Origin of the sequence: Ornithinibacillus salinisoli (assembly GCF_042684965.1) — a bacterium.
Classification (GTDB): domain Bacteria; phylum Bacillota; class Bacilli; order Bacillales; family Amphibacillaceae; genus Ornithinibacillus; species Ornithinibacillus salinisoli.
Window position 1 is genome coordinate 288,358 of record NZ_JBHUMI010000014.1, and the last position, 57,671, is coordinate 346,028.

Below are 57,671 nucleotides of genomic sequence, written 5' to 3' on the forward strand. Positions count from 1 at the left end.
CCTAGTAGACTTATCAGTAAAAATCTTTCTCTTAACATCTTCAACTTCTTCCCCTCCAATTTCTGAAATGAATTATTTATTTCACGATGGAAATTTACTTCTTTTTATTAATCTGATAAGAAGAATATCTCCACCATAATTATAGACTTTGGTGAAATGTTTTGTCAATTATATTTTTAAAAAATTCAAAACCTTTGTAATGTCGAATAATGTCGGTGCCTGGCACCGACATTATTCGACAGGTGACAGGCACCTAAAATGCGGTTATTTCGGGCCAGTGGAGATGGATGCCGATTGCTGTTAGGGTTGTTTGGAATGCTTTGGTTAGGGTGTGATCATGATAAATTTGTGCAGGTTTTACGTTATGCTTAATTGCAAAGGATGCAAGTGCTCCTGCAGCTTCTCCAATATTCCATTCCACTGGATGCACGCGAAAGCATCCATTCGTTAGTTGCGTTGTCCCGATATTTTTACAAGCCGGTATGAGATTTTTCATTTTAATCGGAATAAAGCTCCCTAATGGAATTTCAAATGGATAGCTTTTCGCATAGAACAATCTGTTTTTCACTGTAGTTGGATGTAAATCAATGCGATAAGCACCAATTCCAACAGAATCATCTCGTTTTCGAACACCTTGATTCTCTCGTAAATCGGCATTAATATCATGTTCCGTTACCGTATACATAGCTTTGATCCTTCTTGATTCACGGATATAAGGGTGCATTGCTAACCCATCTTTTGTTCCAACAACATCTGGACGTAGCCTAAACTCAGGAAATCCCTTGCCGCCATCTGGTCTTGGTGCCTCCGTTTGTAACCAATACAATGTCGACAAACTTAATTGACGAGCACCTTCCAAATGTTTCTTCTTCTCCGACTCACTCACATCAATAATCGACCCTAACCAATAATCATTTTGTGGCCAATTAATTAAGGAAATGTCTCCTTCATAAAAACCATCCGTAAATTGATTGCTATCAATAATCCGACGATACTCCCACATGCCCAGCGATTGTTCTGTTGTAAAGAATGGCATTTTCTTCGATTCACCCGTATGTGCTTGTGGAATAAATTCACTGAGCTGCATGTGATCTAAGAATGAAGCCTGATAATTACGCCAAAAATCATACATATCCGGTTTTGGGATGGTATAATCTCCCCCTGGCACATAGTCGAGGGCAAAAACATGTGTGATCGACTGGATATCTTGAGGGATTGCCTCCGCTAACGCATTCGGCTCTTCTGTTTGTTCACTTGATTCTGCACCGACAACATAATCGACATGTGCAAGTGGTAGCACATCCCCAAGCTCTGTCGCATCCAAGAAGTAGGTAGCTTCTATCTCGGTTTCAACATGTGTATGCTGATCGGTAACAATAACTTTTTGAATGGTGTCATCTTCAACCTCGGCTCGTACAGCTTTATGATGTAAGAGTATTTCAATTCGCCTATTTGATAGGTGCGGCTGTAATAAATCATATAGTACCGTTAATGCAACTCTCGGTTCATGTGCAAGCCTACTCACCCATGCATTTCCTGGATTGAGCAAGTCATTCTGTACTGCTTCTTCCTTCAATAGATAGTTACGTTTATAATAATCTCTTATTTCATTACGAAACGTACGATATGTTTTTGTACAACCAAAATCCTCAATCCAAGGGTGTTCATCCGGAGGAACGGCCTGGCTTGTAAGCTGTCCACCAATCCAGTCTGTTTCTTCCGTTAAAACTACATTATTACCATGCTTTGCTGCAGTTAAAGCAGCTAGACAGCCGCCAATTCCTCCACCGATGATCGCTATATCCTTTTTCAATTTAGTCACCTCCTCTAATTGCTCGACCTTAAGTCGATGCCAATCTCAAATGTTCTATTCCAAGGTAAATAAATACGTTCTATTGAAAAATTCCGATCTATTTCTTTTACCATAGAATTTACCTGGTTTAAAAATAGTTCTTTTACTTTTTCTTGTAGATCCTCTTGGGTGATATCCTCTTCCTTATCAATTTTCCTTCGAATTTCTTGTCGTACAATAGATTGATAGACATAATCATCCAAATATCGTATAAGAAACTGTCTACTTTTTTCTCGATCTACGTGTAATCCCTTCTTAGCAGCAAGATGAAGTAATGCAGCTTGTGCTACTACTGTTCCAATCGTATTTCCCGCTGTGTTCCATGCCGCAAAACCGACCAATTCTACTAAACGGAATGACTCAAACAATACGGGGATCATCACAGAATCTGCTCCATTTGCATAGGCGACATCCGCAATTGCCACCTGCTTCCCTGTATTTGCATAATAGCGAAGCTCTTTCACCCACTCTCCTATGTTTCGATCATTGGTATCCACACCATCTAAGCCGATCTGCAATGCCAAATCTCCCTGTTTTCGCCCAGGAACATGGACACCAATAAGTACATCCGCTTCTGCAGGTGTTTCTACAGTATGACTACCAAAAGCAGCGATTTGTCCTTTCACAGATTCCTGTATCGCGCGATCCTCGTACATAGCTATCGAAAGCGATCCTTTCATCCCGCTGTAAATGGGATAAAATGTTGGAGAATGTTCATCTTCTAGTACATAGATCATCCTGGCAGTCAGCATACTAGCAACTTCATCCGCTCCTGGATAGATATAGATTCTTTCGTGTAAATTTCGTTTTCTCGTCTCATTCTGTAACTTTCCCTGTTCTTGAATATTCAAGCCGTATTCACTTGTGTCATCTTGCGGAAAAATTAATAATTCTACCAAACCTTGTGCAACCGCCTCTATCATGGACAGATTGATAGAAAAGTTTCGCTGACGTGTATGCAAATAATCCTCCAATACCCAATCAGGAATTTTTGCTTTCATTGTTTGAGAAATTTCCTGGTCCTTTTCTTCACCATGTTTTGCAAACCGATGGGAGTGGAAGGAGTAATTCCATATTTCCTTACCATATTGGTCCCAATAGTCTTTTTCTTCTTGATTCACATAACTATTCGATAAGCGCATCGTGGAACTAAACGCCATCACGTGAAGTTGCGGATTTTTTCGCTTGATATCTAAGAAGTTAGCAAGTCTCTCCCGCAATACCTGTTCTTCATCTGTATTAACTCGAGACGGAACTAACCCTCCATATAACAACATATCAATAGATACAATTATCCCTTCTACTTCATTTGAAACCTCTTCGACCCAGTTAAATAATTTTCCTAAATCTGCAGGAGCTTTTAAAAATCCAAGAATCTCGTTTGGAGGCAGCAAAACCTCCCAGCCAGCCAGCTTAGCAAGATCTTTTGGTAAATCATACGTAACCGGGCGTGCATCCACAGGTATTAACGCAATTTTTCGTTTCATCGTATTCCCTCACTTATATTGATGGATCCTATTTCAACTCTTCTTTCAAAATATCCCACCAGTTATATTCCTCTACATAAACGGTATCAAACAACATAACTCCAGCTGACTTTTCTTTACACATTCGAATGGCTTTTCGAAATTGCTCGGGATCTCCCTGGTAGTTTTTCAAAAATAAACTTGCTACAAAAGGAATACTTCCATTCACCACATCTAGACTGATATCAGCTGCTCCCTCAACACTGTACCAATAATCCGGACGACCATTTTTATCTGCTTCTTCTTTCGTTACCTCATAGTAATAACAACCCGTCATTAAGAAATCTAATTGCTCGGCAAGCCCAGAAACATGATAGGTATCAGAAGTCCATGCTAAGTTTGGCTTAAATGATTCACTTCCCCAATTAACCCCTTCACTGTAATACAGTGGATACCACGACCCGACATAATCAGCGAACAATGGAACATGATCTTTCACAATGGCTCTTGCTTTTGTTACAAATGTCTTTATATTATTAGCACGCCATTCTGTCCACTTAGGAAAAAGCTTACCGAATTCAATCGCCTTTTCCTCATTAATCGTAAAAATATCTTCCGGCCAGTTCTCGATTGTCTCACCAATATACCGTTCAAAACCTTTCCTACTAAGCTCATTAAAATCTCCGTACACATTTGGATAACGACAACGATCAACAACCACGCCATCCAGATCATACATACAAATTTCCTTTAAAATATTCAGTTCATGTGCTTCTACTTTCGGATGAATTGGATTTACAAAGATTGTATCTGCGTCTTTATATTCGGCAGCATTTGATTCGGACGAAACAGCATCATTATAGAAGGTCACTTTCCAATCTTCTTTGTCATAGGCAATCCCGTCTTTTGATGCAGTCGTACCTTCTGAAAAAACATCCATATTCGCCAACACTTTGACATCATATTTCTTCGCTTTTGTTAAAAATTCATCCAAAAAATCACGGTCTTCCCACATGATGAATCTATCATCCGACCAGCTACTAATATGGTAGCCATAGTTACTCGGATATGTTGTCTGCCCAAACGGTACTTTTGCATCAATAATAAGATGAGTTATCCCCGTGTGAACTGCATTTTCAAGTAGTTTAAGTTGTTCATTTTCATTTGCTAATCGCACGCCATTTGCCAAAAAATCAACCCATAATATGTTAGCGTTTTCATTAAATGTAAAACTCAATTCTATTCCCTCCTTATTGTTGGAACCATACTTGACTTGCTGCGCCAATTAATCCTGCATGATAGCCAAGTTCGGATATTCGTATATCTACAGGCTCAACAAGTGAACGAATCCCTTTGCTCGCAATGTTCTTTTTTATTTCCGTAGCCAGCCATGTTCTCTCTCGAACCAAGCCACCACCTAGTACAATGACAGAAGGATTAAAGGTATGAATGATACTTACGATGCCATAGGACAACGCTTGGATTGCCAGATTTATTGTTTCTGTTGCTACTGGTAAACCAGCTTCATACCACGAAAAAACTTCCTTGCTCGTTAATCGTTCTGGATTTTCCAGATAGAACTTGATCTCTTCGGGGAGTTCCTGTTTAGCTAAGTGAGCTAAATGCTCTTTCATTCTGTTCGCAATTCCCGTTCCAGATGCATACACTTCCATACACCCATTGGATCCACAGTTACAAGCAGGACCATTCATATCTACTGTAATATGCCCTAGCTCTGCCGCTCCTCCCCAATCACCCCGGATCAAATCGCCATTTGAGATAATTCCTCCACCAACACCGGTGCCAAGGGTGAGACAAACCATATCATTAGTACCTCTTGCGCTACCATGGACATATTCCGCCACAGCAAATGTATTGGCGTCATTATCAAGCCAAATCGGTAAATCCGTAAATTGATTAAGATATTTTGTTATATGTATATTGTTCCAGTCTTTTATGTTCGTAGTACCTGATAGTATTTGCCCATCTTTAAAATTAACCTGACCCGCGGAACCGACCCCAATGCCAATTAGGTTTTTATCCATCTCCAAGGCTATTCCTGGAAAGCTACTAATTATCTCTCGTAATACTTCTAATATACTTTGATTGGATTCTTGAGGAGTAGGATAGTTTTTTTGCTCAAACACTTCACCACTTCGACTCACTAATCCTGCTGCAATTTTTGTCCCACCAATATCAATCCCTAAGCTGCAGCTTTCCATGTACGCACCCCCTATAAAGATCGTTTATGTGAAATTATTTTTCTATAATAAATTATAAAGAGGATATATCCTCCAATTTTAATTATAGGTTATTCAAAATTTACAGTCAACTTAACTTTTAGGACTTTTAGGACTTTAGGAAAAATAATAGTGCACTAGGTAGATCCCTTTTCCAAAACTCCCATAGATGGTTCTCCGCCATTTCAGAAAAGTGTACATTTACTTTTTTACGCTGAAAAACCTCATGTAATTCACGATTACGCGTATAAATAAACAGTCTTTCATTGGTTATGGGAGACACAAATTCATCTTCGTAAATACCTACCGTTTGATAGACATTCCAGGGTATTGCTTCCTTCAAACCAGCTATACATGCGATATCTTGTTTCATAATCGCTGCTGATTGGAGTAACAAATGTGTCCAATGTTCCGGTTTTCTAGCAGCAATATGTAAGCTTATATTTGCAGCAAGCGAATCTCCAAGTAATCCTTTTTTTGAAATTCGTTTCACATCTAGTTCTTGTTCTACACTTGGCATGAATTCTTCATACATGAAATCAATGTACTTGTTAAATAATTGACCTTTATGATGATAGGACTGCCACCTTTCTTCCGATGTGCCTGGATGAATAAATATGATAATCCAATTGGTCATAGATGCCAGTTCACAACTTCGGTACGCCTCTTCAAACTCACCAAGTTCTAGATAATCATTCCCATCCTGCACATATAAAATATTGGCATCATTTATTGGATGGTCAGGCTTTAGTAGATGGTATTCGAACGATTTATTAAATATGTTACTATGAAAATACTTGGTTACCTTCCCCAACTATCTTCACTCCTTAATCTTTCTTTTACTGCTATGGCACGTTCCGGATAATCAGTTATAATTGCTGAGCACCCCGCATGGATTAATCTTTCCATGTGCATTTCGTCATTTATTGTAAATGGACGAACAGGATAATTTTGCTGTTCTGATGTATGGATCATTTCATCGGTCATGCTATATACATGCGGGTGCAAGCTCGTTGCTCCAAGCGATTCTGCATATTTCCACGGTTCATATAACTTCTCGGAAAATAAAATAGCAATATCAATCATTGGATCTAACTTTCGCATTCTATATAGCCCTAGATGATTGAACGATGAAATAATTGCCCTTGACTTCAAATCGAATCGTTCTAATTCTTCTAACACCTTCTCTTCTATCCCCGGATAGTCTAAATAGAACACATTCTTAAGCTCAATATTCACGGTAAGACCCGTCTGCTCCAACCATGTTAGTACTTCCGTTAATTCCGGAATTTTTTCATATGGAAATTCCGTCGAAAAAGAAGACCCAGCATCTAACCGGTGTAGCTCACTCATCGTAAAATCCTTTACATGCCCTTTTCCATTCGTTGTTCGATTAACCGTTTCATCATGGATGACGGCCAATTTACCATCCTTCGTGAGATGGACATCTAGCTCAATCCCATCCGCACCAACATGTTCCGCCTCTCGGAAAGCTGCCATCGTATTTTCAGGATGTGTCCCAGCACTTCCTCTATGAGCAATAATTTTAGTCACGGTTTTCTCTCCTTATCGTTTATATATATTTCGGAGTTAATATTCAGTATTTGTGTTAAAGTCGGAGTTTTCTTTCTTTTAGTATAGCATTATTGGATAAAATAGGAAGTGTTAAATTTAGGAATGCAGGGAGGATGACTAAAAGCACTGACTGACGTGCTTTTTGGAGGTTGGTGCGTTCGTCACGGGTTTCGTACGTCCGCACCAAAGGTTTGTGCGAATGATTCGCGCTACTACAAACTCATATCCCCAAATTTCACAATTTCTAATACCAAGGTTATCTGTAGCGATTCGCTCAAAAAATGAAATATTCGCTCACAACCAGCAGCAATTCGCTCATAAAATGAAATATTCGCTCAGAACCAGCAACGATTCGCTCAAAAATCGAAGTATTCGCTCACAAGCAACAATTCAACGAGTGAAGCTCGAAGGAAAGTCACGAAGACACCTTAGTCACATTTCAAGATTCCGTACTGGTGTTAAGAGCAGTGCTGTTACTTCACAATCCATATAAAAACAGCAACAAACTATGCGAAATTCCCCTTATTTAAACACCCTTGCAGCTTCCACAGCCTTCTTCCATCCATTATATAATCTTTCCCTATCATTATTTTTCATCTTCACATGAAAACCCATCTCTTTCTTCCGTAATTTAGCTATCTCTTCCTTACTTTCCCAATAACCAACAGCTAATCCTGCTAGATACGCAGAGCCTAATGCGGTAGTTTCCCTTATTGCCGGGCGATCAACTGACAATCCTAAAATATCACTTTGAAATTGCATCAATAAGTTATTGTTTACTACGCCACCATCTACTCGTAAAGACTGCAACTCAATATGTGAATCAGACACCATTGCATCTAAAACATCCTTCGTTTGGTATGCTAACGACTCTAATGTTGCACGAATAAAATGCTCTTTTGTCGTTCCTCGTGTTAACCCAAATACTGCCCCCCTTGCTTCACTATCCCAATAAGGAGTGCCAAGCCCCACAAAAGCTGGTACCATATAAACGCCATCACTTGATTCTACCTTAGAAGCCAAAACCTCACTCTCAGGAGCATTTTCAATAATCTTTATGCCATCACGCAACCATTGCACTGCTGAACCAGCAACAAATACACTGCCTTCTAGAGCATAATCAACCTTACCGTCAACTCCCCAAGCCAGTGTTGTAAGTAATCCATGCTCCGATGCTATCCCTTGTTCCCCAGTGTTCATTAGCATAAAACAACCTGTTCCATAAGTGTTTTTCACCATACCTTTCTCAAAACACGCCTGACCAAAAAGTGCTGCTTGTTGATCACCGGCAACACCTGCAATCGGTACTTCATGACCAAAGAAGTGATAGCTCACTGTACGAGCATATATTTCTGATGACAGTCGAACCTCAGGTAGCATACTTGCAGGAATCGTTAATATATCCAAAAGCTCATCATCCCAGACAAGATCATAAATATTAAACAATAATGTACGAGATGCATTGGAGTAATCTGTAATATGTGCTTTTCCTCCTGACAATTTATATACCAACCAACTATCAATGGTTCCAAATAATAACTCTCCATTATTAGCTCGTTCTCTCGTTCCTTCTACATGATCAAGAATCCATTTTACCTTTGTTCCTGAAAAATACGGATCGATCAGTAATCCAGTTTTACTTTTAAACATGTTATTATATCCAGCATCTCTTAACTCTTTACAAATACCTTCTGTTTGTCTTGATTGCCAAACGATCGCATTATATACTGGTTTGCCCGTATTTTTATCCCATACAACAGTAGTCTCCCGCTGATTTGTAATACCAATGCCAGCTATTTGACTTGGCTCTATATCTGCTTTTCTTAGTACTTCAGCTATACAAGCAAGTACAGATGTCCAAATTTCATTTGCATCATGCTCTACCCAACCAGGATGTGGGAAATGTTGTTCAAATTCCTTTTGGGCAGATTCTACGATCTCTCCTCGATGATTAAAAATTATAGCACGGGAACTAGTTGTCCCTTGATCAATGGACATGATATACGTTTCCATACAATTACTCCTTTCCGCATCAAAACTGATAATTCTTAATGAACTTTATAAATTCTCCTTCAAGTTTATTAACAAAACGCTCTTTCCTCTGTACTGCCCATAAATCTCTTTTAAGTTCTACATTCTCGATATTTATTTTTTTCAGCATGTTTTGTTTTAGCTCTGTATCAATGACAAGTGATGAAAGAATTGCCACTCCTAAATTAATCTCTACAGCGCCTTTAATCGCCTGCGTACTACCAAGCTCCATATAAATGTTAATTATATCTGACCAGTTTTCACCTAACATTTTTTCAACGAGTAACCTCGTCCCCGAGTTTTCTTCTCGCCAGATAAACTTTTCATGTGACAGGTCTTCTACTCTAACTGATTGTGATAGGGCAAACGTGCGATGGTCAGGAGAACAGACAAGTACTAGTTCATCTTCTGCAAATTTATTAACAATTAAATCTTCATCCGTATATACTTCCCCTTCAACAAGTGCCATACCTATTTTATTTTCTCTTAATCTATGAAGAATATTTGGTGTACTACTGACCTCCAACGTAATATCAATATTGGAATGTATCTTCTTAAATTCTCCCAATACATGTGGGAGTATATATTCCGCTATCGTAAAAGATGCTCCGATTTTCAAACTAGAACTTTCAATTCCTTTTACCTGATCAATCATAGCGAATGACTGATTATAATCAAAAACTAGCTGTTTTGCTATCTCGTATAAACGCTTTCCTGTCGTTGTTACAACAAGATTTCCGTTATTTCTTTCAAATAATTGCGTACCATAAAGGGTTTCCAGCTGGCGAATCTGTTTTGTAATCGCAGGTTGGGTAATAAAATTATTTTTAGCTACCTTACTTATGTTTCCCTCTTCTACAACTTGACAAAAAGTTTCTAAATAACCTATCCTCATGCCCATCTACCTTCCTGTATGTATAAATAAATATCCTTCTCCGATTAAATAGAGAAGGATATTATTATTTAAAAACCTAACATTCTTGGTAACCACAAGTATATCTGTGGAACAAATGTCACTAATAAAAGAACGATTGTCATTGCAATTAAATACGGTATCGAAACAACGAAGACTCGCTGTAACTTAACCTTCGCTATACTGCTTGATACAAACAAGCAAATTCCCACCGGTGGCGTAATTAAGCCAATTGCCAATGCTAGGACCGTTACCAACCCAAAATGCATTGGATCAATACCATAAGTAGTTGCTAGAGGGGCAAAAACTGGTACAAGCATGATCATTGCTGCAGCTTGTTCAATAAATAAGCCAATAAAAATATACAAAATCAACATTAAAAACAAAAAGATTGCTGGACTACTTGTGACATTTTGGAAGAAGGTACTTATGTCTGCAGGAATTCCTTGAATAGACAGCCACCATGTTGCCACATTTCCTATCGCAATCATGATCATGACAATAGCCGTTACAATGATTGTCCGAACCATCGCTTTATAAGTCGCTTTTAGAGTCAATTCTTTTGTTACAAAGAAACCAATTAATAAGGCATAAATAATTCCAATACAACCTGCTTCTGTAGGAGTTACTACACCACCAACTATTCCCGCCACCATTATAATCGGCAGTACAGCAGCAATTAAGAATCTACCTAATATTCGTAGTACCTCTTTAAATGTATACGTTCTTCCATCCCTTGGATAATCTCTTTTCTTTGCAATAAAAAATGTCACGGCCATCATACTTAAGCCTAGTAAAATTCCCGGGATGATTCCAGCTAAAAACAATGCTGCTACAGAAACATTGGCTGCTGCGAAAGTATAAATGAGCATCGGTAAACTCGGTGGAATTATAGGCCCAACGACAGAACTTATTGCCGTTACTGCTGCTGCTAGCTCTGGATCTTTATATTCTCTTTTGGTAGCAGGTATTAACATAGACCCAACAGCACTCGTATCAGCAACTGCAGATCCATTAATTCCACCAAAGAGCATACTTACAAAGATATTAATATAAAGAAGCCCACCCTTAATCTTCCCAACTATCAGTCTTGCAAAATCCAATAAGCGGACTAGAATTCCAGACCCACCCATGAGTTCTCCTGCCAATATAAAGAAAGGAATAGCAACTAGAGTAAATTTATCCAATCCGGTCCATAATCGCTGTGCAAACAAATCTATTGGATTATTAGTAAGCACAAAAGCAACTAATGTAGAAAGGCCTAATGCAAAAGCGATCGGAACACTAATAGCTATTAAAACTAAAAACATAATTACATATATTAGTAATGTACTCATGTAAAAACTCCTCTAAAATTCATATACAAGTACTCTGTAAAAGAATGACTTGTTTACTTACGAACTAGGTTGTTTCTCAACCTTTAGTATGGATAGTACAGTTGTTAAATTTAATTGAAATAAAATATAGCTGAATCCCACTGGTACAGATAGATATGGGATCATCATACTTACTCCAAAGACAAATGGATCATGTGAGTCTTTCCCGCTCCACGCATTGATAAAGCCGTAATAGATAATGATAATTAAAAAAACAGATATTAAGATATCAATAACAATCAATAACATTTTTTTCGATTTTCCTTTTATCTTATCCGTAAACATATCCACAACAATGTGTTCACCGGCCCTCACGGCGATACCTGACCCTAAAAACACCATCCACATCATTAAATATTTCGATAGTGCATCAGCGAAGTTCAATGGATTAAATATAACAAACCGTGAAAATACAGACATAGATGTAACAATTACAATTGCAGCTAAAAGAATAACGCAAACAATCTCTACCGCTTTAGCAATCACTTGATCGACTCTATCCAAAGAATCAAACGTCTTTTGTCTATTCATCCTTATTATTCTCCTATACTTCAAAATTTGGGGGCTTCTCTAACGCCCCCAAACAAGTTATCAAATCATTAAAGGTAATTACTGTGTGATATCGTAACCCCAGCCATTATCCCCAACTGGGCCTCTTTCTTCTAGGATTAGGTCAAGCTTTTCCTGTGACATACCTTCATCACCAATAAACTCATCCCAAACCTTGTCAATAGTGACATCCTTGATTTCATTGTAGCTATCTTCTGGAATTGTGTAGACTTCCACTCCTGCTTCCTTCATTTCTTTAATGTTCTCTGTAACGTAATCGCTTACAAAATCTATGTGCCATTCTTTCGCTTCTTGTTCAGCCTCTACTAGAATTTCTCTAACGTCCTCCGGTAGTTCATTCCACTTTTCTCTATTTACAACGGTAACAGAAGCATAGTTCTGGAAACTTACATCTGCAATGTAATTGATCAGATCACCTTCATGGAACTTAGCAGAATAAAAACTTGCATAAGGAACTGTTAAACCATCAACCATTCCTAATCGGACAGATTCTGGAGTTTCTGGCCAATCAACCGTTACTCCTGTCGCTCCCCATGCTTCCTGACTAGCAATTTCAAGTGGAGATCTAGATGCACGGAATTTTAACCCCTGTAAATCTTCAATGGAATTAATCTTCACTTCGGAAGTACCAATTACACGTGGACCACCTATTTCAAAAGTTGTAAACCACGATAGCCCAACATCTGTTAACTCTTCATTTATCTGATCTTGAACCTTGTCACTATTAAGCGCATTTAACATTTGGTCTCTTGACTCGAACAAGAAAGGAAAGTGAAACATTTCAAATGCCGGTGTAATTGTTGCTAAGTTTGCAAAAGAATCAGCTGCCATGTCTAAGTTTCCATTTTTAACCGCTTCAAATGTTTCAACACCAGATCCTAGCTGCCCGCCATGTAATACATCAATTTTTATGTTCCCATCGGACTTTTCTTCGACTAATTCAGCAAATTTATCTAATCCCTTACTAGAAGCATCATCTTCCGCTAATACATTAGCTGCTTTGAGTACATACTCAGGATCCCCATTACCATCTGTCGAATTTCCAACACCACATCCTACTAAAATACTACTAACTGTCAGTGCTACCAAAAATCGAAATGACCATTTCATCATAGAATTGACCTCTCCCTTACCCTATTTTTTATTGTTATTTCATACCACTTATCCGTCTAATGCACATCGAAAACCCATATGCCCGGTTGAACTATCTGGGGTGTTAGAGCTTCTAGCAGCAACTCGGTATCTATTACAATAGGATTCATGGCATAAATAAGAACCACCTTTAATTGTTTTTCCTTCTTTATTTGTAGGTTCCTGAGTTGTACGAAACCAATCTGAACACCATTCCCATACATTACCGGATACATTGTAAAGACCGTATTTATTTGCTGGGAACGATTTCGCTGGTGCAGTTGATAAAAATCCATCCGCTTTAGAATTATGTTTAGGAAAATCACCTTGCCAAATATTGCATACATGATCCCCGTTAGGATGTAGTTCGTTCCCCCATGGATACCTCTGTTGCTCTAGTCCACCTCTAGCTGCATATTCCCACTCCGCTTCGGTGGGTAACCTCTTGCCACTCCAATTACAAAACGCCACCGCATCGTTCCACGAAACATGTACAACCGGGTGATCCATCCGATCAGAAATGGTGGAACCATAACCCTCTGGACTCTTCCAGTTCGCTCCATTTACAACCAACCACCACGGCGTATCTCTAACAACTTGCAATACATCTTTATTGGCTTGTTCTGTAACAAATAAATAAAACACAAATGACCAACCAAACTTTTCTGCATCTGTTCTATACCCTGTGTCTCCCACAAATTCGGCAAAATCCTCATTGGTAACAGCACAAATATCAATATAGAATGGGTCAAGGTTTACCTCTCGAACCGGCCCCTCTCTGTCAGCTGGAAAGCCTTCTTCACTATCTGTCCCCATTAAAAAGCTTCCTCCAGAGAGAGATACCATATTTTCGGTGTTCGCTTTCTGCGTTTTTTCAATAAATTGTTTTTCCAATTGGGGTTGAGATGAACTTCTTTGAATGCTACAACAATTATTCACTTAAAATTCTCCCATCGCTCCTAGCTTTAATCATCTTCCCAAAACGCTTTACCTGCACCACTCTCATTCATTAAACGAAGAATTTTATCTCTTGGAACAACTCGACATCGATTCGCCCATTTTTCGTATTTTACTGCCATTTCTTCCACTAGGTCTGGGTATTGATCTGCTAGATTATTCATTTCTGTTCTATCTTCACTCATATCAAATAGTTCCCATGGTCCTGGATACTTTTTGACTAATTTCCATTTTCCAATACGAATCGCAGCATTTCCTTCATGCTCCCAGAACAGTGGTGTTTCATCTGCTTGATCATCCTGTAACACTGGCATTAAACTTCTTCCTTCCAGAGGTAAAATCTTATTGCCATTGTGTGTCTCAGGGTATGTTGCACCAGTAATTTCAACAATCGTTGCCATGATGTCTGTTAATTGACCAGGTGTATGTCTTAATGTTCCCTTTTCCTTTAACCCTTTTGGCCAATGGACGATCAAAGGAGTTGCTATACCACCTTCATGCACCCAATGTTTATAAAGTCTAAATGGTGTGTTTGACAAATTTGCCCATGCTGTTTCATAACTTTGGTATGTATCTTCTGGACCAGGCATGATGGATCGGTCATTCCCAAATGCAACCTCTTCCCCTTCTCTTGTGTGAGATTTAGCAATAAGCAAATTATTCACTAATTCTTCAGTAGGAACACCAACAGGGATATCCTCTGCACATGCTCCGTTGTCTGATAGGAAAATAACGATTGTATTATCTAATTGGTTTGTTTCTTCTAATGCATCGATAATTCGACCAATCCCTTGGTCCATGCTGTCAATTTGAGCAGCATATACTTCCATACATCTTTCTAACCATTCTTTATCCTCCGCATCTTCCCAAGCTGGTTGACTAGGATCACGCTCTGTAAGCTTCCAATTTTCATCTAGGATCCCCATCTCAACTAACCGTTGAAGACGTTCTTCACGTAGTTGATCCCATCCTTGTTCAAAACGACCTTTATATTTTTCAATATCTTTTTCTTTTGCATGTAGTGGCCAGTGTGGCGCAGTATAAGCTACATACTCAAAAAACGGCTCATCTGGTGAATTCTTCGCATGGTCTTTAATGTAATCAACTGCTTGATCACTAATGGCATCGGTATAATAAAAGTCCTTGTCTTCTTTTGGTTCGTGTTCGATATTCTCATTTCCACGTGTTAACGTGTTCGGGTCATAAAAGCTTCCTGCACCAATAACTGTGCCGTAAAATTCATCAAACCCTCTTTGTAATGGCCAATTGTTTGATGGTACTTTTAAGCTTTTTGCAATATGCCATTTTCCACTCATATAGGTTTTATATCCACTACCCTTTAGAACTTCCGCAATAGTTACACATTCATTATTTAAATCTCCTGGATATCCTTCTGGTCCACTGTCATAAGTTAATATTCCAATTCCTGTTTGATGGGGATGCAAACCAGTTAGTAAGGAAGCCCTTGATGGACTACATCTTGCTGTATTATAAAATTGCGTAAAGCGAACTCCTTTTTCAGCTAATTTGTCTAAGTTTGGCGTTTGAACTTCTCCCCCATAACAGCCAATATCGGAATATCCCATATCATCGTTTAAAATTAACAATACATTTGGTTTATCTGCCATATTGAATCCTCCTGTAATTCTATAATTCTAATTAAATACCACTTCTAGATAGTTTTATTAAGTATTGAAAATAGACTGGTAAATATATTGCCTTTAAAAATTCGATTGGCTCCGAATTCGAGGAATACGTAATTCGTTCTATATATAAAAGCGCTTCTCCCTCCTTTACTTGCAATAATTTTGCTGTGTCCGCATCCGCATTCACAGCGCTTATCACTTGCTTTGCTTCTTTTAGATATACATTTAATTCTTCTTCAAAATGTTTATATATTGCAATGGATTTTAAATCTTGATCTTGTAAATTTGCTGCATATTCTTCTGGATAATAAGCATGTTCAATTGCTGCAGGATGTTCATCAGCATAACGTAATCGCTTTAGTTGCCAAGCATGATCTGTATGCAATTTATCCGTATAGATAGAATTTTCATCACTATTCGTAATAAAACCTTTTTCCAATATTTTAGCTCCTGGTTGAAAACCCGATTCCTTAATAATTTCTGTAAACCCTTTCAATCTACCAGACCAGTTTTCTGGGTGGTTTGTACGAAGAAATGTACCTCTTCCTCTTTCCCGAACGATAATACCTTCCTCCACTAGTAGTTTAAGGGCTGTTCTTATCGTTACTCGACTGACTCCAAAACGCTTCATTAATTCATGCTCTGTAGCAATTTTCCCGCTTTCATCAACTAACTTTCTTTCAAGTAGTTCTTTTCTTAAAATGTCCCTCACTTGTAAATGAAGTGGAACACCGCTACCGTTATCAATTGTTTGATCGAAAATGCCTAACTTACTTTCCATTTAATCTCCGCTTTCTTCATGAATTATTATCTGAAAAATATTTGTATTAATATTTGTATTATTATTATAACAACTTATGAAAGCGTTTCAATAAATTTTTACTATTTTCACTATAAAAAATATTTATACCTTATTCATAACAGTTATGAAGTATGAGCCTCTCCGTTATTTGGGCAATTATTATCATTGGTTATACCATATAACTTTATTTATATTTACAGTGTCATTTCTCCCCTGTTAATTTAAATCTATGGAGGAGATTCAAATGGATATATCATTCGTACTAATACTTCTTATTTTGGGTATTACTGCAGGATGTTATGGAACAATTATCGGTGCTGGTGGCGGTTTCATATTTGTACCGGCATTACTATTAATTTTAAATATGGAGCCGGCTGTTGCAGCAGGTTCGGGGTTAGTAATCGTGTTGATTAACTCTATTTCAGGAGTTTTTGGTTATGTTAAACAAAAGAAAATTCAATTTAGAGTGGGTATTGCAATTGGAGTGGGCGCAATACCAGGCTCTTTAATTGGTGTTTGGTTATTGCAATTATATTCTTCACAGTCATTTTATATCGTATTTGCCTCTGTATTATTAGTTTTAGGAGTTTTTCTATTAACGAAGAGCTTACCATCTTCCAAACAAAAAATTGGGGAAAATAAAGTTTCATTATTTAAAGAAAGTAATAGGAAGTTTAAATGGTTATTAATACTTGGTTTTTTTATGGGAATACTTTCTAGTTATTTAGGAATAGGCGGGGGATGGATTTTAGTTCCAATATTAATCTATTTATTTCATGTCCCTACTCACAATGCTACTGCAACATCTATATTTGCTTTATGTATATATTCATCAGTTGGTGTAGCTTCTCAGCTATTTTATAGCAATATCGATTGGTTAACTGTCATTTGGGGAGGATTTGGGGTAATTATTGGATCACAGGTTGGGGTTAAACTAGCTCAAAAAATTCCTAGTAAGGTCATTGTTCAGATGTTGTCATTTGTTCTTATTATTATTGGGGTTAGGATGTATTTTCAATGATTCCTCTTATTCGCTATAGCTTTTAGAATTATAAAATATAGTTGTTCCGAAGCTTCCTCTAAATATGTTTCTACGAACCTATGAATATAGGAATATAGTACTATTAAATAGTTTTTTGCTCTTTAATAATTGTAATAATATTGATATAATAATACCCTGTGAATTTTTACAATATTTTAATACAAAAGGGGGAACGTTTTTGAAAAAACTATTATTTTTATTATTATTAGTAACTATACTTACATATCCAAATACAATATATGGCGAAGAAGCTAGTGATAATATGGATGAAGTAAACAGCTCAAAGCAGTCTAATGACGAAGAAATACTTACAGCAGATGAGTGGTTGGAATATGCCAACTCACAAACTACAGCATTCTCACTACTAGATGCTTTTATAGAAGGTTATACCCATTATCCATCGGATGATAGATTTGTAGATGGTATAAATACAAGTGCAAGGTTACTATTAAATTGGGCTATTAGGCAACATCAAAACGGAGAATTAGCGGTTGCTGAATTACGATATAATCGCATTCTTAATGCACCAAAATTAATTGAACAATTAATCAAAGAAACTCAAAAAAAATTAGATTATATCGAAAAAGGAAAAAAACTTCCTACTGAAAATGAAATTATTAATGCCGCTAATACCAATAGTACTGCATCTGGAAAATTACAAATATTTTCTGAAGGTTATTCCTTATACCCAGGAAGTGAACAACTAGAAATTTGGGTTAATAATAGTGCTCGCATGCTATTTAATTGGGCAGATAGACAACATCAGTTAAAAAAATATAATACCGCAAAAACACGTTATGAAGCTATTTTAGATGCTCCCGTTTCAGATGCAGCAATACGACAATTAACTAAGAAATATCTTGAGTATGCCATAGAGAATCAACTAGCACCAAATCACTATGACGTACTTGCTAAACAATCAAATAAGGTCTCAGAAATTCTAAATATTTTCTTAGAGGGATATAGCTTATACCCAGATAATGAACTAATAAATGAAGGATTACAACAAAGTACACTATCACTATTAAACTGGGCAACAAGTCAACACCTTAAAGGAAACGTTGATTCAGCACAAGAACGTTACGAGGTAATATTAGATATTCCGCTATTAGAACCTAATGTTAAAGAAATGACAGAAAACAAATTAGAGTTCGCCTTAAGAGGTGACGTACTCCCTACAATTGACAACATCATTGATAAAGCAAATAAGAATAATAGAGCTTCTGGCAAATTAAATACCTATTTGCAGGGCTATAAATTATATCCACATAATATTCAAATAGTTGAGGGGCTAAATATCAGTGCTCAGTTACTATTTAATTGGGCAGACAAACAGCATCAACTTAGAAATTATGACGTTGCAATTGATCGTTATGAAAGTATACTAAATGTGCCTGTTTTAAAAGAAAAAATTCAGCAAGAAACCGAGGACAACCTTGACCGTGCATTAGAAAACCAACTAACTGCTAAGCAGTTATATAAATTAGCTGATAGTTCATTAAAAGCATCTGAGAAGTTTGCGTTATTTGTAGAAGGATATGAACTATATCCAGAGGATTCTTTAATAAAAGATGGTCTATCCAACAGTGTAATTCTATTATTAGATTGGGCTACAAATCAACATCAAACAGGAAATATTATAACAGCTAAAGTCCGGTATGAAAGATTATTACAATCACCTATATTAGAAGATATCCTAAAGCAAGAAACAATTAGAAAATTAGAATTTGCACTTGAAGGAAATGTTTTACCAACTGAAGAACGATTAATTGAACAAATATTAACTGAAGGCAGTGCTTCAAGAAAGTTAAGTCTATCGATAGAAAGTAATAAGATTTATCCGAGAAATAAGAAATTTGGAGAACTTGTTCATGCCAGTGCCATTAACTTGTTAGATTGGGCTACTAACCAACACCAAATAGGAAATATTGCAACAGCTAGAACCCGCTATGAAAGATTACTTGATGTTCCAATGTTAGATGATTTAATACCTGAAGTGGAAAAGAAGCTTCAATTTACACTAGATGACAAAATCTTACCTAAAGAAAACAAACTGTTAATGAAAATAGAAGATTCTAATAAAGCTTCTGAAAAATTAGAACTATCAATTGATAGTTACGAAATCTATCCAAGAAATAAAAAATTTATAGAAGCTATTAATAATAGTGCACTTATCTTATTGGATTGGACTACAAAACAACATCAACTAGGAATCATTGATATAGCAAAAAATCGTTATGAAGCCATTATTAAATCACCAAAATTAATAAATAGTATAGTAAAAGAAACCGAGAATAAGTTAGCTTATGCTTCGGAAAACAAAACACTTCCTACAGAAAAAGATTTGATTACACAAATAGATAACAAAAATAAAGCTTCAGAGAAATTAGAAATATCTATTAAGGGTTATGAATTATATCCAAGGAGTAAGCAATTCGAAGACTTTATTCATACAAGTGCAATTTCCTTACTGGACTGGGCGACTAACCAACATCAAAAAGGTAATCTAGAAACTTCTTTGAGCAGGTATGAAAAGATTCTTAGTTCTCCTATCTTAAAAAGTATCCTTATTAAAGAGATAGAAATGAAAATCGAATATGTTGAAAAAGGGAAACAACTACCTTCAGAATTAGATATTATTGCACAGGCGAATCATGCAAATAAAATTTCAGAAAAACTGGATATCTATAATCATGGTTATTTATTATATCCACGAGATAAGCGAATTAAAAATGGGTTAAATAGCAGTGCTCAATTATTATTAGACTGGGCTGCTAAAAAACAACAAAGTGGAAATTATAGTACGGCTATAGATAGATATAACAAATTAATTAACTCAACAGGGGTATATAATAGTATTAAACAAAAAGCTAATAACTTTTTACGATTGGCTAGAAGCGGTAAAGGAATATATATCTTGTCTAAAGTTGTAAACGGAAATGTCTCTAAGTATTCTTATAATCAAATGATAAAGGACATAAAAAAACTGGAAGATCAATATCCTTATCTCGTAAAATCCGAAATAATTGGTAAGTCTGTAGAAGGACGCAACTTATATGCAGTTAAACTAGGTTTTGGAAAAAAAGAAGTGTTTCTTAATGCTTCTCAGCATGCACGAGAGCATATGACAACAAATGTATTAATGAAAATGATTGATGAGTATGCTTATTCATACGCAAAGGGAAATAAATTTGGATCTTATAATACCAAAAGTATTTTAGATGACGTTTCAATCTGGTTTGTACCGATGGTAAACCCTGATGGTGTTTCCTTGGTACAATTCGGTGCATCCAGCGCTAGCAATAAAGCAGAAGTAATTCGAATGAACAATGGAAGTACTGATTTTAGTGGATGGAAAGCTAATATCCGAGGGGTAGATTTAAATAGAAATTTCCCTACTAATTGGAATTATGTTCAAAATAACCCTGGTAAACCGTCACCGACCAATTTTAAAGGCTATAATCCATTGTCAGAACCAGAATCAAAAGCACTATATGAATTCACAATAGCTCATAACTTTAAAACCGAAGTTGATTATCACTCTTCAGGAGAGATCCTATATTTTGGAGACGATTTACTCGGAATAAACAATTCACTACTTGCAATCAGTAAGCGAATTGCACAACAAGTAAGTACCAAAACAGGTTATCCTTTATATTATACAAGAGGAATCCCAGGAGGTGGACGAAGAGCAGACTGGTCGCAGCAAATATTAGGACGTCCCGTATTAACACCAGAGATCTCACCATATGTAGGTAACCGACCTGTGCCAGTTTCTTACTTTAACTCTATATGGAAAAAGAATGATACAATTGGATTACTTATTGCTGATGAAGCTAGAAATAGATAAAGATAAAATAAGAAAGTATCTAACTACGGTTAGATACTTTTTTTATTAGAAAGAAATACTATTATACTAGGTTAACTATTATCTATCTTTCAGTTCAACTATATAGAATTCAGACTTTTATGAATTTAAAGAAAAAACATACGAATACATAAGAGGGATGTAAGAAGACCTTCTTTCCGGATTAAGATTAACAATACTACTCTATTTCATCTGGGTTATACGCTTCAAACCACTCTTCATTTGCTCTAACAACTCTTGAAGCGTTGCTCCTTCATATCCTTTTTCATATGCTTCCTGCAACAATATTTCTAATTGTTTCGTTTCTTTTATTTTCGTTTCCATATATAGTAACTCCTTTAATCCGTCTGCTTATCTCTATATTCAAAGGCATTTTCAATCATTTTTTGAATAAGCTTTAATTGATCTTCTGGCGCATCCTGTTTTATATATCTCACAGCTTTTTTTATTGACTTTGGTAGCTGGTCAAATTCTTTCAAATGAATCACCTAATTTATATGAAGTTATAATATAAAATGAAGTTTAAAAGCTAATTTTACATTAGAGTGTATTATATCATAAATTTATATATGGAAATATATTTTTTGGAGATTTGTAAATTTTTGTAGGGGAAATGTAATATACATTACACAACCGCCGGTAGAACTGGCGGTTGTAATTTTGCACTATAGGGCACGGGTGCATCAAGAAATAATTAAATTTAAAGTTTACTGATATAGCTCCAATAAGGTCCAAAAAGGTTGCTTCTATTTATCAGATAGATGTTAACTTTCTCATTATCTACCAATGGTTATAGATCAATAGTATAGATATTGCATTCTATCATTCTTTTATTTTATCTAGTGCTTTTATGATGTGTTCCTCTAGAGCAGGCGCCAAGGTCTTAACAAACAGATTGGTGAGATGATGCTGATCTCTGTATACAATAACGTTACCAATAATTGGTTTGCAGGTATTATCATCACAAAAATAATCCGATAAATCTGCGAAAGTCACATTGTTTGGTATACCTTCAGTATTTTCCCACGGTGGAATATCTGATAATGCATCCTCCCTTGGAACGGAACACTCATCTGGACTTTTTGTTTCTAAACACACTGGTATTTTCTCTTTCATTCTTGGATTATCACGTATAGCAAATATCTCAGTTACCCCTTCAAACTTTTTCCATTGGTTAATATAGCCTATGGGAACTGTACTCCCATTGTTAACATTTGCAGTAGTGAAAATAATATCCGGTGCATTATCCATTAATGGTTGAATTACATTTTTATTCCATTCCATACATTCGTCAGTCATTTGTCCGTTAAAATCATCATCAGTAAATCGACAACCATCTTTATTATAAATGTCAATTTTCAATTTCAACTTTTCCGACAATTCAATCAGTGCAGGGAACCAATGACCAGAATGAGAACCACCTACGAGCGCAATAGTATAATCGGGACTTTCGGTTTCACCAAAGGAACAAATCTCCACTTCCGTTTCTTCACGGTTATTAGCATAACAGGAACTAGATGAATAAAATTCAGGTAATGCACTAGTTGCATTTGCTTCCATTAATATCGGTTCTTTATTTGGATTAGGTTTAATGTCTTCTTCGACGACAAACGCACCTGGATAATCTTCCATGTTGAATACTTCTGTATACTTGCCTTGATTTGCATTAGCATATAACCCCCATGAAGTATTTAAGGAAAGTGCAGGGATAATGATTATTGCTAGGATTACAGCTAACTTCATTCTTGATTGTTTTATGTTTATTTTTCTTATTGGAGTTTCAATTACCTTCACTGAAATTATTGATAGAATTAAAGTGAGCAACATTATTAACATGCCATCAGTAATAGAAACAGTATCTGTACCAAAGTAAGCATAATAAAAAATTAAAAGCGGCCAGTGCCATAAATAAAAACCATATGATATATTCCCTAAATATAAAAATGGTTTAGTTCCTAATAATTTATCCACACCAAACTTGCTTCCGTTCTCAGCTGCTATAATGACTAAAATTACACCAGTGGTTGGCAATAATGCGACATATCCTGGGAAAACATTGGATACTGGTAAAATAATTCCTGTAAAACATATGATACTTAAACCTAACCATCCAATTATTAAACTTATTGTTTTTTTCATCCTTAAATATGGAAGCAATAACGCTATTATACCACCTAAGCTAAATTCCCAAACGCGAGCAAATGTGTCGAAATAAGCCCAAGGCTGATTATTATCAGTAATATAAATAGAGTATCCAATAGAAATCAGAAACATAGTACTTAGAATAACTAGGAGTGTTTTCCTAGTCGGTGTTTTCAAGATTTTTTTTGCGATAAGATACGCAGTAAATATTACTAATGGCCATGTTACATAAAATTGCCCTTGAATTGAAAGTGCCCAGAAATGTTGTAGGGGGCTAGCATCATTATTTTGTGCAAGATAATCAATAGCATTTGTAGCCAACTGCCAATTTTGAAAGTAAAAAGCAGAGGAAAAAATTTCAGATATTATTTGCTTCCACTGTAGTTGAGGCATAATTATAATAGAAAATAGGCCAGTAAAAAAGAGGACAGTGAAAGAAAGTGGAAATAATCTCCTTGCCAAACCTAATAAGTAATCAAAATAATTAAATTTTCCATACCTTTCCATCTTCGTTAACAAAGATACAGTAATTAAATAACCAGAAACTATAAAGAAGACATCTACTCCACCAGAAACAGCTCCTAACCAAATATGGTATATCGCTACTAAAAAAGCTGCAACTACTCGCACCCCTTCTATTTCAGGTCGGAATCTTTTTTCTGTTACCTTCAAATCAGTCATTTTCTCCACCTCTTTTGTTATAATCCTTTTACGAACAAATGTTTAATAACTAATTCTTTCATTCTATTATAATATGATTTTGTTATCAACCTTACATTTTTTCAATTTCTATTTTTTATCTAGGATAAACTTCTTCAGCTAGTAAAAAGAAGCGCACTTTAATTATAAAATGAACACTCTTTTGAATTATAGTAACGTTGAATGATCGATCTTGGGGTTATCCCAATTACGATATAGCCTTCAAAAAAGTTTGGATGTCTATTTCTAACCAACGAATTAGCTTCACTTATAGGTAGATAATCACGATGTGTTAATAAAAGTGAACTATTATATAATGCAGCCAAAGGAGCACCACATAATGCATCAACGTAGCTTATATCACTAGAAAAGTAAACTTTACTAAAGTCAAAATATACTTTTCTACAATTTTAACCCCTGTTTAGTAACAACTATCACCTGAACTACGATTAATACAACTAACCCTTATCTTACTTAATACTTTACGAAGTTCATTTGATAATAATAAGGTTTAACCGCCTATTATTGTTACTTCTTAAATACCTTTCTTTATTATATACTATAAAACTTCACTAGGTAATTCACTATTATTAGACAGTAAAATTGGAATTTGCATTTTTCCAGCATATGGTGCTATGGATAATGGATCTGGACTATCCGCGCCAGTAGTTAAAAATATTTGATTGTTACTACTAATTTGCTCTGCCACTTGTACAGATGTATCATAGCGGTTATTTCCAACTATCCTGGTTACCTTATATCCCTTTTGGATAAGTTGCTTGTATATATTGTTAGAAATCGCACATTCCCCCAATTATAACAATATTGGTAGGTTTTAGCCGTTCCATTTCTTGTCCAACTACCTCAGGTGAAACACTTGACTTCGTTACTAATAATGGAGAGATATACTTTTTAGCCAATAATGCACCAGTTAATGCATCAACTAGTAGATCACCACGCCCTAATACAACGTTTTCTACTTCGGAAGGCAAGCCGGGCTGTGCTATAACAATACTTGTTTCATATCGATTACTACCATGAAGAAATATTCCGTTACTTGACTGAATAAGACCAAATCCGAAATATGTATCCCTACCTACTTCACCTAAGTCAGTTCCATTCTGGTGAAGTAATTTCCGTACCAGACTAATATCAGTCTTGGGGCAATAATGAAACATTCACCTCTACCTATGGGGCTGACGGCCATTAAAGTACCACTTATCGCTTCATACAAATTATTATGAACAGTATTTAAAATGTCTACTTTATGCTATCATTTTCTTTTTCCTGAAGGAATAGTAAACTAATAAGAAAAATACCTAATAATGCTAGTGGAAATATAACTTTTCGCACCATCCATTTCACCTACAATTATTGCATTTGTCTAAACACATTTAAGCGATTATTTTTAGTAATGGTTTGGTATCCCCCTAAATAATTCACTGTAGTATGTTGCGTATCAACCTGATTGGTAATCCAATCGGATACAGTATTAGGAATAGTATCTTTATTTAACAAAATAATAGGCGCTCCTTGCATTGCAGCTAATGGGGACCCAGATAAGGCGTCCACGTAACTCACACCACTAGAAAAATAGACATTATCCAAGTTAAATTCTGATTGATACGTTTTTGCTATTTCAACACTTGTTGCATATCTATTCGAGCCAGATATTCGGTTTACAATAACACCTAGTTGCTTTAATTGCTGCTCTACTTCGGGAGAAACGGCAGTTTCTCCACCTATAATCGTCACCTTACTTATACCATTGCTTTTAACCATTTCCGAAACTTCCGGAGATAGTCCATTTGGCTTCGTTAGTACAATCGGAATTTGTTTCATTCCGGCATAAGGAGCAATGGAAAGTGGGTCAGGCGAATTTTCACCTGTGGTCAGAATAATCTCGTTTGAAGTTCCAACCTCTGCAGCAATCTTTGTAGCTGTAGCATACCTGTTTTCCCCACTGATACGTTGTACATTAATTCCTTTATTCTCCAATGATTTTTCCACTACTTTTGAAATAGCGGCTTCTCCACCAAGAATGATTACATTTTTCGGTTGTAGTCTATCAATTTCCTTACTTGCTTCAGAAGGAAGAGAATTCGTTTTTGTAAGAAGTAATGGCGAATGATACTTTTTCGCTAATACACTACCTGTAAGAGCATCAATGGGATTATCACCGCGACCTAACACGACGTAATCACTGGTATCTTCCCACCCTTTTTGAGAGATAGCAACACTTGTCTGATATCGATTGTCACCATGCATTTCATTTGCTTGAATAGCTTTTAAATAATTGGATGCAATAAAGCCGGTTGTCCCATCACTAAGCTTAACAGGAAACCATTGATAGGTCTCATCGCTGATCATGGAACCAGTAATTTCTATAGAAGCTCCGCTTGGTATCTTTTTCAATATCGAGCTGGTAGTTGAAGCGGATGCTCGTAAATTTACATTTGTAGTTGTTAAACCAACCATTCCATTTGTAACTTGTTCAGCAACAATTTGTGTCTGTGAAGGAATCCATGTTTTAAAGTCACCCCAAAGGGATGTATTTTCTTGCCCTAAGGCCCAGTTCCCGGTTCCTTTCAACCCATACTTATCGACTAGGTTCACTTTTTCCTTAATCGATTGTTCGTTTTCATACCAAATCGTATAGACACCGGGCTTCAATGCTTTCCCATTGATATAATATACGGGATCGCTAGACTTTATTGTGACAGTCGCTTTCGGGGATTGACTAACCGTATCAAAGGTTAACGTACTTTGATATTTTGTAATTAGCTCTTGCACCCTTTGATTCGTAATTCCAGTCCCTCCATATGTTTGTCCCTCCATCCAAACTCTACCATAATGTGGAAGTCCAAGTACTATTTTTTCTTTTGGTACTCCTTGAGTAAGCGCATATTTAATTGAACTTTCTACAAACGAAATACTTGCAACTGGCCCAGGGTCACTCCCTTCCCAACTTTCATCATAAGCCATAATCATAAGATAGTCCGAGTAATCCGAAAGCTTCTTATAATCATAGGAACCATGCCAGCCTTTCGTCCATCCATTTGGATTCGCAGCAACAGCTACGGAAACTTCTTTATCCGTAGGTATTTTCTCTCTCAATAATCGAACAAGATCCGTATAATTATCACTTTCAACGTCTGAAACATTTTCGATATCAACATTGACACCATCAAGATCATTTTTAGCAATGGTATCCGCAATTTGTTGAGCCAATACTTCACGATTAGCTAATGCTGCTCTTCCAACATCTCGATTCCAATGGTTGCTTAAAAACGGCACTACTTTTACTCCACGTTTTTTCATTTCATTGATAAAGGTGGGACTTAAGTTAGAGGTATCTAATGTACCGTCAGCATGTATGTCAAAATAGCTTGGCGATGTATGATTAATCACGCCATTTGTTCGATCAACAAAGGAAATCTGTGAACTAGTAGAACCATAATATAAATAACCCATGTTAAAGTCTGTAGCAGCATCCGCTTCAGAAGGGTTAAAATATAAAGTCGTCAGCAACACAGAGCCAACCATAACTCTGACAGTTTTAACATGGGTTCCTTTCATATTTCTAACAGTTCTACGGACAAATTGTCTTAATGTGTCTTTCTTATGTGCATCTAATTGTTCGCCTAATTCTAATGCAAACTCAGTTAAGTTAGGGTCAAGCTGGATCGTTAACGTATTTGTTTCAGGATTAAATTTAAGATTTTGTATTTCAAACATAACTTATCAACTCTTTCCACTAGAGTTTGGTATGTTTTATTGTTATCGGGATTGTTATTTTTATGCCCAATGAGAGACGAGTGATCTCATTTACTGTTTTAAATTTTTACATAGAGGCAATAATAATTGTAAATTTTATAACGTATAATCATACGTTTATCCGGAGGTTTAATGAGATGTCGAATAGTATAAACAGTAATTTCTTTAATGGAATACCCGCACAAACTTCTAATAAATCTATATCCAATTCATCGACATTAGTGAAGCCGGATGTCTTACAGCTTGTTAATAACCATATTTTATTGCAGAAAGAAAAAGAGTGAGAAATCGATGAGTTAGATAAGGAACTATACTAGTAAGAATAAAATGCTAAAAGAAAAAATCAGCACCGAGAAAATGATTTAAAGACAAAATATCAGAAAATAATTCAGGTGAAAAGTAAAGAAGAAAGATTTATTAAAGATGTGGAAAATAGATTCAAACAATGAAAAGATAACGAAGAAAGAAAACTAAAAGTAATGCAGGTAAAGCAAACTTAATCAACCAGTTAAACCTGTCACATGAAAATCCACTCGTTAATAATGTACATACAGATCACTTTCAATTAAAGCTTTCATCCGTACTAAATACATCGAAAAAAATAAAAGAAAATCGTGACAATGGGATTCTAATGTTGTTCGTATTTTTAATGTTAATAACTTTAATTTTATTGCCGTAATAAAATTAAGTATCTAAAAGAAATGGAACTATAGCCTTCTAAATTAGTAATACCAGAAATAATAAACTAATATTTTACGTATATCCCCCTTAGTAGTAAACTATAAATTAGGATTATTATTAAGGGGAATATTTATGTCAATAAACAAACAAGAAAAAAACGAAGAGAAAACAGAAAATAGAAGTAAACGTAAATCTAGCAAAAAGAAAATAATTATCTTGTATATTGTATTACCTACTTTAATTCTAATTGCTGCCGCTCTATTATATGGATTCCATCTCTATTCAAAAGTCGAGAAAACTGTAGAAGAATCTTATGAAGATGTAGGGAGAGAAAATGAAACCTCTGATTTACGCGAAGAGCCGGTCGATCCAATGGAAGATAATGTATCGATGCTAATTATCGGAGTAGATGATAGTGAGAATCGCGGATATGAAGAACAGAGTAGATCGGATACGCTAATTGTAGCCACTTTTAATAAACAACAAAAAGATATCAAATTATTAAGTATTCCTAGAGATTCCTATGTTTTTGTACCAGAGGTAGGATACAATACGAAAATAAATCATGCTCATTTTTATGGTGGTCCTAAGGCTGCAATTGAAACGGTTGAAGAGTTTCTTAATATTCCTATTGATTATTTCGTACGCTTAAACTTTGAGGCCTTTATTGAAGTGATTGATTCGATAGGTGGTATTCACTATAATGTTCCTTTTGAAATACATGAAATGGATTCAAATGATAAAAAAGATACTATTCATTTATTACCAGGCTATCAAAAAATTAATGGTGAAGAAGCACTTGCATTAGCAAGAACGAGAAAATATGATAGTGATATTGAACGTGGAAAAAGACAACAAGAAATCATTAAAACAGTACTAAAAGAATCGGCCTCCACTTCTACCGTGTTTAAATTAGGTGATATAATTGAAGCTGTAGGGGACAACATGACAACAAATCTAGCATTTGATGAAATGAAGACATTCTCTACATATGGGTTAAACACTAATTTATCTATTTCTACTATTAATCTTGAAGGCAATGGTGGTTTTATGGAAGATGGTTTGTGGTACTTTGTCGCTGATGAACAAGACAGACATGATATAGAGGTTGAACTAAAAGACCATTTAGGATTGAAAGACAATTCAAAGATAGAAGATGATATCAGGCAAATCCAAAAACTATATTAAAAAACGGATGAGGAATATATTCTCATCCGTTTCTATTCTTTCTTTAAAAATATTCGAAGCATAAATTCCAATACTTTTAAGATTCGCTTCCAGCGAAATGGTTGCTTTAATAAGCGATATAACCATTCCAAATTAAGCTTGATCCAAGTTTTGGGAGCTCGTTTCGATTCACCAGATAATACATCGAAGCTCCCTCCAACTCCCATAAATAGCCCTTTTGAAAATTGATTTATATTATTATAAATCCATTGTTCCTGTTGAGGAGATCCAAGTGCCACAAATACTAAATCAGCATTGGCATTTTGTACTTCTTTTGCAATTTCTGCTTCTAGCCCTTTGAAAAATCCATGATGATAGCCAGCTATTTTAACATTTGGGAACCTCTTTTTCACTTCTTTTACTGCCTTTTCATTAATATCATCTTGAGCTCCTAAAAAATACACAGACAATTGTTCTTCATTCGCGTAGTATAATAAATCTAACATTAGATCAAAACCAGGGATGCGTTTGTGAATTGGTTGTTTTTTATGTTTGGATGCAATCACGATCCCAACCCCATCAGGGACAACAATATCAGCAGATTGAACGATTTTCTTATAATTTGGTTTTTCTTTAGTTTTTATGACAATTTCGGGATTAGCAGTAACAATAAAGCATTTTTCCCCGTTATTTAGCTTAGGATACAAATGCTCGTTCAGTAACTTATCTTTTGTTGTATTAATAAAAGATATATCCATAATAGAAACATGACTTTCTCTATTTATATTTGTCATAGATAAACAACCTTTCAGCTATGTTGGTCTTATCGACATAGCTCCCCCATTTTATTTACTTGTTTCTGCAAACATGTCCGTCCCATATTGTTGTCGTAAAGATTTTTCTTTATAGCTTTCCTTTTCAGCTTTGGACATTTTCTTATATTTTTTAATAAACGCTTCATATTTTGGTAAAATATCTTCTCTTAACCCGTAATCCTTGACCTGCCCATATTCAAGCCAAAGTATTTTATCAGCAAATCTTTCCATTAATTTAATGGAATGACTTACGAAGAGAATGGTTTTTCCTCTTTTTTTAAATTCCATTACCTTATTAAATGCTTTTTCATTAAAGGCTTTATCTCCGACTGCCAACGCTTCATCAATGATAATAATATCTGGATCAATCGATACAGATATTGCAAAACCAAGTCGAGAACGCATTCCAGTCGAGTAGGATTTGATTGGCTGATCAATAAATTTACCAAGCTCTGCAAATTCGATAATTTGCGGTTCTAATGCTTTTATTTCTTCTTTTGTAAAACCTAGCATGAGACATTTTAATTCTATGTTTTCTCTTCCAGTTAAATTCCCTTTTAAACCAGAGGCAATCGCTATTAAAGCAACATCGCCTTTCACATTTACGGTTCCTGAAGTTTCTGGTAAGATTCCTGCAATTATATTCGAGAGCGTTGATTTCCCAGCACCATTCACACCTACCAACCCAACAACTTCTCCGTTATAGGCTTCAAAGTTAACTCCTCGAAGTGCATAAAAATCTTCTCCAAAACTTTTACGAAGAAAAATGTCTTTCACTTTTTGTGATGTACTTGTATATAATTTATGTTTTTTTGTAATGTCTAATAGGTCAATTGTCTTTTTCATATAATTCCCTTCCATTGCTAAGGAATAGTTTCTAGATAAAATCAATAAATCTTCTTCTAAATCGAACATGTAACCTCGCGCCTACAATTAATAGTATTATTGTAACACTCCAGAAGTATAGTGAATACTGCCAATTCGTAATAAAGTACCATTCCTTACCCAGTAATGAGTAACGATATCCTTCTACTAGGTAGTACAATGGATTGATTTTCATTAAATTCTGAACCCAATTTGGTAGTGAGAACGTTGCCCATAATATGGGTGTCATATACAAAATCATGCGTAGTAAGGCTTGGAGTAACATCTGTAAATCACGGATAAATGTGTTTAAAGTAGACGTGATTAAGGAAAGTGAAAATATAAATATATATGTTGCAAACACATATATAGGTAACTGTAAATAATATATGCTAATTGGATAACCAGTAAGATTCAATATAATTATGGTGAGTATAATTAAGCCAATATGCGAATAAAACTTGGAATAAATGATAATATTTGGTATTAAACTCATCGGAAAATTCATTTTTGATAGCATCTTTACCCGTTGATAAATCGACTTAGATCCCTCTAAAATGGCGGGATTAAAGAAAAACCATACGATGATTCCTGATAACATCCATTGAAAAAATGGATCCCCATCAACTTCCTGTCCCCTTCTTATTCCATAACCAAATATAAACCAGTAAATAGCTATCTGAATGGAAGGGTTTATCAATTCCCAGGCTATTCCCAAGTAAGTCATTTTATTTTTGCTTTTAATCTCATACAACGATAGTCTACGTAATAAATAAAAATGTTTTAGTTGTTCGGTTAAAACAGTTATAACTGCCTTCATATTAAGATCCTCTCTATAACTCTACTAAAATTACCTTTAAGACAACAAAAAATACTATTTTTAATCTAATCATAACATACCTGAAACATTGCTCAATGCTTATGGAATACATTATCAACCACTCTTTTAGAAGCATTTCCATCGTCTATGTTACAGAAGCGTTGATAAAACTCCTCATATTTTTTAGGTGGTTTGTAATTAGACTCCTCTACTTTTCTAATTTCCTCTATAACTTCTTCTGTTGATTTGACGAAAGGACCTGGGGCTTTCTTTTCAAAAGCGAAATAAAACCCTCGTAAGTCGTCTCGATATTCTTTAATGTCATAAACAAAGAAAATCATTGGTCTTTTTAAATTCGCAAAATCGAAAAATACAGAAGAATAGTCTGTGATTAATATATCTGAAATTAAATATAAATCTCGGATATCTTCATATTTGGAAAAATCATAGGCAAAATCGTTGTATTCACGAATATCTAGGTTTTCTGAAACGAGATAATGCATTCGTAAAACAATTATATAATCCTCTGCTAATTCTTTTCTTAACTTCTGTAAATCTAATTGTAACTTAAACTTATACTTTCCTATCTCATAATAATCATTATCACGCCATGTTGGAGCATAAAGAATTATTTTTTTATCTATAGGAAGATTTAAATTTTCCTTTATTTCTATAATATTCTGGGGTGTATTACGATTTAATAGTACATCGTTTCTTGGATAACCAGACTCAATTACTTTCTTATCAAAATTAAAAGCTTGTTTAAAAATTTCTGTTGAATACTTATTCGGTGAGATTAAGTAATCCCATTTACTTGACTCAAAATGAAATTCCCTCTTATAAGTCTCTGTATTTGTTCCTGGTATATGAACTTCCTTGATATCAGATCCTAATTTTTTTAATGGAGTCCCATGCCAGGTTTGAATATAAATAGTATTTTTTGGCTTAGGAATCCATAATGGTAATCTACTATTTACAATCCAATACTTTGCAGTAGCCATAACAAATATCCATTTCAAACTTAATCTCTTTAAATATGTTACTTCATGATTTTTATTTGAAATTAAAAAATCACTATGAAAACTCCAATACATTTTATAACTAGGGTGATTTTCTTTGATATATTCATAAATCGCTCTTGGATTATCACTAAATTGTTTACCAGAAAAGCTTTCAAAAATAATAGTATTTTTTCTAGTGGGTAGCTTTCCTGCCATCCAAAATAATAACCACAGTATTTTAGGGAGAACTCTACTCCTTTTTAATTTAATTATATATTTCCTTATGGACAATTTTTGATTTCACCTCGAGTTAATATTACTATTATAAATTTAATTCCCTTCACTACTTTCTTTAATCCTTAAATACTGCTTTTACTGTTTTTTCTGTTGCATAACCATTATCCCAATCACAAAATTTGTTATAAAAGTCCTCATATCTTAATTGATAATTCTCTGAAATTTGATCAATGTCTTTAATTGATTCTATAACATCTTCACTTGTTCTAAGAAGGGGACCTGGCACTTCATTTTCTATATCAAAATAAAATCCTCTCAATGTATCCCGGTACTTTTCTAAGTCGTACGTATAAAATAGAATTGGACGCCTTAAATTTGCATAATCAAAAAATACAGAGGAATAATCCGTAATGAGAATATCTGAAACTAAATATAACTCGGCAATATCATCATACTTCGAAAAGTCATAAACAAAGCCTCCATATTGGGATACATCAATCTCATTCGCAATAAAATAATGTGTTCTTAGTAAAATTATATACTCATTACCTATCTCTTTTTGCATTCTATCCAAATCCAGTTTTAAAGAAAAACTATACTTACCTCGTTCCATGTATTCATCATCGCGCCAGGTTGGTGCATATAAAATCACCTTCTTGTCACTAGGAATATTCATCTGGTTTTTCATTTTTTCAATATCATTTTTATTATTTTTACGATACAGAATATCATTTCTAGGATACCCGAATTCAAGCAGTTCTTTTTCATATTTAAATGCTCTTATAAATATTTCTGATGAGTATGCATTTGGAGAACTTAAATAATTCCATCTCCTTGATTGTTGGAAAAAATTAATCTTATATTTGGGATCTGCAGAATGAATGTCTTTCATATCAAAAACTAATGATTTCAATGGCGTTCCATGCCAAGTTTGTAGATATACGGTTTCTTCTCTTTTATTTATACTTTTTGGCAATCTTGAGTTACTTACCCAATACTTAGCTCTGGCAAGGTAATAGTAATACCTTAAACTGAAACGTTTAACTTGTATGGCATTACCAGGAATCTTCTTTTTCTCATTAAATATCCAGACATATTTAAAGTTCATCTTATTATCAATCATATATTCATATATATATTTTGGACTATCCGAATAGGATTTACCTAAGAAGCTTTCAAAAACAATTGTATTTTCCTGCAAAGGCAGTTTTAAAATGACCATTCGGTACATCTGAAGAAGAAATCTTCGCTTACTTCTGAAGGCACTTTTAATTTTTCTTTTTCGGTGATGGAATAGATTAACTTTTTTATACTTAGCAATATTTCCTTGTTGTAGCACCTTTATTTCTTTTCTTATCATGTAAGACCTTTTCTTTAGAACATTTGATGCAATTTTATTAGTAGCATCTACAAGAGTTCTAAATACATTATCAACATTTTCATTCTTTTTAAAAAACTTTACAATTGCACCCCTGTACAGATTCAATAACTGATTATCTAAATATGTTTGTGTAAAGTCATCTTTGTATTGTTCCTTTAAAATATGATATATATAGCAGAAATCATTAATCCGATCTTCAATACCAGTCTGCATTAACGCAGGATTAGTAATAGGGTCATTTCTTCTTCTTTTATAATACATACTCTTTTGGGCACAAGGAATATCTTTTGTGTTTAATATTGCTGGAATCATAAAAGCTAAATCAGAATATCGTTCTACATTCTCCGAAAAATAAAGATTATTGTCTATTACAAAGCTTTTTTTAAATAACCGATTCAATGCAGATTTGTTTTTTATCAGCTTAAATTTACTGAATTCCTCATATACAATAATACTTTCGTCTATATGCACTTTTTCCATATTATCGTTTTCATCAACATTATCACTTGAGTCAGCACTCAAATGCGATTTCATTAATTTACCAGAAATCCAGTCATGTCCGTTAATATTCTGTATGAGTTCTTGTAAAGTATCTTCTTCTAAGTAATCATCACTATCTAAAAAATATACATAATCCCCTGTAGATTTATAAACGCCATAATTTCGTGCTGCTCCAACGCCTTTTCTCTCATCAAAGTGAAACACTGATATTCTTTTATCTCGTGCAGATAAATCATTTATTAACTCTTTACACGTCTTATGACTATTATCATTTATAATTAGAATTTCTAAGTTAGAATATGTTTGATTTAGTACAGACTTAATACAATCTGATAAAAATTCCTCGGTATTGTATACAGGTATTATTACTGAAATCATTTTCATTTAGGCACTCCTTTTATATTCACCATGGTTTTAATACGCAATACCTTAACATCATAAAAAAGTATATTTTACTATTCTAATATAAATATTTGTATATGTATTATCATAGAGTAAAAATAATAGAAATGTAAATCCAATGTTAATTTTTTGTAAAGTTATGCTATTATAATTATAAGTGAAAATGACATCGAAGAATAGTTTAATTGTAAATTATTGGGGGAATTATTCGATGAAAAAAATAATTACGTATGGTACATTTGACCTAATACATAATGGCCACATCAATATACTTCGACGCGCTAAGGAACTCGGTGATTATTTAATAGTGGCTGTTTCAACCGATGAATTTAACGCCATTAAGAAGAAAAAAGCTTACCATAGTTATGAAAATAGAAAAATAATTTTAGAAGCTATTCGTTATGTAGATGAAGTTATTCCAGAAAATAACTGGGATCAAAAAAAGAAAGATATACAAAAACATGATATTGACATTTTTGTAATGGGTGACGATTGGGAAGGGGAATTTGATTTTCTAAAGAATTATTGTGATGTTGTTTATTTACCAAGGACTGTAGGTATATCTACGACAAAAATTAAAGAGGATCTATTAAAGGTGAACAATGGTTAGGGAGATTGCTGTTTCTATCTATCTTCTTTTTTTCAAATTCTTTTTTGAACTTCTTAAGCTATGTCCCCAAAAGAAGAAAACAGTTTGTGTTGCTTCCTTTGGGGATAATATCTTTTATACAACCTGCTCATTACGTGAGCTATCCAAACAAGAAGTCATCATATTGAAAGAAAAGTCTTGCAAATATACCTTTGATCCATCCATCAACAAAATTATTCCTTTCGACATTAAACACCCATTTGCTTATTTAGAGTCAATCTACCATCTTGCAACAGCAACTACTATTTTAGTAGATAACTATCAAGGCTTTTTAGCAGTTACAAATTTTAAAAAAAATTCTACTTGCATACAACTTTGGCATGCCGCAGGAGCAATAAAGCAATTCGGGCTAAATGATCCTTCTACTTCAACTAGAAGTAATCGTGCAAAGGAACGGTTTCAACAGGTATATAATCGTTTCCACTATACAGTTGTGGGATCTGAAAAAATGGCAACTATTTTTCAACAAAATTTTAATTTATCAAATGAACGGATTATCCGTACGGGAATTCCTCGAACTGATGTTTTTTTTAACACAGAAAAGAAGCTGTTAGCTAACAGTAATTTGAATCGACATATACCAGAAATAAATAATAAGAAAATAATTTTATATGCCCCAACCTTTCGTGAAAATCAGTTGAATAACTACCAATTAAAATTAAATATTGAAGAACTGTGCGAAGAATTTTCGGATGAGTATGTCCTATTTATACGCGTTCACCCTGCTGTATCTTTTACACTTCCTAATAAGTATAGAGATTTTGCCTATGATATGTCGGGTTACTTTGATATTAATCATTTGTTACTTCAATCAGATATTTTAATAACAGATTATTCTTCTATTCCATTCGAATATTCCTTATTACGAAAACCAATGATTTTCTTTGCTTATGATGTAGAAGAGTACAGACTCACAAGCGGGTTAATGAAAGACTATGAGAATCAAATGCCTGGCCCTATAGTATTTAGCACTGATGAAATTATACAAACTATAAAACACAATAAATACAAATTAAATGATATACAATTTTTTGCTAATCAGTGGAATGAATATTCTAGAGGAAATTCTAGTTTAAATGTAGCTCGGTTTATAGAAACCCGTGAAGTTGAAGTAAGAGAAAAAGTACTACTCTAATTAATGCTACTGTCATTTTTAAGCTTCAACAAATGACAGTAGCATTTTATTATTGCATTCTTTCAGGTAATGCATGGATTGATTCGATTAACTGATTCAATTTTCCTTCGATGCGATGTAATAAATAAAACGTTACCGCAATTGGAAAACCAACCTCTGTTACGAATGATACCCAATTTTCCATTCCATCATTCACCTCCACTTAATAAAACAGACCAGCACTTCGGCTGGTCTTGTTCTAATTAATGATATACCTTTTAACCAATTTCAACCTCTTCTACAATACGCTCAACAACGCGGGCACTTTTCTTCGCAACTAGGTTACCGCCACTGGAAGTGAATGCATTTTGTGAGATGATCTCATCCATCGCTGCCTCTACTTCAGTTGGATTTACCGGTTCTACTGGATTATCTAATGAATACGTGACAATTTTACCGTCCTCATTTTCGAATTTTAGTTCAAGTTTTTTCATTGGTTAACCTCCCTTCACTATAATAATCACATTTCTGATTAACCTTGGCGGATATCAGAACTGTCTTTACGTTCGATATTAAATAATGGTCTCTCCTGCAAGTCTACTAATGCCGTTGCTATTGCATACAACTGATCGGCTGTTGCTTCTGTTTTAACGTTATTGAAGCTTTTGAATTTGTAAATTGGATCCCCTGTTACAAGGTCGTCCCCATCGTACAAAACTAAACGCAGTTGAGAATTCATCATATCTGCTACTGCCATCTTACCACCTCCTTTCACCTATACAATCGATGAAAGTCGCTTAAAGGTGGCAAGCAAGAAAGAGAAAAACTTTTATACTTAATGGCACATTATTCTTATTTTTTTCGATAGTATAAAAAAGAAGGGAAATAAAAAACTAACCACAATAATTAGTGGTTAGTTCCCTTGTCGGTGCCAGGCACCTACATTATTCTCTGCTGAACACGTCTCTTGTGTATACTTTTTCTTTGACATCTTTTATTTCATCGGATAATCTATTTGCTACTATTACATCACTCATTATTTTAAATTCTTCTAGGTTCTTAATTACTTTAGAGTTATTATATTCTTCATTTTCTAAGACTGGCTCATATATAACGACTTCAATTCCCTTTGCCTGGATTCGACTCATAACATCCTGAATTGCTGATTCTCTAAAGTTATCTGAATCCATTTTCATTGTTAGCCTGTAGATACCAACAATTTTCGGATTTCTTTTGATAATCATCTCAGAAACATGTTCTTTCCTAGTTTTATTAGCATCCACAATTGCACTGATAATACTATTTGGTACATCTTTATAATTTGCAAGCAACTGTTTCGTATCTTTAGGAAGACAATAACCTCCATAACCAAATGAGGGGTTATTATAGTGTTCTCCAATTCTTGGATCTAAACCTATTCCTTCAATAATTTGCTGTGCATTAAGTCCATTTACTTCTGCATATGTATCGAGTTCATTAAAGAACGCTACCCTCATCGCAAGATAAGTGTTTGCAAATAGTTTTATTGCTTCTGCTTCTGTAGAATCCGTAAATAAAGTTGGTATATCTTCCTTTGCAGCTCCTTTAACTAAGAGATCTGCGAATTCTTCTGCTCTTTCAGATTTTTCACCTACGATGATGCGTGAAGGATATAAATTATCATATAATGCACTACCTTCCCTTAAAAATTCTGGAGAGAAGAGTATATTTTCAGTTTTAAACTTTTCTCTAACCTTTTTAGTATATCCTACTGGTACAGTAGATTTTATTATAATTACTGATTGTGGATTAATGGTTAATACATCAGTAATTACTTCCTCTACAGAACTTGTATCAAAATAATTTTTATTCGGATCGTAGTTAGTTGGTGTAGAAATGATAACATATTTGGTGTTCTTATATGCTAGATTTTTATCAGTTGTAGCTGTTAATTGTAGTTCTCTTGTTCGTAAATAATCTTCAATTTCCTTATCTACGATGGGAGATTTCTTATTATTAATCATATCGACTTTTTCTTGAAGAATATCTAGAGCAACTACTTCATTATTTTGCGCGAGCAGGATGGCATTAGATAGGCCAACATAGCCAGTTCCGACTACTGAAATTTTCATTTTAAGGATCCCCTTATTTATAATTTCTTTAACTATAAATTTTATTAATGAGTAAGCATTTGTAATTAGTTAATCATAAATCAATATTCGAAACAACTAAAAGCTATACAAATAATCACAACATGTATAGGGAGTATTATTTTTGTAAAGAACATAAGTAGAATATGAAATATTTTACTTGAGGAGTCATATAGATGACTAAAAATAAAATTTTCAAGAAAAGATATTGGATTATAGGGTGTATTATACTAGTTATAATCCTTTCAGTAAGTGGTGGGTACTTAACTCATTTATATATAAAAACAGAAAATATGGTGAATGAGTCTCAGGAAGAAATTATTCGAGAATCCGATAAATCACAACTAAGGTCCGAAAAAGTGAACCCTGTACAAGATAATGTATCTGTTTTATTTTTAGGAATAGATACAAGTGAGCATCGAAATTATGGGGAGAAAAGTCGTACAGATGCTATAATACTTGCAACTTTTAATAAACAAGACCATTCGGTGAAACTATTGACCATTCCAAGAGATACTTATGTTTATGTACCTGAAGTAAATTATAACACTAAAATCAATCATGCACATTTTTACGGTGGCCCAAAAGCTACTTTAGAAACAGTTGAGGAATTTCTTCATATTCCCGTTGATTATTATGTACGGATGAATTTTGATGCATTTGTAGAAGTTGTAGATGCATTAGATGGGGTTATGTTTGATGTTCCATATGAAATTATCGAATCAGATTCCCATGATCAAAAAAAAGCCATTCATTTAAGCCCTGGTTATCAAAAGTTAAATGGTGAAGAGGCGCTCGCACTTGCACGTACTAGAAAATATGATAGTGATGTTGACCGTGGAAAACGACAACAAGAAATGATAAAAGCAATAGTATCAAAAGCAACCTCACTCACCTCTGTTTTAAAGTTAAGTAATATAGTTGACTCTATTGGAGATAATTTAACAACTAATTTATCCTTTCAGGAAATCAGGGGATTTATATCCTATGGTCTAGATAAGGAAATAAATATTGATACTTTAAACTTTAAAGGTTCTGGGATATATATGGATGGTGCTTGGTTTTATAAAGTAGAAGAAGAAAGTAGAAAACAAATTCAACAAGAGCTAAATATGCATTTGAATCTATCTATGAATTTTGCAAAGCAATTATTAGTTTAACTAAACTAGCTATACGTCTCTCACCTTTTTAATAAAAATTAATGAAAAAAAATATCACAATAATATAAAGAAGTTTTATACATATTGAAACATTTATTTACTTTTATTCGTCTAATAAGGTAGGTCCAATTCATTAATTTTATAATGAAATTGTAATCAACTTTTAATGTACTATTTCATATTTTCATAGTAAAATAAAAGTTGGTTTGCAATATATTTGACCATAAATTTATTTATAATAAAGGGGCAACAAGTAATGACTAAGAATAACTCTTCGCAATCTCGCGTTGTGAAGCGAACAAAAAAAAGGAAGTTACGTAAAAGAATATATTTTATTTTAATACCAATGGTAATTGTTATATTAGGTTTCGGCTATGCTTTATCTTTATATATTAAAGCAGATTCCGTTTTATCTGAATCCTATGAAGATGATGGGAGAGAAAAATCAAATTTACGACAAGCAAAAGTTGATCCGAAAGAGGATAATGTATCTATTCTTATTATAGGAGTAGATGAAAACAATCATAGAGGGAATAGTGAAAATGCACGATCTGACGCTTTATTGTTAGCAACCTTAAATAAAAAAGATAAGAGTGTTAAGTTATTGAGTATTCCACGTGATTCCTATGTTTATATCCCTGAAGTTGGATATGAAGATAAAATAACACATGCACATGCATTTGGTGGACCCCAAGCAACAATCGAAACAGTAGAAAACTTACTGGACATTCCGGTTGATTACTTTGTAAAAATGAATTTTCATGCTTTTGTAGACGTAGTTGATGCAATTAATGGAATAAATGTTGATGTTCCATATGAGTTTTATGAGTCTGATTCAAATGATAAAAAGAACTCCATTCATTTATTAGCTGGTGAGCAAACATTAAATGGTGAAGAAGCTCTTGCTCTAGCTCGTACTAGAAAACTAGATAATGATATTGAGCGTGGGAAAAGACAGATGGATATCGTGAAATCTGTTGCTAAAAAAGCCACATCTGTTAGCTCTGTATTAAAATTTGATGATGTTATTGAAGCTGTTGGAAGTAATATGACAACAAACTTATCTTTCAATGAAATGAAAAGTTTTATATCCTATGCAACGAGTGGAAGCGAATTGAATATAGACTCTTTCTCACTGGAAGGTCAAGATTACCAACCTGCTGGAACATACTACTGGCAATTAGATGAAATTGCACTAAACGAGACAAAGAGTTTACTTCAAAATCATTTAGAAATTAGTGATGAAAATAGCTCATCTGCTAGTGTAAATGCTGAAGGTAATAATGATTCTAGCGATTCTTACTAATAAAAGAAGCTGTCCCAAAAGTCAATGAATAATGTCTCCATGGTATAATCAATAAAAGAAAGATGATCATTCATAAGAAAATCGCTCCATCATTTGGTACTTTAATTATACTAAATGGAGCGATTTTTTTACTTTTCAATTTGATTAAATAGAAAGAGAGTGTCACCAATAGCTAGGCTTTGGGACACCCTCTTTTTTTTTATTACTTTAACTTATTGACTTTAGCTATTCCTACTAATTTTCTCATACTATCTAGTAAAGGTTGTTTTTTAGAAGAAGTAACACCTGCTATTTCAGCAATCAACTGAATACCTAAAATAATTAAAACAAAAATAACAAGTGATGTTAATAATCTTGTGCTATTAAAAACAATAGCCATACTTCCAAAAAAGGCACTAAAACCATATATAATTAATACAGCAGTTCGATGTGAATAACCCATTTTTATTAGTTGGTAATGAATATGATTACGATCTGCTGTAGCTATGCCTTGTTTATTAATTGACCGTCTAACAATTGCAAGGACCGTATCAAAAACAGGGACTGCAATGACAATAATAGGAACGATAAAGCTAAAGAAAGCAACGTTTTTAAATAAACCTAGCATTGAAATAATAGCGATAGAATATCCCAAAAATAAGGCACCTGTGTCTCCCATAAAGATCTTCGCGGGGTAAAAATTGTGAAATAAGAATCCGATACAGCTACCTACTAATATTATTGCTAGGGCTACCACTACAAATCTAGCATCCATAATTCCCATAATTAATATACTTAATAGACCAATTGCAGATACTCCCGCAGCTAATCCATCTAATCCATCTATTAGATTAATAGCGTTAGAAGCAGCAACGATCCATAAGATTGTTAAAATAATACCAAAATTATCTATATATACTTGGCCCATAAACGGTATAGTTAATTTTTCAATAACTAAACCCGAAGATACGACTACAATAGCAGCTGTAGTCTGACCTACTAATTTGTACAGTGGTTTGATATTGAAAATATCATCCAACATACCCGTTACGATCATAATAAGGGCACCAATAATAATTGCCGTCATATGCTGATCTCCAGGTTGTAAATAAATAAAACCAACTGCAACACCAATAAAGATGGCTAGTCCACCCATACTTGGTTTTTCACCGTTATGTGATTTTCGATTATTATCAGGTTTATCGACCGCATCAAATTTAAACGCTAATCGTGAAATCAACGGAGTAACAATCAATGCCGTGGTGACTGACAAGATGAATGCTACTACTAAGTCGCTTATATTCCACATATTTGGCACCTCTTTAATCTATTTTTCACTATCCATCTTATCACCTTTTAATAAAAAAATAAATCTTAATAAAGGAGTTTGGATAATTAGTCCCAAACTCCTCGGCTAATTATTCTTAGTTAAATTTTTTCTCTACTATTGATAGCTATCGAAACACTATGCATTTCTAAGCAATTCATCCATCTTCTCACAAATCTTCTGTAATGAAAATCTCTCTTCAACATATGAAGCAAGCTCCGATTCGTCTTTATTATTCTTAGATGATATGAAGGTTACTGCTTGCTCTATGTTTTCAAATATGTACTTTTCTTGAAAAACGCACCGGACTCCTTCCCTTTGAAGAACAACTGGGAAAGCCCCTGAAGCCATTCCTTCTATAGGAGCCAAATGAAAACTCTCATAGTCACTAACAGAAAGGACATATCCTACATTTTTTAGCCATTCCGATACATCTCCCCAACCTTCAATAAAAATATGCTCTTTAAATTTAGATTGCTGTATCCTTTCAAATGCATCTTTATAATGTTCCCTTTGTGAAGCCCTTTTCCATACCCAATCAACTTCCTCTGGCCTTTTACCTTTTATATACAGCTTATACCTAGGATCAAGTTCATACAGCTTTTCAAAAATATCTATTGCACGATCTAATCTTTTTAGCTTAGGTACATAACCAATTAACCCAATATTAAATTTTGAATCTTCCACCTTATCCTTTGCAAATCTTTGCGTATCAACAGCATTAAATATTACTTTCATTTTCTCTCGAGGAACTTTAGCAACTCGATGGAATTCTTCATATATATAAGGGGAAATAGCAATAAGTTGATCTATTTTTTTATAATCAAATAAAGCCGGAAATCTAGTGTTCATCTCAAAACGGTGAAGTCTTACAATTAGTCTTTGGTTACTTTTCTTGTGTTTTTGACACCATATTACATTCCCTAATCCCCACTCACAGAAAAGAATGTCCGCCCATTCTAGTAATTCTAAGCTCTTTGTTTCATCATGGCGGTCATGCCCATCCCATTGGTCAATCTTTATTTGATAATCAAAGGAGTCAGTTAAATAATCAGTAATATAAGAAATAAATTTTAAATCGTGTCCAAATACGGCAACTTTTTTCATTTAGGACTCCTCCTTATATTTCGATGTTATCCAACTTAACTCTATGATTTCCCTTAAAATCACTAATTAAATTGAAATTATCCGTATTAAAAAACTGGATACCAAAAGGAAACCATTTCCCTAACATATGAGACTCATTATCACCAAAAAGAGAAACAAATTGTCTTGGATCAATTGTTTTTGAAAATGTCTTCGAAATGAATGCCTGATCAAATTGTCCATTAGTCACAAACGTATATTCTTCCCCAACATTTTTAACAATAATGGAGTCACGTGTATATAAGGTCGTTAAAAACATGTCCTTTAGATAGTTCCTAGCATAATAATGCTTTGTACTAATAGGAGCATAATGACTAGTTTCAATAAGATCATTTATGCTGTCATAGTGGTGAATATAATCCAATAAATAAGTTTTAATTTCACCAGTATTGTTTTGGTTAAATATATCCAAGTATCCTTCAAAAAAATCAATTAGGAGTACCAGCTTCTTATTAATCATGGTTTGTCTAACGTATTGTTCCATTATTTCTAGGTAATCTTGTTTACTTCTAATAACCGCGACCATGGTTGCAGAGTAATTCTCTTTGTCGTAGTTAATATTGATTTGATCTAAAATGGTTTCTAGCTTATTCCTGTACGTATGATGCTCTAATATATTTCGTAATGATGTTAACCGTTTTTGTTTGATTGCTAACTCATCATTTTTAACTTCCGGTAATAAATGAGAACTTTTATTTAAGGAATCACCTTCAACGAATACAATATCCTTTATATAATAACTCTCTATTGCGTCAGGAAAATCTAAATGTACTGAAAATGGAAGGAAGTAAACATTCTTACATCCATCTTCTTTATACCTTTCTACAGATTCTCTATTTGTAGTAAATACAAAATCGAAGTATTTAGCTTGATCTATTAATGACGAATAATAAGATGGATCTTCTATATCCCAAAATACAGTTGGTATTTTTCGTTCTACACCGACACTTAATATTTCAAATAAAGTAGTATTATTGAAAGGATCATTCTTCAACATCAAATTAGATGAACATAAAAAAATATCGGGACGGATGTTGGTTACTGTTTCTGAAAAGTTATGAGCAGAAAAACGGATGAGATTTATATCAGTGTTAAATCTCTGAATAATATCATCTTCTTGAACACTATATATATTTAAATCTGAATATTTTTTATGGTTTATAGTTCGGAATTCTCCAAATCTCTTTACAGAAAATATAGGATTTCGAATATATGTAAAACCAGTTCCTTTTATAAGAATTCTCATTTTTAACTGTTTAATTTGTTGAAGGGAGTCTAAGCGAAAGACCATTGTCTTCCCAACATGTAGTCTTACCTCTTTAGTATTCTCTTCATGATCCGTGACTGTGAGTCGGAATTCAACTTCACAACCTTTAGATTTCCCATCAAAAGAGAGGGCTATCAAATGGTCCCTAAAACTATCTAAAAACTCCATGACTCTATCCATTCTATCATCTTTAAAGTGAAAATATTTTTTCTCATCATTTTCTAAAGTGGATGTAACCAACACCCCGTTATTTTTTTTATCTATAATAATATTCTCTGATGGCTTGATCGAGGAAATATTCATCTCAAAATGCTTAGCTGCCAAATAATTTAGCGTTATTTCAGAATTTAGTTCTACTAATTTTTTGTGATATCTTTTTTTCTCATTAGATAAAGCTGTTAGCCTTTCAGATAACATTTTTTCCATTTATCTTCCCACTCTTTTTTTTAGTCTCCTTCTAAATTTCCAATACATAAAAATTAAACGCCCTAATTTAGAATTTCGCAGAGCATCATACCTTTTTAACAACCGATCATATTTACTCTGCAATTTTTCCAGTTTAATTGCTTGATTTGCATTCACTTGTCTTAATTCTTGGATCTTTTTTTCTACCGTGTGAATGAATTTTTCTTCTTCTTCTATTGATTGAAGATTACTCGTTATACTCTGTTTTAATTCACACCGCATTTGAAAAATAGCATCTTTTAAAACAATATTTTCAGTATGGTAATCTGCCAATAACTCATTTTGTTCATTCTCTGTTGAACTTCTTTGAGATAGTAACGCTTTTTGACTTGGGGTCTCCACCAAAGTACTGTCTCCGTAGCTACACTTCTCCTTCATAATGAGTTTTTAAACCTCCTATATAATTAGGATTATCGTAAGATTGGCTTTCTCTAACTTAATTACTTTTGGATATTGGTATATAGTTTCTGGGGGACTGTCATGTTGTTGAGAGTTAAATGAAGTTGATTATAGGGAGAGTACGAAACCTATATAAGATTACATACCCTGCCCAATTATTTAATTATTTGATTCTTTATACTTCGCTACAGCTATTTCTGGATCACCATCATAGATGATTTCACCTTTACTCATCCAAATTGCTCTTGTACATACTTTTTCAACAAAACTCATATTATGTGAAACAATAATCACTGCCTTAGCACTTTCAATAATTTCTTGAATTCTTTCACTCGCCTTTTGTTGAAAGCTTATATCACCAGTTGACAATGCTTCATCTATAATAAAAATATCTGGTTTCAGAATTGCAGCAATACTAAAGCCTAATCTTGACTTCATACCACTAGAATACTGCTTAACTGGTTTGTCAATTGCATTTCTTATACCTGAAAAGTCGATTATTTCTTCATACTTCTCATCGACACGTTCCTTAGGAATACCAAGTAACATGGCATTTAAATAAATATTATCTCCACCAGTTAACTGCTGGTTAAAGCCTGTTCCATAACCTAACAACGCAGAGGTTTGACCTAATACTTCAATGTCTCCTTCATCAGGTTTAAAAATCCTAGTTAGTAACTTACATAATGTACTCTTTCCAGCTCCATTATGTCCGATAATCCCAAGAACTTCTCCTTCATTCACTTCAAAATTTAGATTTCGAAGTGCCCAAAATTCTCCACCTTTTAAATTGAAAGAAACACCAACATTATTCGCTTTTATTATCGCATTACCACGAATCTGGCTTTCTGTTTTTTCTAACTCAAGAATTCGGCGTTTTTTAGGCTTTGCTGCAGGTAGAGTAGCCTGATAGTGATTAACTACTTCTTCAGGATTTCCATCTTCTATTACTGCACCTCTATCTAACCAAATTAATCTCGTACAGTGCCGCTTAGCATACCCTAAACTATGCGTAACAATAACTACCATCTTTGCCTGTTTGACTAGTTCTTTCATTTTTTCGGCAGCTTTTTTACTAAATTTAGCATCACCTGTGTTTAACGCTTCATCCAAAATTAAAATTTCAGGCTGTAGATGGGAAGCAACACTAAAGCCTAGTCTTGCTTTCATTCCACTAGAATAGTACTTCATTGGCTGATCCATAAAATGTCCTAAATCAGAGAACTCATGAATTTCATCAATGTACTCGGTAATTTTTTCTTTATCGATTCCAAGCATCATCCCGTTAAGATATACATTTTCTCGACCTGTAAGTTCTTGTTTAAATCCCATTCCAAATGAAAATAGCGCGGTTACTTTTCCATCTACTTTCATTTCTCCTCGATCTTCTTGAAGAATTCGTGAGATGACTTTACTCAAAGTAGTTTTACCAGCTCCATTAGAACCAATGATACCTAAAATTTCACCTTCATATCCTGCAAAATTTATATTCTCTAAAGCCCATACTTTTTTTGGCTTTTTATTTTTTTCTTTATTTGTGAATAAACGTAAAGCCTTTGATTTGATATCATCTTTATCACCTGAATAGAAGGCTACTCCCACTTTATTAGAACGGATTATTTGCCTTTTATTATTCATTATTAGATCATCCACTTTCTATTAAAGAGCTTTAATTATCTTGTGCTCATTTTTACTGTAATGGTTAATCATAATCACACTTATGACAATAGATATTAATAGAATAACTCCTAACCCAACAAAGTTTGGAGTAGTATTGTACATCAAAATAGCACGATAGGACTCTACAATTACTGCTATCGGATTATAATCAACTGCCCAACTATATTCAAGCCTTCCACCTTCCCAAATAATTGGAGATGCATAGAAAAGTATACGAATGACATATGTTAGTAAATTATCGATATCACGTACAAATATATTGATATAGCCTAACAGTAAGCCCACCGCAAATAGGAAAATTATAGTTACCAATATTAATAGAGGTAAAAATATTAGTTCCCATCCTGGCATAACACCAAACATCAAAAGAAATCCTCCAACTACTATTAGTCCAAATAGAAAATTGAACAATTGAGATAAAACAAATGACATTGGAAAAATTGCTTTTGGTAAGTAAACCTGATTTATTATAGAACTATACCGTAGGATCGACCTTGCAGAGGTATTAATACTAGAACTGATCCAACGCCATACTACTAATCCAATAACTAAGAATAATGGATAATTTTCATCGCCTCTTTCTAACACAATTACTACTAGAAAGTAGTAAACTAAAACATTAAGCAGCGGATCTAAGAGCCACCAAAAATAACCTAGGTAACTATTGCGATGCTCAGCTTTTAGTCCTGATTTAACTAAATATATTAATAAGTCTTTTCTCATTAGTATTTCTTGTATATAACTTTTCATAAGTGAAACTCACACCGCCTATTTCTGTCATTATCATATAAGTTGATCAATTAATTTACGTATAATACTAATACTCAAAGCATTATATCACAGTAAGGGTGATTAATAAATAAATATAAGACTACTCTATTTTATAAAAAGAGAGGAAAATCCGCCATATAAACCGATTATTATGGCGGATTTTTTAATTTGATTACATATTTTTAAGTTCTTCTATTGTACACCATTTTATATCATTTTCATTCATTGTTCTAATTAGGTTTTTCTCTCTGTTCATTCTCGTTTCACTTGATGTATTCTCATCAACTACATATGCTTTTCCATAATTGATATTCGGAGCACTATCTAACTTATAATCCAAAATTCTTGGAGTTAGGAATATCATATCTTCCGTGCTTACCTCTTCATTCGGAACTAATAAATCAATCTGATGTTTACTGGCTAAGTAATATATGTTATTTGCTATTATCCTTGAAGGATTTCCATTATAATCTGGCCAGTGGAACAAAGCTACTTTTTCATAGTTATTAGTAAACTTCTTAAGCATTTCATCTAACAATTCTTGATCAGAATCACTCGAAAAGTCTGCAATAACAACTATGTCATATTCTCTTACTTTAGGTCTTTTGAGCATATTTGGAACTGGACATGGAAAATGTCTATTAACCTGCGTAGGATCCATATATAAATCTTCAGCAGAATCTGCCTGTTCATGCCACCATTGGAAAGATTCTCGATACGTTCTTCTCAAACCAAAATGAATCGTTTTTACATGTGTTGTACTTGTACCTGTCAATGAGTTTTCATTTGATAGAGCAATGGATAGCGGAATAGTTGGTTCGACTCGAATAACACTTTCATCACCATAAATCTTCTCGATTCTCCATAAAAACTCGGTATCTCCTGCAACTCTAACGCTGTCCCAACCACCAAGGTTGTCTATGACACTTCGTCGAACTAATAACGAAGAGGAATTCATCATTAAAAATTTCACACTTAATAATGAACCTGCATTAAGTGGACAAATATCCTTTGATGCCCGTACTAAATAAGAAATCGTTCCAACTGCCGAAGGGTTTTTTATCAATGCTTTTAGCTGGATCTCAATTTTTTGCGAATGAGACCAATCGTCACTATCATGGATGGTTATAAAATCACCAGTTGCATACTGTAGACCCGTATTTCTTGCAGCGTAAGCACCTTCATTATTTTCTTTTTTAATAAGTTTAACTCTCTCATCTTGCTCAGCGTACTTAGCAATTACCTCCGCAGTATTATCCGGACTACAATCATCTACTACTATTATTTCAATATTTTGTATAGTCTGTTTCAATAAACTATCCAATGCGATATGAATTAAGTCTGCCGCATTATAGGCAGGGATAATCACCGATACTTTATATTTTTCTAACCCTTTATCTATTTTAGTTGTCGGTGTGTAAATATTTTCTAGATCTAATGGTTTTTGTTTATCAATTTTCCTAATTTGATTATAGCCATTTTTATCATAAATTAAATTATACCAGTTTAGTCTTTCTAGCTCTTCCTCAGCAAGATGTGCCATACTTAAGCATAAATTCGTTTGAAGACCTCTATAATTAATTACTTCCCACACTTTTCTTCTAGCTGCCTTTATTTCTCCTAACTTCTTCATCACTTTAATCTCGGTTATAACACGATCAGGATTAGGGTTATTTATTGGTTTTACTTCATTAATATATTCAAGTTCTTCATACGCTTTTTCGTAATCTTGATGATCATAATACCAACGAGATAGACTTCTTGTTGCTCTCATACGTTCATTCATTGGGGCGTTTTCTGAATTTTTTAAATCAAGAAGTTCCTTCAAAGCATAAGTAGAGTATCCAGCCCATAACTTTCTATCTAAAGCTCTAGCATTATATTTTTCATTTTTTGACTGAACCACAATATCTTTAACAGCTGTATTAAATTGTTCTTCCGAGCCATTTTCCTTAGAATTTTTAACTACCTCACCAAGTTTCCGTACTGGTAAACTTAACTTCCAAGAGCGACTTTTATTAATTTTATCAAGTTCTTTTTTATTTTTACTTCTTAAAGCTGCTTCACGTTTATACCTGTTCTTTACACTATGTAATTGGTGTTCTACCTTCTTTAATTCTTCAGCTAAAAAGATGCTTTGCTCTTCTTCTTGGGCTAATAATTCATCTAGTTTATTTCTTTTTTGAAAAAGTTCCTGTAAATCACTAACATCTAATAATTGCTTCTCTGTTCTTTCTGTCATTTTTTTCACCTCCAATTCGATAAATTATCGTTTGTTTCTTCTTCCTGTAATTCCTTTAAATACGGATCCAACCATTCTCATAGGAGCCATTACCTTCCATGAGGTGCTGTTTAGGATTTTATTATATTCTTTTAAATAATACTGTTGTTCCTCTGACACACTATGTAAACTAGATTTATAAAGGTTAATCTCTTTTTCATATCTCTCAATTTTATCTAACATTTCTCTGTTCTCAGAAGATTTTTTATTATATTGATTCTCTAAGTTAAAAATTTCCAACTCTAATTTTATCAAATTATAATACCTTTTTTGTTCAGAAAAAATCTTATCGAGATCATTTTTAGTAATTTGTTCCCTATCTTTCGATGCAGATTCCAAACCATTCACATCCTCTATCATTTATTCATATATATTATTTGCTTTATTTTTAATTTGAAACTAGAAAATCTACTTATTTTTCACAAATAACCCATTATCCTACTTTTAAAATAATAACACATTAAAAGCCTCTCTTTAAACATTATTTAAAGGGAGGCAAAGGTTAGCTAGTCTAAGTATTAGAATAGAACCTAAACGTGTAAAAATAATTAGGATAATACTCCAATCTCAGAGAATTTCTTGTCATAACGAGCAGTAATTTTCAACATAATCTCTGCTCCAAGCCTTTCTTTTTCATCTAGACCGAAAGCAGTTTCATATAAGGGGCGGCTGTTAAATCCTACTACTGAATATATTGCAGGATCCATCTCATTTAGCATATTGGATCCCCACATCCCCATTCGTTGCTCCCAGTAAAATAAATCACTCACATCTATATTAAACATTTCATTACTATAATTTGCTCTCTCTATAAACCCTTTAGTCGATTCTGCTACAAAATTTGTAAATTCTTCACCAGGTTCTTTTATTCTTTTTGTTTTATATAAATTCATAAAGTCCTTTATCAGGTCTCCTGACATAGAGGCCTTATGTCTGCTATAAAAACCTCTAATAATTTCACCACCAAATCCACGAACGAAAATCTCATTAGGTTGAACAACTTCCCCCATATGTGCTGTTAATCCTGAAAAGCCCCTTGAATAACCAGTTGAAGTACTCGCTTCTTTTCTAAGCTCTGTAAATCTCTCGCTATCAACTTTATTCGAAGGATCTAGGTAAACATGAGGACACCCAAGATGTTCCTTCATTTTAGCTACGATTGGCACCTCTTTTTCTGGAAGGCGATTACCTGTCCAAGTTATTAACCTAAGCTTTACACCTTGTCCCATTATTCCAGCAACCAATGCTCTAGTGTCTACCCCCCCTGTTAGTCCAAGTAATAAATTATATTTTGGGGAATAATATTTCGTGAAGTTAGAAAGATACCGATCACATTGTTTTAAAAAGAAGCGTGTAGAAACCGATTTTATTGGGTTTCTTGGCCAATACCGAACTGTCCTCTTTTCATTCATATCATAATAATTATTAGGTACTAATGCTTTAATATTATCATACATGGTCACATCGCCAGGAAGATAGCCTGTACCCCTCATTTTATATTCAGGTAATTTTATAAAACGTTTTGCTTCCTCACTGAATTTCTCCTTAAATAAGGAAGCTACTAAAGCTGAATGTGAAGCTACACATACATCTTTATTTTGCAAATAATAAATAGTTCTTGAACCAAAAGGATCATGGAGTATTTTAACTTGTGATGCGTTAATAAGAAATAATGCAAATCTTCCAGAAATACAATCAAACACTTCCCAATCATCTTTCCTCAGTAGGACTTTCATGATGTCAGTTAGTTTTTTTCTTCCCTTACATACAAACGCTTCACCGATTAATATTGCAGTTCCATGACTTGTTTCGACTGTTTGAACATTCACTTCTGGATGAGTATGGATATGATATCCATTTGCTTCAAACTTGTCCCAATCTTTAATTTCCTCCAAATTAGGACGAGAAGTGTTCTTATATATTGCAAATCCAAAACGATATCTCATTAAACTAGAATTCATATCGTTCCTCCTTAATTATAGCACCAACTTCACTATATATTTATGTAACTTGAATAGTAACATAATACTTAATAGAGTATATCATGTCAATGAACCATAAGCCTAAAAAAACAGAAAAACTACCCATTGTATTAATCAATAGGTAGTCTAGATTAGTTTTCTTATTACTTATAGACAGGAATATCAAAGATTAGATTGTAATCTCCTTTGGAATAAAAACGAGTATAATATGCAACTTGTTTATAAGCCCAGCCTATATCTGTTGCATACTGATGGGTAGCATATCCATTTTGGTCCATTTTAGCTGGATTCCAGCGCATAGAGTATAAGGTGTTCTGCCCTGCATAAATGTACTTTTGTTTTGCAAATTCTGCTCCACCAATGATGGCATCTTCTACAGTGAACCAGCCTTCCTCATAGGCTCTTTTCGCACCTTTATTAATTGCATCACCATCTACCGCACCTATACCAAAAAAGTTATAAACGATCTTTCCGTTATATTCTACTCCTCTAGCAAGTGTAGATGTTCCATGTCCTGTTTCTAGTAAAGCATGTGAGATAAGGTATAATTCATTAATACCTGCTCTTTTTGCTGCTTCTTTAAAGACATCTTCCATTCCATCTAATTTTCCTTTACCTATTAATAGGTCTTTTAATTCAGATGAAGGAATACCAGTGTAATAACTTAGATCTAAAAATTGATATTTTTGATTTACATTATTAATAAAATTTGTTGGATCTATATAATACTTCGTATCGTTGCTTGTTGCGTTCTTCCAGTCTTTATCATAGATAACCTTATACCAATTACCCGTGTTACCTATAATCGTAATTCTATTGTCTTTAGCTCTTGTTCCAAAACTATGGCTATCTGAATTTGGTTCCATTCGCATATTTACTTCTGCTGTAGTTTCACCGATAGCTGGATCAACTAATAATGTGTGAGCATATAATATTTCTCCGTTATACTCAATCTTATACCATAATTTACTACCGCTAAAACTGTCTCCCACAACTCGGTCCAAGATTTCTACTTTTGTTCCACCTTGTAGGGATTTAGCGATATACTTATCCTCAAGAATTGGAGCGGTCCTTACATTAACCGTTGATCCGGAAATTTGTGCATCTTGAATAATTCGAATATAGTTACCATGCGCAAAAGCTGGCACCCCAATGTATTTATCTGTTTGTGGTGAAACCTTCATTTGTATACTCAAGGCATCCTGAAGACTAATATTATATTCCGTAAAGTTAATCATTTGGCTAATAGGAACAATACGATCCTTAGCATATTCTAGATTTGCTAGCGCTCCATCTACAATATAATCAGGAATACCAGGAGAACTAATTAGCTTTTCATAACGACTTATAGCCCCACTGAAGTCTTTATTTTTGTGAATTTTAATAGTATATTTATATAAATCATATGCGCTAATTTCTAACCCACTTACAAACCTTTCATCTGATGGATAGAAAACGTATCCTTCAACAAATGCATCAAATTTTCCACTAACTGTGGTATTTTTTAATGCTAAATTATACAAATCATTTGCTTCTGGAACTAATTTACTTTTTTCAGCATAACGTTTTCTAAGTTCTGCTTCTAAAATAATACGACTAGGAACACTCGCTGTAGATATAAGCGTATCATAACGATCTCTTGCTCTATCATATTGACCACTATCATGGTAGCGAATAGCTAGGTTTAGAAGTGAAATAGAGCTCTCTTCAATTCCAACTATAAACCTTTCATCGTCACGGTAAAGGATATTACCTTTAACATATAGGTCAAATACATAGGACGCTCTTGTTTCTTCTTGTGCCTCATTGTATATTTGATCAGCAGTTGGTAATATTTCCCCTGAATCAGCATAGCTTTTCTTTAAAGTAGTTTCCGTGATTAGAACATCACTTTTCACAGGCAAATCTAGTATTCTATTATACCTATTTAGAGCTGTAGTAATATCACCACGTTTGTGAACTCCGGTTGCCCAATTTAATAATCCGTATGCATTCTCTATAACAAGGTTCACCATAAGAGGTTTCTCACTATAAATCCAATAGCCTTCGACAGCCATATCCAATTTTCCAGATACAGTCGATTCCTTCTCGATAAGTGCTTCATACTCTTCTGCATTAGGTATAAGCTTTTCTTCAGCAGAATACTTTTGAAGATAACTCGCTTTTGTTTGATAACTATTAGGAACGCCGTCTGTATTTAATAATTTTTCATAGCGAGTATTTGCATCAGTAAATCTTCCTTGCGAATGATAACGGGCAGCTAGCTCAAATAAATATTTGGAACTCTCTGCTAACCCAGTAGCGAAACGGTCATCTTCTGGATAGAATGAATATCCTTGACTATTCAATTCAAACAAGCCCGATGCCGTTGTTTCTTCTTTCACTAGGTTATAGATTACATCTGCAGGACGTTTACCAATTTTGGCGCCAGCTAACTTTTCTTGTGTCTTTTCTCTTGTCGAAGTTAATACGGAAGGTGCAACTAATATTCTTTCGTATCGTTCAATTGCAGTAGCGAAATCACCAGCATGATGTTTTCTTACTGCAAAATCAAATAATGATTCAGCACTATCTTGGATCCCTTTAATGAAACGCTGATCATCTGGATAAAACTCATATCCATTTATAAAAAGATTCAACTTATAAGATGCTCTACCTTCTTCTACAGCATCCTGATAAATAGCACCCGCAGAACGCTTGCCAATTTCTGCATCAGAAAGCAGTGATTCGGTTTTTTTTCTAATTGATTGGTTGATATATGGTATAGAGATAATTATTTCATATCTATCTTTAGAAGTCGTAAAGTCACCATTATCGTGTTTTCCCATGGCCCAATTTAATAGTTGTTCTGCGGCATGATTCATTTCTGTTTCAAACTTTTCAGATTCTGGGTAATAAAGGAAGTTTTCAACACTATGTCTAAAGATTTCCGATACTTTTGTCAGTTTTTTGTATTCCTCAAGTAGTGAAACAGCAGTCGGAATAGTGTTACGGTTTTCTGCTTTTTCTAAATGCAAAGCAACTGAATCCTGAAGTGATTTTGATGTCACTGGACCATCTAGGATCTTATGATATCGGTCAATTGCTGTACTCCACTTTCCAGATTGATGTTGTCCCCTTGCCCAACTCAACAATAACTTACCACTTTCATTTATACCATTGATAAAGTCTACATTTTCTGGATAGGACTCATATCCTTCGATATAAAGTTCAAGCTTCTTCGATGCACTATATTCATTTTTCGCTTCTTCATAGATAATCCCCGATGGTCGTATCTCGTGGAGTGCTTCATTCAGACGAGATTCTACTTTTGAAAGAAAACTAGAGGTAAGCGCATCAGAAGAAAGTAGTCGTTCATATCTATCAATTGCCGTATCAAACTCTCTAAGTCCATGTTGCTTGATCGCCCAATTATATAATAACTCTGCACTTGAACGAAGACCTTCTAAAATTCTATTATTATTGGAATAGTAAGTATAGCTTTCTATAAATGCATCAAATCTACCTGAAGCTGTTGATTCTGACATAGCCTCATCATAGAGTTGATCTGCTGTAGGGTAGTTCGTTTTATTAATAGCGTATTCTTTTTTCCATGATGCTTCATCACTATAAGTACTGCTTATTCCTTCAACAGTTAGAATGTAATTATATCTGTCGACAGCTGTACCATAATCCCCACTATTGTGCTTGCCACTAGCCCAATTTAATAGATTTCTCACACTCTCGTTTAATCCTGAGATGATTTTTTCGTTTTGAGGATAATAACTGTATGCCTCTTCAAAAATTTCGACTCTTTTGGTAGCAGAAGGATTATTCATCCCTTCTTCATACCATTCATCTGGAGTTTTTGTACTACTTGTTACCTCTTCTTCCTCATTGCTCACTGAAGGATCGTTTGTTAGGTTTACTTGTTGCTCATTTTCACTTAGATCCTGTGTCTCTTCTACCAACTCAGTTTCTTTTTCAATATCTTCATTATCACTAGATTCTGCGAAAACTAAGCTAGGTATAAGAAAGAAACAAAGTAGACTAATCAAAACTCTTCTTCTCATGCAAATCC

General features: G+C 34.1%; 48 protein-coding genes and 1 pseudogene (1 of these 49 running past the window's edge). 8 read left to right on the plus strand and 41 right to left on the minus strand.

Annotated elements, in window-relative coordinates:
* The 15 genes from ACFSTA_RS08760 to ACFSTA_RS08830 all read right to left on the minus strand — a co-directional run.
* Nucleotides 1-38: the 5' portion of an ABC transporter substrate-binding protein gene (locus ACFSTA_RS08760; RefSeq protein ID WP_377556463.1), read on the minus strand. Its footprint begins 1,267 nt before the window's first position; only the first 38 of its 1,305 coding nucleotides appear in the window; it begins with the start codon at nt 36-38; the stop codon falls past the left edge of the window.
* Nucleotides 39-253: 215 nt separating this feature from the next.
* Nucleotides 254-1,822, minus strand: coding sequence for an FAD-dependent oxidoreductase (locus ACFSTA_RS08765; protein WP_377556238.1), 1,569 nt, complete (start codon nt 1,820-1,822; stop codon nt 254-256).
* 5 nt (nt 1,823-1,827) lie between these two features.
* Nucleotides 1,828-3,339, minus strand: a complete 1,512-nt coding sequence (locus ACFSTA_RS08770) for a DUF4127 family protein (protein WP_377556239.1) — start codon at nt 3,337-3,339, stop codon at nt 1,828-1,830.
* 28 nt (nt 3,340-3,367) lie between these two features.
* Nucleotides 3,368-4,555, minus strand: coding sequence for an alpha amylase family protein (locus ACFSTA_RS08775; protein ID WP_377556240.1), 1,188 nt, complete (start codon nt 4,553-4,555; stop codon nt 3,368-3,370).
* Nucleotides 4,556-4,568: 13 nt separating this feature from the next.
* Nucleotides 4,569-5,540, minus strand: a complete 972-nt coding sequence (locus ACFSTA_RS08780) for an ROK family protein (RefSeq protein WP_377556241.1) — start codon at nt 5,538-5,540, stop codon at nt 4,569-4,571.
* 127 nt (nt 5,541-5,667) lie between these two features.
* Entirely contained in the window at nt 5,668-6,372 is a 705-nt protein-coding gene (locus tag ACFSTA_RS08785; protein WP_377556242.1) for an alpha/beta hydrolase, read from the minus strand.
* Nucleotides 6,360-7,112, minus strand: a complete 753-nt coding sequence (locus ACFSTA_RS08790; RefSeq protein WP_377556243.1) for a glycerophosphodiester phosphodiesterase — start codon at nt 7,110-7,112, stop codon at nt 6,360-6,362. The genes ACFSTA_RS08785 and ACFSTA_RS08790 overlap by 13 nt, the downstream gene beginning before the upstream one ends.
* A gap of 543 nt (nt 7,113-7,655) precedes the next feature.
* Nucleotides 7,656-9,146 carry a glycerol kinase GlpK gene (gene glpK / locus ACFSTA_RS08795; protein WP_377556244.1) on the minus strand — a complete coding sequence of 497 codons (1,491 nt, stop codon included), beginning with the start codon at nt 9,144-9,146 and terminating at the stop codon, nt 7,656-7,658.
* A 19-nt stretch (nt 9,147-9,165) separates the two neighbouring features.
* A complete protein-coding gene (locus ACFSTA_RS08800; RefSeq protein ID WP_377556245.1) occupies nt 9,166-10,059 on the minus strand; it encodes a LysR family transcriptional regulator in 894 nt (297 codons plus the stop codon).
* A gap of 68 nt (nt 10,060-10,127) precedes the next feature.
* Nucleotides 10,128-11,414 carry a TRAP transporter large permease gene (locus tag ACFSTA_RS08805; RefSeq protein ID WP_377556246.1) on the minus strand — a complete coding sequence of 429 codons (1,287 nt, stop codon included), beginning with the start codon at nt 11,412-11,414 and terminating at the stop codon, nt 10,128-10,130.
* Between the two features lie 57 nt (nt 11,415-11,471).
* The gene (locus ACFSTA_RS08810; RefSeq protein ID WP_377556247.1) at nt 11,472-11,984 is read right to left on the minus strand and encodes a TRAP transporter small permease; all 513 of its coding nucleotides are present in this window, start codon (nt 11,982-11,984) and stop codon (nt 11,472-11,474) included.
* A 78-nt stretch (nt 11,985-12,062) separates the two neighbouring features.
* Nucleotides 12,063-13,136 (minus strand): TRAP transporter substrate-binding protein, encoded by a 1,074-nt coding sequence (locus ACFSTA_RS08815; protein ID WP_377556249.1) that lies wholly within the window; start codon nt 13,134-13,136, stop codon nt 12,063-12,065.
* Nucleotides 13,137-13,184: 48 nt separating this feature from the next.
* A complete protein-coding gene (locus tag ACFSTA_RS08820) occupies nt 13,185-14,048 on the minus strand; it encodes a formylglycine-generating enzyme family protein (RefSeq protein WP_377556464.1) in 864 nt (287 codons plus the stop codon).
* Nucleotides 14,049-14,119: 71 nt separating this feature from the next.
* Complete coding sequence (locus tag ACFSTA_RS08825) at nt 14,120-15,739, minus strand: arylsulfatase (protein ID WP_377556250.1); 1,620 nt, start codon at nt 15,737-15,739, stop codon at nt 14,120-14,122.
* A gap of 31 nt (nt 15,740-15,770) precedes the next feature.
* Complete coding sequence (locus ACFSTA_RS08830) at nt 15,771-16,538, minus strand: GntR family transcriptional regulator (RefSeq protein WP_377556251.1); 768 nt, start codon at nt 16,536-16,538, stop codon at nt 15,771-15,773.
* Between the two features lie 265 nt (nt 16,539-16,803).
* Between ACFSTA_RS08830 and ACFSTA_RS08835 the strand changes: the two genes are divergently transcribed.
* Both ACFSTA_RS08835 and ACFSTA_RS08840 read left to right on the plus strand, forming a co-directional pair.
* Complete coding sequence (locus ACFSTA_RS08835; RefSeq protein WP_377556252.1) at nt 16,804-17,580, plus strand: sulfite exporter TauE/SafE family protein; 777 nt, start codon at nt 16,804-16,806, stop codon at nt 17,578-17,580.
* A gap of 199 nt (nt 17,581-17,779) precedes the next feature.
* Nucleotides 17,780-21,451: a M14 family zinc carboxypeptidase gene (locus ACFSTA_RS08840; protein ID WP_377556253.1), complete on the plus strand. Its 3,672-nt coding sequence runs from the start codon at nt 17,780-17,782 to the stop codon at nt 21,449-21,451.
* Between the two features lie 201 nt (nt 21,452-21,652).
* Here ACFSTA_RS08840 and ACFSTA_RS08845 read toward each other — a convergent pair whose 3' ends face one another.
* From ACFSTA_RS08845 to ACFSTA_RS08875, 7 genes are all read right to left on the minus strand, one after another.
* Nucleotides 21,653-21,793, minus strand: a complete 141-nt coding sequence (locus ACFSTA_RS08845) for a hypothetical protein (RefSeq protein ID WP_377556254.1) — start codon at nt 21,791-21,793, stop codon at nt 21,653-21,655.
* Nucleotides 21,794-21,807: 14 nt separating this feature from the next.
* Nucleotides 21,808-21,948 carry a hypothetical protein gene (locus ACFSTA_RS08850; RefSeq protein ID WP_377556255.1) on the minus strand — a complete coding sequence of 47 codons (141 nt, stop codon included), beginning with the start codon at nt 21,946-21,948 and terminating at the stop codon, nt 21,808-21,810.
* A 343-nt stretch (nt 21,949-22,291) separates the two neighbouring features.
* Complete coding sequence (locus ACFSTA_RS08855) at nt 22,292-24,292, minus strand: acyltransferase family protein (protein WP_377556256.1); 2,001 nt, start codon at nt 24,290-24,292, stop codon at nt 22,292-22,294.
* A 158-nt stretch (nt 24,293-24,450) separates the two neighbouring features.
* Nucleotides 24,451-24,669 carry a hypothetical protein gene (locus ACFSTA_RS08860; protein WP_377556465.1) on the minus strand — a complete coding sequence of 73 codons (219 nt, stop codon included), beginning with the start codon at nt 24,667-24,669 and terminating at the stop codon, nt 24,451-24,453.
* 200 nt (nt 24,670-24,869) lie between these two features.
* Nucleotides 24,870-25,124, minus strand: coding sequence for a cell wall-binding repeat-containing protein (locus ACFSTA_RS08865; RefSeq protein WP_377556257.1), 255 nt, complete (start codon nt 25,122-25,124; stop codon nt 24,870-24,872).
* Nucleotides 25,102-25,488, minus strand: coding sequence for a cell wall-binding repeat-containing protein (locus ACFSTA_RS08870; protein WP_377556258.1), 387 nt, complete (start codon nt 25,486-25,488; stop codon nt 25,102-25,104). The genes ACFSTA_RS08865 and ACFSTA_RS08870 overlap by 23 nt, the downstream gene beginning before the upstream one ends.
* 193 nt (nt 25,489-25,681) lie before the next feature.
* On the minus strand, nt 25,682-28,048 hold the full coding sequence (locus ACFSTA_RS08875; RefSeq protein WP_377556259.1) for a cell wall-binding repeat-containing protein: 2,367 nt from the start codon (nt 28,046-28,048) through the stop codon (nt 25,682-25,684).
* Nucleotides 28,049-28,224: 176 nt separating this feature from the next.
* On the opposite strand from ACFSTA_RS08875, the gene ACFSTA_RS08880 reads away from it, so the two are divergent.
* Both ACFSTA_RS08880 and ACFSTA_RS08885 read left to right on the plus strand, forming a co-directional pair.
* Nucleotides 28,225-28,371, plus strand: a complete 147-nt coding sequence (locus tag ACFSTA_RS08880) for a hypothetical protein (RefSeq protein ID WP_377556260.1) — start codon at nt 28,225-28,227, stop codon at nt 28,369-28,371.
* Between the two features lie 529 nt (nt 28,372-28,900).
* Nucleotides 28,901-29,956 (plus strand): LCP family protein, encoded by a 1,056-nt coding sequence (locus ACFSTA_RS08885; RefSeq protein WP_377556261.1) that lies wholly within the window; start codon nt 28,901-28,903, stop codon nt 29,954-29,956.
* Nucleotides 29,957-29,988: 32 nt separating this feature from the next.
* Here the strand turns inward: ACFSTA_RS08885 and ACFSTA_RS08890 are convergent, their stop codons facing one another.
* The 5 genes and pseudogenes from ACFSTA_RS08890 to ACFSTA_RS08910 form a co-directional block, all read right to left on the minus strand.
* The gene (locus ACFSTA_RS08890; protein WP_377556262.1) at nt 29,989-30,729 is read right to left on the minus strand and encodes a WecB/TagA/CpsF family glycosyltransferase; all 741 of its coding nucleotides are present in this window, start codon (nt 30,727-30,729) and stop codon (nt 29,989-29,991) included.
* Between the two features lie 51 nt (nt 30,730-30,780).
* Complete coding sequence (gene tagH / locus ACFSTA_RS08895; RefSeq protein ID WP_449290219.1) at nt 30,781-31,665, minus strand: teichoic acids export ABC transporter ATP-binding subunit TagH; 885 nt, start codon at nt 31,663-31,665, stop codon at nt 30,781-30,783.
* Nucleotides 31,628-32,434, minus strand: coding sequence for an ABC transporter permease (locus ACFSTA_RS08900; RefSeq protein ID WP_377556263.1), 807 nt, complete (start codon nt 32,432-32,434; stop codon nt 31,628-31,630). Before ACFSTA_RS08900 ends, tagH begins: the two co-directional genes overlap by 38 nt.
* 92 nt (nt 32,435-32,526) lie before the next feature.
* Nucleotides 32,527-33,714, minus strand: a pseudogene (locus ACFSTA_RS08905) (CDP-glycerol glycerophosphotransferase family protein); the annotation flags it as partial.
* Nucleotides 33,715-33,787: 73 nt separating this feature from the next.
* Nucleotides 33,788-35,938: a bifunctional glycosyltransferase/CDP-glycerol:glycerophosphate glycerophosphotransferase gene (locus ACFSTA_RS08910; protein ID WP_377556264.1), complete on the minus strand. Its 2,151-nt coding sequence runs from the start codon at nt 35,936-35,938 to the stop codon at nt 33,788-33,790.
* Between the two features lie 229 nt (nt 35,939-36,167).
* Between ACFSTA_RS08910 and tagD the strand changes: the two genes are divergently transcribed.
* Both tagD and ACFSTA_RS08920 read left to right on the plus strand, forming a co-directional pair.
* Complete coding sequence (tagD, locus tag ACFSTA_RS08915; protein ID WP_377556266.1) at nt 36,168-36,566, plus strand: glycerol-3-phosphate cytidylyltransferase; 399 nt, start codon at nt 36,168-36,170, stop codon at nt 36,564-36,566.
* Between the two features lie 163 nt (nt 36,567-36,729).
* Nucleotides 36,730-37,740 (plus strand): CDP-glycerol glycerophosphotransferase family protein, encoded by a 1,011-nt coding sequence (locus ACFSTA_RS08920; RefSeq protein WP_377556267.1) that lies wholly within the window; start codon nt 36,730-36,732, stop codon nt 37,738-37,740.
* Nucleotides 37,741-37,789: 49 nt separating this feature from the next.
* On the opposite strand, the gene ACFSTA_RS08925 is transcribed toward ACFSTA_RS08920, so the two are convergent.
* The 4 genes from ACFSTA_RS08925 to ACFSTA_RS08940 form a co-directional block, all read right to left on the minus strand.
* Nucleotides 37,790-37,924 (minus strand): YvrJ family protein, encoded by a 135-nt coding sequence (locus ACFSTA_RS08925; RefSeq protein WP_377556268.1) that lies wholly within the window; start codon nt 37,922-37,924, stop codon nt 37,790-37,792.
* A 73-nt stretch (nt 37,925-37,997) separates the two neighbouring features.
* Nucleotides 37,998-38,213, minus strand: coding sequence for a DUF2922 domain-containing protein (locus ACFSTA_RS08930; RefSeq protein WP_377556269.1), 216 nt, complete (start codon nt 38,211-38,213; stop codon nt 37,998-38,000).
* 38 nt (nt 38,214-38,251) lie between these two features.
* Nucleotides 38,252-38,476 carry a DUF1659 domain-containing protein gene (locus ACFSTA_RS08935; protein ID WP_377556270.1) on the minus strand — a complete coding sequence of 75 codons (225 nt, stop codon included), beginning with the start codon at nt 38,474-38,476 and terminating at the stop codon, nt 38,252-38,254.
* Between the two features lie 187 nt (nt 38,477-38,663).
* A complete protein-coding gene (locus tag ACFSTA_RS08940; RefSeq protein ID WP_377556271.1) occupies nt 38,664-39,830 on the minus strand; it encodes a nucleotide sugar dehydrogenase in 1,167 nt (388 codons plus the stop codon).
* A 194-nt stretch (nt 39,831-40,024) separates the two neighbouring features.
* Here ACFSTA_RS08940 and ACFSTA_RS08945 point away from each other — a divergent pair, with 194 nt between their 5' ends.
* Both ACFSTA_RS08945 and ACFSTA_RS08950 read left to right on the plus strand, forming a co-directional pair.
* Nucleotides 40,025-41,008, plus strand: coding sequence for an LCP family protein (locus ACFSTA_RS08945; protein ID WP_377556272.1), 984 nt, complete (start codon nt 40,025-40,027; stop codon nt 41,006-41,008).
* Nucleotides 41,009-41,264: 256 nt separating this feature from the next.
* Entirely contained in the window at nt 41,265-42,314 is a 1,050-nt protein-coding gene (locus tag ACFSTA_RS08950) for an LCP family protein (RefSeq protein ID WP_377556273.1), read from the plus strand.
* A 202-nt stretch (nt 42,315-42,516) separates the two neighbouring features.
* On the opposite strand, the gene ACFSTA_RS08955 is transcribed toward ACFSTA_RS08950, so the two are convergent.
* The 10 genes from ACFSTA_RS08955 to ACFSTA_RS09000 form a co-directional block, all read right to left on the minus strand.
* Nucleotides 42,517-43,602, minus strand: a complete 1,086-nt coding sequence (locus ACFSTA_RS08955; RefSeq protein WP_377556274.1) for a glycosyltransferase family 4 protein — start codon at nt 43,600-43,602, stop codon at nt 42,517-42,519.
* Between the two features lie 156 nt (nt 43,603-43,758).
* Nucleotides 43,759-44,727, minus strand: coding sequence for a glycosyltransferase family 4 protein (locus tag ACFSTA_RS08960; RefSeq protein ID WP_377556275.1), 969 nt, complete (start codon nt 44,725-44,727; stop codon nt 43,759-43,761).
* A gap of 13 nt (nt 44,728-44,740) precedes the next feature.
* Nucleotides 44,741-46,459, minus strand: coding sequence for a DUF3880 domain-containing protein (locus tag ACFSTA_RS08965; protein WP_377556276.1), 1,719 nt, complete (start codon nt 46,457-46,459; stop codon nt 44,741-44,743).
* Entirely contained in the window at nt 46,460-46,876 is a 417-nt protein-coding gene (locus tag ACFSTA_RS08970) for a hypothetical protein (protein ID WP_377556277.1), read from the minus strand.
* A 180-nt stretch (nt 46,877-47,056) separates the two neighbouring features.
* Nucleotides 47,057-48,535, minus strand: a complete 1,479-nt coding sequence (locus ACFSTA_RS08975; RefSeq protein WP_377556278.1) for an ABC transporter ATP-binding protein — start codon at nt 48,533-48,535, stop codon at nt 47,057-47,059.
* Nucleotides 48,536-48,556: 21 nt separating this feature from the next.
* Nucleotides 48,557-49,327, minus strand: coding sequence for an ABC transporter permease (locus tag ACFSTA_RS08980; protein WP_377556279.1), 771 nt, complete (start codon nt 49,325-49,327; stop codon nt 48,557-48,559).
* A 193-nt stretch (nt 49,328-49,520) separates the two neighbouring features.
* Nucleotides 49,521-51,590, minus strand: a complete 2,070-nt coding sequence (locus tag ACFSTA_RS08985; protein ID WP_377556280.1) for a glycosyltransferase family 2 protein — start codon at nt 51,588-51,590, stop codon at nt 49,521-49,523.
* A gap of 24 nt (nt 51,591-51,614) precedes the next feature.
* Nucleotides 51,615-51,968, minus strand: a complete 354-nt coding sequence (locus tag ACFSTA_RS08990) for a hypothetical protein (protein ID WP_377556281.1) — start codon at nt 51,966-51,968, stop codon at nt 51,615-51,617.
* A gap of 209 nt (nt 51,969-52,177) precedes the next feature.
* Entirely contained in the window at nt 52,178-53,590 is a 1,413-nt protein-coding gene (locus tag ACFSTA_RS08995) for a hypothetical protein (protein ID WP_377556282.1), read from the minus strand.
* 164 nt (nt 53,591-53,754) lie between these two features.
* The gene (locus tag ACFSTA_RS09000; protein ID WP_377556283.1) at nt 53,755-57,663 is read right to left on the minus strand and encodes a glucosaminidase domain-containing protein; all 3,909 of its coding nucleotides are present in this window, start codon (nt 57,661-57,663) and stop codon (nt 53,755-53,757) included.
* Between the last annotated feature and the right edge of the window lie 8 nt (nt 57,664-57,671).

Coding starts and splice junctions, on each gene's coding strand:
- ACFSTA_RS08870 (WP_377556258.1), bottom strand. CDS start 25,488: ATGTTTCATTATTGCCCCAAGACTGATATTAGTCTGGTACGGAAATTA.
- ACFSTA_RS08890 (WP_377556262.1), bottom strand. CDS start 30,729: ATGACAAATATAAATAGAGAAAGTCATGTTTCTATTATGGATATATCT.
- ACFSTA_RS08950 (WP_377556273.1), top strand. CDS start 41,265: ATGACTAAGAATAACTCTTCGCAATCTCGCGTTGTGAAGCGAACAAAA.
- ACFSTA_RS08770 (WP_377556239.1), bottom strand. CDS start 3,339: ATGAAACGAAAAATTGCGTTAATACCTGTGGATGCACGCCCGGTTACG.
- ACFSTA_RS08780 (WP_377556241.1), bottom strand. CDS start 5,540: ATGGAAAGCTGCAGCTTAGGGATTGATATTGGTGGGACAAAAATTGCA.
- ACFSTA_RS08985 (WP_377556280.1), bottom strand. CDS start 51,590: ATGACAGAAAGAACAGAGAAGCAATTATTAGATGTTAGTGATTTACAG.
- tagH (WP_449290219.1), bottom strand. CDS start 31,665: ATGTTCGATTTAGAAGAAGATTTATTGATTTTATCTAGAAACTATTCC.
- ACFSTA_RS08995 (WP_377556282.1), bottom strand. CDS start 53,590: ATGAATTCTAGTTTAATGAGATATCGTTTTGGATTTGCAATATATAAG.
- ACFSTA_RS08830 (WP_377556251.1), bottom strand. CDS start 16,538: ATGGAAAGTAAGTTAGGCATTTTCGATCAAACAATTGATAACGGTAGC.
- ACFSTA_RS08930 (WP_377556269.1), bottom strand. CDS start 38,213: ATGAAAAAACTTGAACTAAAATTCGAAAATGAGGACGGTAAAATTGTC.
- glpK (WP_377556244.1), bottom strand. CDS start 9,146: ATGGAAACGTATATCATGTCCATTGATCAAGGGACAACTAGTTCCCGT.
- ACFSTA_RS08960 (WP_377556275.1), bottom strand. CDS start 44,727: ATGAAAAAAGTTGCCGTATTTGGACACGATTTAAAATTTATTTCTTAT.
- ACFSTA_RS08880 (WP_377556260.1), top strand. CDS start 28,225: ATGTCGAATAGTATAAACAGTAATTTCTTTAATGGAATACCCGCACAA.
- ACFSTA_RS09000 (WP_377556283.1), bottom strand. CDS start 57,663: ATGAGAAGAAGAGTTTTGATTAGTCTACTTTGTTTCTTTCTTATACCT.
- ACFSTA_RS08970 (WP_377556277.1), bottom strand. CDS start 46,876: ATGAAGGAGAAGTGTAGCTACGGAGACAGTACTTTGGTGGAGACCCCA.
- ACFSTA_RS08910 (WP_377556264.1), bottom strand. CDS start 35,938: ATGAAAATGATTTCAGTAATAATACCTGTATACAATACCGAGGAATTT.
- ACFSTA_RS08925 (WP_377556268.1), bottom strand. CDS start 37,924: ATGGAAAATTGGGTATCATTCGTAACAGAGGTTGGTTTTCCAATTGCG.
- ACFSTA_RS08855 (WP_377556256.1), bottom strand. CDS start 24,292: ATGACTGATTTGAAGGTAACAGAAAAAAGATTCCGACCTGAAATAGAA.
- tagD (WP_377556266.1), top strand. CDS start 36,168: ATGAAAAAAATAATTACGTATGGTACATTTGACCTAATACATAATGGC.
- ACFSTA_RS08815 (WP_377556249.1), bottom strand. CDS start 13,136: ATGATGAAATGGTCATTTCGATTTTTGGTAGCACTGACAGTTAGTAGT.
- ACFSTA_RS08800 (WP_377556245.1), bottom strand. CDS start 10,059: ATGAGGATAGGTTATTTAGAAACTTTTTGTCAAGTTGTAGAAGAGGGA.
- ACFSTA_RS08845 (WP_377556254.1), bottom strand. CDS start 21,793: ATGGAAACGAAAATAAAAGAAACGAAACAATTAGAAATATTGTTGCAG.
- ACFSTA_RS08935 (WP_377556270.1), bottom strand. CDS start 38,476: ATGGCAGTAGCAGATATGATGAATTCTCAACTGCGTTTAGTTTTGTAC.
- ACFSTA_RS08945 (WP_377556272.1), top strand. CDS start 40,025: ATGACTAAAAATAAAATTTTCAAGAAAAGATATTGGATTATAGGGTGT.
- ACFSTA_RS08965 (WP_377556276.1), bottom strand. CDS start 46,459: ATGGAAAAAATGTTATCTGAAAGGCTAACAGCTTTATCTAATGAGAAA.
- ACFSTA_RS08805 (WP_377556246.1), bottom strand. CDS start 11,414: ATGAGTACATTACTAATATATGTAATTATGTTTTTAGTTTTAATAGCT.
- ACFSTA_RS08825 (WP_377556250.1), bottom strand. CDS start 15,739: ATGGCAGATAAACCAAATGTATTGTTAATTTTAAACGATGATATGGGA.
- ACFSTA_RS08885 (WP_377556261.1), top strand. CDS start 28,901: ATGTCAATAAACAAACAAGAAAAAAACGAAGAGAAAACAGAAAATAGA.
- ACFSTA_RS08955 (WP_377556274.1), bottom strand. CDS start 43,602: ATGTGGAATATAAGCGACTTAGTAGTAGCATTCATCTTGTCAGTCACC.
- ACFSTA_RS08980 (WP_377556279.1), bottom strand. CDS start 49,327: ATGAAAAGTTATATACAAGAAATACTAATGAGAAAAGACTTATTAATA.
- ACFSTA_RS08900 (WP_377556263.1), bottom strand. CDS start 32,434: ATGAAGGCAGTTATAACTGTTTTAACCGAACAACTAAAACATTTTTAT.
- ACFSTA_RS08875 (WP_377556259.1), bottom strand. CDS start 28,048: ATGTTTGAAATACAAAATCTTAAATTTAATCCTGAAACAAATACGTTA.
- ACFSTA_RS08940 (WP_377556271.1), bottom strand. CDS start 39,830: ATGAAAATTTCAGTAGTCGGAACTGGCTATGTTGGCCTATCTAATGCC.
- ACFSTA_RS08835 (WP_377556252.1), top strand. CDS start 16,804: ATGGATATATCATTCGTACTAATACTTCTTATTTTGGGTATTACTGCA.
- ACFSTA_RS08810 (WP_377556247.1), bottom strand. CDS start 11,984: ATGAATAGACAAAAGACGTTTGATTCTTTGGATAGAGTCGATCAAGTG.
- ACFSTA_RS08975 (WP_377556278.1), bottom strand. CDS start 48,535: ATGAATAATAAAAGGCAAATAATCCGTTCTAATAAAGTGGGAGTAGCC.